Genomic DNA, 57,671 nt, shown 5'->3' on the forward strand with positions numbered 1-57,671 from the left:
CTTCACAAAAAGTGGTCATTGAGGATTTTTTGGATGGCATTGAATTCTCCGTATTTGCATTATGTGATGGAGAAAACTATAAACTGCTTCCCACTGCCAAGGATTACAAACGCATTGGCGAAGGAGACAAAGGCTTGAACACAGGCGGAATGGGCGCGGTGAGTCCGGTGCCTTTTGTAGATGAAGCATTGATGCAGAAAGTAGAGGAGCGCATTGTAAAACCTACCATTGAGGGCTTAAAAAAACGCAATATCGAGTACAAGGGATTTATCTATTTCGGCCTGATAAAAGTAGGAAACGATCCTTATGTAATTGAATACAATGTGAGACTTGGTGATCCCGAGGCACAAGTGGTCATTCCTTCCATAAAATCCGATTTGGTGGATTTGTTTGAGGCCACTGCCAATGGCAAGCTGAATGAGATTGGGATTGAGAAAGATTCCCGCTCATGTGCTACAGTGGTTTTGGTTTCAGGAGGTTATCCTGAAGCTTATGAAAAAGGCAAAGAAATATCCCTTCCCAGGGAAACAAATGATAGTATTATTTTTCACGCTGGCACCAAAACAGACGATGGTTTATTGAAAACCAGCGGAGGAAGGGTTTTGGCCATCACCTCTTTTGACGATACATTAAAAAAGGCGCTGGAAAAATCCAAACGCCTTTGTGATACCATTGATTTCGATAAAAAATACTACCGAAAGGATATCGGTTTTGATGTACTTACATAGCCTGTGCAGCTCCCTTTATAATCAGTGTAAGTTTCACCTGGTTTTTAATGGCCTTGTCTTTCACCACTTCAAAGAAATCATCCGATCCGTATTTTACATCAAATTTGGTGCGGTCAAAAACCATTGCTCCGTTAGCATTGAATTTGGCTTCATCATACTCAATATTTATGGGAAAGTTTACTTCATTGGTATTTCCTCTGATAGTAAGGTTTCCAGTAGCGGTATGTGAAAAACCATCCGCTTCACTTTGCCCAATCTTAGTCAATTCAAAAGTGGCCTCCGGAAATCTTTCTACATAGAAGAAATCGTCCGATTTTAAGTGCCCTACCAGTTTTTCATAACCATCTTTTCCTTTCAGATCGGTATTGTCAATGGTAGTCATGTCTACTGTAAACTCTGCATCCGTGATTGCGCCATTCTCAACTCTGATCTTTCCGTTTTTAAACTTTATAGTTCCTTTATGGGAAAATTCAATAAATTTTTTGGTGCCTTCCCATTTGATCTGGGATGTTTGCGGATCAAGCACATAAGTAGTTGAGAGGCCGGATTCTTCACTGTCCTCTTTGGAATCTTTCACTTCTGATTCAGCTTCCTTTTCTTCAGCAGAGGAATTTGATTCACCCCCGCCCTGGCAAGCGGCAAAAAACAGGAGTGCCAAAGCCATTGTAAATAATTGAGTCTTAGTTTTCATAATTCATGGTTTTAGTTTTTTAAGCAATTTTTTTATGTCCAACCCAAACAAATCGTTTATTTACAAATTCGGGATTCGTAAAACTGGCATTCCCGGCAGGGTTTCCTCCCGAAACATGAAAGTCTGAAAATCCCGCATTTTGGTTGACCCAAATTGGGCCTGATAAATTCAAACTTACCGGGGTAAACACAGACTCCATTTCTTCCAAAATTCTATCAATAACTTTTGCATCGGTGCTGTATGCTGCACAGGTAATTGCGCCCTTCCTTTCTGCCATATTTTTTGCCAGCTCAATAGACTGGTCGGTATTTTTTGTTTTTACAAAAACCACGAGCGGTCCAAACAACTCTTTTTCATAAATATTCAATTGATCGGCATTTACCTTAATAATGCCCGGTGCACAAACCCTTGCATTGGAAAATTCTGCGTTTTCCGCTTTAGCAGGTTCCAAAACCAGTTCTCCGCCCAATTGTTTTGCAGATTTTACACGGTTTAAAGTGTTTTCGTTCTGAATGGCGCCCAAGGTACCAGCCCCCATTTTCGGGTGATTGGCCAGACCTGATACTGCTTTTTTAAAGCCTTCTACGACTTCATCAAAAGAGACATTTCCATCGGGGGTTTTCACTCCGCTTTCCGGGACAAAAAAGTTTTGTGGCGCTGTACACATCTGTCCTGAATACAGGGATACAGAAAAGGACAAATTGCCCAGGGTATCTTTCAGGTCATTAGTAGAGTCCAAAATAACTGAATTGACACCTGCTTTTTCGGTGAATACTGTTTTTCCGGGCAAGCTTTCTACATAGTCTCCAAAAGTATTTCCTCCGGTATAGTCTATCAATTTTACTTTTGGATGTTCTGCCAGCTCTATGGTATTGGGGACTTCTTTTTTATCTACTGCCAACTGAACAGTCAAAGTATTCAATCCTTTTTCCTTCAGTGCATTTTGAATTTCAGCTACTACTATAGCGATGGGCAAAACTGCTCCGGGATGTGGTTTTACAATGACACTATTTCCAGTCATCAGCGAAGCAAAAATACCGGGCACACTATTCCAAACGGGAAAAGTAGAACAACCAATGGCCAATGCTACTCCTTTTGGAATTGGCTTAAAACTTTTTTCCAGCTTTACTGAAAATTTGCCCATAGGCTTTTCCCATTCTACCTGGCTGGGATAACGGGTAAGCTCTTGATAGGCCAAGGCCATCGCTTCCAGTGCGCGATCATTGGAATGTGGGCCGGATGCCTGAAAAGACATCATAAAAGACTGTCCGGTGCTGTGCATAGTAGCAAAAGCGATGTCAAAAAAGCGTTCTTTGATTTTTTCCAGGGCTTCAACCAGTACTTCTGCACGGTCTTCTACAGATACTTTCTTCCAACTTTGAAAGGCATTGTCAGCATTTTCAACTAAAGTATCTACATCAAAGGCCGGATAAGTAATGCCCAGTGCATCAGATGTGTATGGAGAAACTTCTTCTCCTATCCATTCTGCCGGATTGCCTTGTTGCAATTCTTCAAACTTTTTGTTGAGCAGCCCTTTGAAATAGCTTTCAGCTTTTTGTGTAGCATCTTCAGGATATGCTTTGGGATGCTCGGGATATTGCGCATAAAATTTACGAGCTTCTATTGCTTTAATAGCGCCTTCAATAATCTGTCTATAATTTTCACTTAATGCCATAATATTAATTTGGTTTTAAAGATGAATACCAAATTTAAAAATTATAGCGTAGTAAATGGGCTTAATAAAATATAAAAAGTGCTAAAGTGGTTTAATCCTTCAAAACAACCTGATTGCGCAGTAGGTCTTTCATGGTTTCCCGCTTTCTGATTAAGTGTGCTTTTCCATCTTTGATCAAAACCTCGGCAGGGCGGAACCGCGAATTGTAATTGGAGGCCATCATCATGCCATAGGCTCCGGCATTTTGAAAAGCCAGAATATCGCCCTCGCGAATTTCGTGAATTACACGATCCCAGGCAAAAGTATCTGTCTCGCAAATATAGCCGACTACGGTGTATATGCGGTCTTTTCCATTAGGGTTGGAAATATTGCTGATATGGTGATAAGCATCGTAAAACATAGGCCGGATCAAATGATTGAGACCTGAGTCCACTCCTGCAAAAACTGTGGCAGTAGTTTGTTTCAATACATTAACGGTTGCGAGAAATACACCGGCTTCGCTCACCAGAAATTTGCCGGGTTCAAACCAAAGCTCCAGGTCTTTTCCGTAGTCCTTACAAAAATCATTGAATCGCTGCGATAGTTGTGCGCCCAATTCATCTATATCAGTTCCGATATCTCCGGGTTTGTAGGGAATTTTGAAGCCGCTGCCGAAATCAATAAAGTCGAGATTTTTAAAATGTGCTGCTGCATCAAATAGCATTTCTGCCCCTTGCAAAAAGACATTCACATCAAGAATATCTGAGCCGGTGTGCATGTGCAATCCATTCACATGAATTCCTGTAGAAGCGACCAACCGCTCTACATGGCGCAATTGATAAATGGAAATGCCAAATTTGGAATCGATATGTCCGGTAGAAATTTTTACATTTCCTCCTGCAAGAATATGTGGATTGATTCGGATACAAACAGGCACTGATCCACCAAAGTGATGCCCAAATTGCTCCAGAATAGAAGTGTTGTCAATATTGATCTGTACTCCTAATTCTACTGCTTCTTTGATTTCTTCAAATGAAATTCCATTCGGTGTATAGATGATGTCTTTGGGGTCATATCCCGCTTCCAGCCCAAGCCTTATTTCATTGATTGAAACGGTATCCAATCCCGAACCTTCATCTTTAAGTATCTTAAGGATATTAATATTCGAAAGTGCTTTACAGGCGTACTTAATCTTTACATTGCTTGCTGAAAAGGCCTTTGTGAGCTTTCTGTATTGCTCCTGAATTTTTTCGGCATGATAAACATAAAGCGGAGTATCAAATTCCGCAGCAACTTTCAATAAGTCTTTACCGCCCATTTGATAGCGGCCATTAACAATTTCCATATTTTTAATTTGAGGGGGCAAAGATAATATAAGTGGGGTAATTATTTAGGAACGGGACTTTCAGCCAATACCTTGATCATTTTTTCGAGTAGTATGTTTACTTCTATTGGCTTACTGACATAATCATTCATTCCGGCTTCGAGCACCCCTTCTTGTACATCCAGCAATACAGATGCAGTGAGTGCTATTATGGGTACATTTTTAAAGTACTCATCATCCATAGCACGGATATTTTTAGTGGCTTCATAACCATCCATTATAGGCATTTGCAAATCCATTAAAACCAGGTGGTACTGCTTATTTTGAATAAGCTGACAGGCAGAACTTCCGTCTTTTACAATTTCATGGGCCACCCCGTTGTTTTTTAGAATTTTAGAAACAACCTTGATGTTTATCTCATTGTCTTCTACAATCAGCACTTTAATGTTTTTGGGCAATTCCGGCAGCTGAGTAGATTTAGAACTTGCCTTTTTATCATCAATCTTAACTTTGGTTTGGTCTTGTTGATTTTTGGCCAGCTTCAATGTAATTGTGAAGTAAAACAACGCCCCTTTGTTTTCTTCGCTTTCAACTTTTAATTCACCACCCATCAACTGCACCAATTTACGGGTAATACTCAGGCCCAGACCTGTGCCTCCAAATTTTCGTGTTGTATTGCTGTCGGCCTGTTCGAAAGCCTCAAAAATTGCCTTTTGTTTCTCCTTTGGAATACCAATACCAGTGTCTTGTACCTCCCATCTTAAAATTAAATGGTCTTCCTTTGTATCAATCAGTTTGCAATTAAATTTTACGGTTCCTTTATCGGTAAATTTCAATGCATTGCTGATCAGATTGTTCATTATTTGGGTAAGCCGAACAGGATCGCCTATCAATACTTCTGCAGGTAATTGGTCAATTTCAAAACTTAGTTTAATTCCTTTTTCCTGGGCTTTATTCTGAAATGAACGCTGCAAATTATCCAATAATTTTTCAGGTCTAAAAGACACCTGCTCCAGTTGTATTTTACCGGCTTCTATTTTAGAAAAATCGAGGATATCATTAATCAACGATAGCAAGTTATCGGCTGAAAATTGCAGTGTTTCAAGATCATCCAGCTGGTCTTCGCGCGGATTGTTTTCGACCAAAAGATTGGTTAAGCCAATTACTGCATTTAAGGGAGTGCGCAATTCATGGCTCATTGTTGAGAGGAAGTTTTCCTTGGCTTTTGAAGCTTGAAGCGCTATTTCTTTGGCTTGTTCTACTTTTACTAGGCTTGTCTTTAATTCTTCCGATTGTTTTTCCAGTTCGGTTTTAGCCACCTTTAATTCTTTGTTTTGCTGCTGCTCTGTTTCCCGTGCTTCTTCGAGGTTTTTAAAGTTCAGCTGTATAATGCTGTTGGCAATAAAGGCAAGAATAATTGCTGCAATTAATGAAAAAACATAGTGCCCCCATTCTGAGCTAAACCCTAATTGAACAGCAATAATAAGCCAGACAAGTGTTGTGATTGTGATAATTCCAGCAAACCAGGAACGCTTTATTACAATAATTCCCACTCCCACATGTAGTAATAAAATGTTACTTGTTTGCAATGGATCATTATACAACCACATGTGCAGAAGTGTATTAAAATAGGGCAGTATAAAAATAACTCCGGTAAGTAATGAGGTGTAATTGTAGAGCGCATTTTCTTTTCTGAGAATCAGAAATAAAGCGAAATATACAGTAGTTGCAAAAGAAGTCAGGGCAAGTATTATCCACTTTTCAGGGCCTTGCAGTAAAAAATAATTGTAAAATGTGAAAAAAGCAGAAAGTACAGTAAGGCCAAAAGCAGTAGGCTTTAAGCTTGTATAAGAGAATCTAACATGTGCTGCTTTAGGGTTATTCATTATTACATTGGGTTCGTGCTTTGTACGGAAAGATATCGAATTAGTTAAGCTAAATTTTATCTTTTGCTCTATTCAATATCTTCTTCTGACTGGATATAGACTTCTTCCCTATAGAATATTGCCAAAATTATAAATAGCACGGCAGTTCCGCACATAAGTGCAGCAAAGAAATAAAAATAATTGCTCCCCGTAAGCTTAAAAGTACTGAGTTCCGCTTTTTCAAAACTTTTAGTTTCTCCAAATGTCTCAAGTCCTTTGCGTTCAACATCTATCACTTGCATCAAACCGCTTTCTGTATCAATTTTCTCAATAATAAATGTACCGTTCAGGGCGGTTTCCTTAGCAGCATCCAGATAAACGCCCTCTAATTGATCAATATTGATCTTCTGCCCTACAATATAATCTTCGGCATTTTTAACTTCAATGGCAGTATTTTTTCCGGTGATTACATTTTCTACCTCAATGGGTTTTATTATAAATTTATTCACTACTGTAGTGATGCTGTTTCCCAGCGAAACGGAAAGCATATACAATCCCATAATAAAGGATTTCATAGAATTTGGAGCCTGCGTATAAGAAAATTCCAGTGCAGTAATTGAAACCATTACTTCTGCGGCAGTAAGAATGGCAAAAGCCACAAATTGCCACATTATGCTTACCGTAATGCCATTTTGAATCAAACCTTCTGCATAACCTACAATCACAAAAGAGAGGGCAGCAATAAACATCCCAACTGTGATCTTCCACATGGGTTTTACCCGGCCAAAGCGGGAAAATAAGGGGTATACTAAAAAAGTGAAAAGCGGTGTAAATAATAAAATAAACAGGGGATTGGCAGCTTGTATCTGTGCGGGCAAAAGTGTAAAGGAGAATCCAAAAATATCTACAGATTTGTCCATAAAACTGCTCTTGGCCTGCAAGACCCAGGTAGAAGCTGTTTGATCAAAAAGTGCCCAGAAAACTGCTATAAAAACATAAATAACACTTAGCGTAAGCACACATTTAATACCTCTTCTGCTTTTAATGTCTTTTAAAAATTCATTCCGCATCGGTCGGATAGCAATGAATTTCTTTCTCCCCAGCCAAAAAATAAAGGTGGCGATAAACATGAGTAATCCGGGAACACCAAAGGCTACAGAGGGCCCATATATTTGCAGAAGAAAAGGGGTAGCAAGAGTGGAGATAAAAGCCCCGAGATTAATTGACAGGTAAAAATAGCTGAACACTCTTTCTATAAGGTGCTTATTTTTGGATCCAAACTGATCGCCCACATGCGCTGAAACACAGGGCTTAATACCTCCCGATCCAATAGCAATAAGAGTGAGCCCGGCTGCCAGTCCATTTTGCGTTTCAAATAAAGCCAAAACCAAATGCCCCAAGCAATAGACTATAGACAAGCTCATGATGGTTTTGTATTTGCCAAAAACCAAATCTGATAATAAGGCGCCAATTAAAGGGGTGGCATAAACTCCGATTCCAAATGTGTGCAGCCAAATAGTCGCATCATTGTCGTTCATGCGCAAATAACCGGTCATAAAAACCACCAGTATGGCTTTCATACCGTAGTAGCTAAATCTTTCTGCGGCTTCATTGCCAATGATGTAGGGAATGCCTTTGGGCATGCCCACTGACCGATCGTGTGACATCTGTTAGAGATTGCTTATCAAGCGGCAAAGATATAAATATACTTAAACAGCTACAGCTGAAATAAATGTGCCGGAAAATTTAAAGTGATTTCCACGGTTGCTGTTTAATGTGGCCTTGACTTGCACGGTATCATCCAATTTACTTTTGGTGATTTCAAAATGTAGATCCGATACTTTTCCAGGCACAATGGTTTGGGTAAACTTTATGATTTTGGCTTCATTGAGCACAAGCGTTTCTTTGCTTTCACTGTTGATGATGTCGGTAAGCATTTGCACCATACAGACACCGGGTAAAACAGGATTTCCGGGAAAGTGGCCATCGAAAATGGGGTGTTGTTTATCAATTGTAATATAAACCAAAAATGAATTTTCTAATTCTTTTATTGTAATTATCCTGAAAAGCTCTCGTTTCATCATGTTTTTTACTACGGGTTAAGTTTTTTATCTAAAGTTTATCTAACAATATGATTTTTCAAACAAGATTTTAGATGTTTTTTTGCCATATTGGTTTTCTTGTAGTTCCTTTGTTTACAATGGTTTTACCCCTTTTATGCATGGTATAAAGTAAATTTCTCACCTTGTTTTCTTTCTGATGTTTATCTAAAACATTTGGAAGTATATCTAAAATAAGATTGTCTATATCTTTTTTTGAAGCAGAGCCATATTCCCCTAAGTATGATATTATCATGTCTTTATAATGTTGATCTTTAAAACCACGGTTCTTGACATAATCAGCTTTCTGGCCGGTTATTTCAGCAATACTTGAAGAAATATGAAAATTAGGTTTTCTTCCCTCAATTAATTTCTTTCTTCTTAACAGTTTTATTGCATCATTTGTAAGTGGTAGGTTCTTTTGTACTTTGTCTAAAAGAACAACTTCTGTTAAGCTCAACTCATCTTTCTTTTCGATCAAAAGTTTTGAATAATTTTCATCAATGGCTTGACCATAAATTTCAAGAACGACTTTATCATTAGTGGACTTGGTATAATCAGGAAGAGGAAAAAAGCGATTTCTTTGTTCTATATACATCCTGTGAATACCATAACCCATAGTGTCGATCATATTTAGATTGACCATAGCATTTACTAAGCATTTGTTTCTGTATTTTTCCGGGGTTTTTTCCCCTGAAGAATAATCTTCAGCACTACCTTCAAAAAATCTACCTGCATTTGTAAATATCAATTTATTAGCTTTTTCGGTTAAAATTATTCTTGAATTTTTACTATAATCCTGATGAGCTATACAGTTGTTGAGTGCTTCTAAAATTACTTTAGTATTATATTTTATAACTTCAGTTGATAATAGCGAGTTGTTTGGGAAAAATTTGTATTTGACATTTCTGATCTGCTTTAAAACCTTATTGATTGATAGAAACAAGGGCATTTCAAAATGATCATATGCCTGTTCCTCTACAGTATCTAATTTCCATGTGATCTGTGAGACAGCCGGGGAGATTAAATAGGCCGATTCAGGCTTTCCTAAGAGAATGAGTGCGGTATTGGTGATTTTTCCGCCTATAGTGATTTTTGCTTTATCTAAAAAGGTAAGCGCATTCCAAGTATCAATTTCTTTATAAAGTGAAGAACCTGCTTTCTTTTCTTTGAATTTTTCTTTAGCAAGTTGAATTGCTTTTTCGTCTAAATCATTAACTGTTGCTTTTTCGATAATGTTGGCTGACCAGTCAATCTCAGAATTATAAATTGCTCTGTTGAAATCAGGATATTTTTTTAGTTCTGTAAGACTACTGTTAAATCTAATATAAGCCTGGGTTTTAAAATTTGTTGGTTCACCTTTAGCAGCGGGGATTTTAAAAACCTCTATATGTTTATTTTGGTAATTACATTCAAAATGTTGAAACCTGACCGATGGAGTTAAAAGCCTTCTTATCCATAATTCAAGTTCCTCGTTACCCTCTTTTAGGTGTTTAAATCTATAAGGTGTTCCAATTACTTGATGGGTTTCGTCTTGTATTCCAAAAACTATATAGCCATAATCCTGATTTTCAATACAAGCAGCATTTGAAATGGCAAAGATGTATTTACCTAAGCGTTCATTCGAGGTTGCTTTACCTGATTTAAACTCTACCCATTCATTTTCCTTAGGTAGTTTAATTAATTTATCGACTAATGAGATTAGCTCTTGTGTATGCATTGTTCAATTTACTTTAACAAACCCAATCGAATATCGATTTTTTTATCCAAATGCCTGAGCTGTATTTCTGATGCAGACTTGAAGCGATATTTTTTGATTTCGATCACCACTTTTTTCTTGCGTTTTTTAAACTGCTCTATGCGTTTTAGCGCACCATCATTATTTACAAAATAGAACTGAGTGAGCTTTCCTGTTTTGTGGCGAAACACATAATTTCCAGTGTCTGGATTGTGAAATGATTCCAGTTGCGACAGATCCACATTACTCATCAGCAGCAATTGAAAATCATTTTTGATAACCTCTACCAATGCAGGTCGATTCATCTTATCCATGATTTTATGGACTTTAAAATCAGTGCCATCAAATCCAAAATCGAAGAATTTCAAACCCAGGTAGCTGGTGAGTATAACACGATAACTGCTATCTGGCATTTGACGGATGGCCAAAATCCCCGAAACTTTTTCGCCATAAAGCAGTGCATTGCTTTTGTATATATAGGCGTGTTTTCTTTCGAAAAGTTTATTGAGTTCAGGAGCTGAATCGGTTCTTGCCAGTTGGCTGTATTCTTTAGTGGCACAACTGCTGCTCAGAAAAAGCAGGCTAATCAGCAGAAAAGGCAGCATCGGGAATCGTGGCATTCAGAGTTTTTTCCGAAAATACGATTTTTGTATAGTCTCCGCTCATTTCATTCATTTGAATATGCTGTAATTGCAATTCCTGGCGATCGAAAAACAATTCAATATTTTCAAGAAAATCTGCCATTTGACTTTCTACCGGAACTAAAACAACTTTATACATTTCCCCATTTTCAAAAAAAGTGGCTTTGTAATCACCACTCTCAAAGAAATTACCCGTCACCAGGTTGATCATCATATTGTTGATGGCAGAAAATGCCTGGTTGCTGCTGATATCGTATTCTTTCAATTGCCCTTCATCATTGATCAGCATTTTATCCCCTTTTCTTAAGATGATGTATTCATAAGGAGTTTGATATTCCCACTTGAGATAATCAGGTGCTTTAAACAAAAATTTGCCCTTGCTTTCTATTTCATCTTCCAATACATCGAGGTATTTGTACTGGGTAAAAAGGCTTTTGATACTCTTGATGCTTTTGCTGCTCTTTTCAATTTCTGCCTGTATTTGTTTTTGATCTTTCACACGTGTAAAATCAGTTTGGGCATAAAGCATTTCAAAGCAGAGAAGAGAGATCAGGAAAATGAAAATATATTTAATCATAGGGCTTAAGATTTAAGAGTTGATCAGGCGAAAGTACCTTGTATCCATTGTCAGATATCTCTTCCAAAGTTTGTTCCAAAATTTGAGCTATGCGCTCATGACTGTCGTGAAATAACACGATTCCCCCCGGATGCAGATTTGAAATTACTTTATTGCTGACACTTTCGGTGTTTTTATTTACGGTATCCATTGAGCGGATGCTCCAGCCAATGGCCTTGTAGTTTTTTCTTTGCACCGTTTTTTTCACAGCAGGATTTGTGATACCGTATGGCGGGCGAAAAAAAATGGGTTTTTTGCCGATCAACTTTTCAATCAGTGCATCGGTCTTGTCGGTTTCTGCAATCATCCCTTTTGCATTTAAAAAATCAAAAAAATACCCGTGCCCATAGCTGTGGTTGCCAATAATATGTCCCGAGGCATGTATCTGCTTCAGTATTTCAGGGTGCTTTTCAATATTTTCGCCAATACAAAAAAAGGCGGCTTTAACTTTGTGCTTTTCAAGAATATCCAAAACCCGGGGCGTGTATTCCGTAGGGCCGTCATCAAATGTAATGGCTACATATTTCTGATCGGCATCTGCCTTGTTGAAGGTTTTGAAATGAAAATGCAGTTGGATATCCCAGGAACCATAGCCAACTACCAGCAAATAGACCAGCGCAAAGGCAGGCAAAAAAAATACACTTAATCCCTGAAAATAAACAGCCCAAAGCAGGACTATGCCCAGGAGCAAAAAAAGAAAATTGGTTTTGTGATAAGGAGCCATAACATATCAATTTATGACACTGCTGACATTAAAATTAGGCTGTGATTCTGGGCATAATAATGATTGTAAATTAAAATATTTTTGACCTGGGGTATAACCTTGCCCTTGTGTATTACATACTCAGGCACAGTATTATGTTGCAACATTTTTGCAGCCAACCAGTTTGCAAATGCCCCGACAGAGTGATATTCTCCGCATAAGTGTTTGAAATAGCCAATTGTATCTATTCCCAGATTAGCAGCCATTTCATAGTAAAGATGATCTTGTCTGTTGTCTCCATTTAAGCCGCATAGCAGCAAATCGATATCAGAAAATTCAAGTCCTGCATTTTTCAGCAATAGATTTGCCTTATCTGATACTTCAGTAATTGCTTCAGGTTTATAAATCAGTTGAGCTCCTTTGAAAATGGCCTTGCTATGGTCTGATTTTTTATTGCTTAAAACAAAAAAAGCTGCCCCTTCTCCCAAAATACTACCACTGCTATCATGATTCAGCAAATTGAGATTATTCACCTCTGTATCCTTTTTCCAATATCCGAGCCTGCCTGTTGTTAAAAAATAATTATGAGTTGCTTCATCAACTGCTCCTACAAGAACATTTTCCGCAGTGCCTTCCCCCAGCATCATGAGCGCATCAAAAAGTGCATTTTCATATGAAAAGCCCCTGTGGGCATAAGTAAAATTGTAGTTCATGCATTTATTGAGCAAAGCTATCTGTCCACCTACTGTGTTGTGGGTAGATTGGATAAACGCGGTAGGATTGAGCAATTCTTCTTTATTTTCAAGAATTGAGGTGAGAAATTTTTCGGTATCTTCCAGACACCCCATTGCAGTTCCGGAAATTATGGCATCGGGATTGCTGATACCAGCTTCCTTCAATGCACGGTTTGCTGTAGCAATACCCATCCTCACAATATGCTTCATTCTGCGCAGTCGAATGGGGCTGATGTATTTTTTGTACTCCGGTTTTTCTATCAATATATGATTGCTCACTTTTTCAATAGGTGTAAAAGGAAAAACTTCCTCAAATGTCGGTTGAGGCGAAATACAAGCACTTCCATTGATATATATGTTTTGCATGGATTATATTCTTGAAAAGATCAAAGTAGAATTATTTCCTCCAAAACCAAAGGAATTGGATAAAACGTGATCAATTTTTCTATCGGTAATCAATTCTTTTTCGGGACTGATTCCAATTTCTTCCATTGGGGTTTTAAAATTCAGATTGGGATAGATCAACTGTTTTTCCAGCGCCAGGATTGAAAAAACAGCTTCCAGTCCCCCGGCAGCACCCAGCGTATGACCCGTCAGTGCTTTTGTAGAACTGAAAGGCGGCAGCTTATTATCAAAAATCCTCAACATGGCCTTTCCTTCACTCAGATCATTGTTCCCGGTTCCTGTCCCATGCACATTTACATAACTTATTTGCCCGGCCTGCAGTCCTCCCATTTCCAGCGCTTTTTTCATGGCCATCCATGCACCGTCCCCTTCAGGCGATGAGGCGGTTTGATGAAAAGCATCATTGGTATTGGCATAGCCACTCAGCTTGCAATAGGCTTTTTTGTTTTGTTTGGCAAAAAGTGCTTCTGATTCCAGAACAATAAATCCAGCTCCCTCTCCCAAATTCAGTCCTTCCCGGCTGTTGTCAAAAGGGCGACAATGCGCGCGGTCAAGTATCTTCAGAGAATTGAAACCATTGAGCGTAAATTTGGAAAGCGCATCGGTTCCACCTACTACTGCACGATCGATAATGCCATTTTTAATCAGGCGTGCACCCAGCATTATGGAATTTGCAGAAGACGAACAAGCTGTGCTAATGGTGGCGATATAGTCTTTTATTGAAAAATAATCTGCAAGGTCTTCGGTACTTGCACCACAATCGTGCTTGTCTATATAATAGACAAATTCGCCTTCTTTTTCCAGGTTGAGAAAATTGGGATATTGTTGTTCGGTCACGTCCATTCCACCAACTGTATTGGCAGAAATCAACCCGGTGCGAATACTTTTGTCCTTTGTGTTTTCAATACCTGCATCTTCCAGGGCTTCCTTCACTGCAAACATGGCTATCAATGTAGTGCGGGTGAATTTTTCAGCTTTGCTGAAACCGAAAAGCTCCTGCAATTCTGCATTGTGGTGTTTTATTTCGCACACAGGAATTTCGCCCTTGTGAATGGTATCCAAAACCGTAATGGAGCCAATTCCCGAACGGCTGTTTTTTAATGCCTCCAGGGTTTCAGGAACATCTTTTCCTATAGAAGAAAAAGCGCCTATTCCGGTAACAAAAATATTCTGGGACATCAAGCAGTTCAGGCTTTTTTCTTTTTCTCAATAAACTCGGCAATGCTGCGGATAGATTGGAAAATCTCCCTTCCCTCTTTGGGATTTTCAATACGCAGGCCGTATTCTTTTTCAAGCAGTACGATCAGTTCAAGTGAATCAATTGAATCAAGACCAAGCCCTTCACCAAAGAGCGGTTCATCGGCATCCAAATCGGCAGGTTCTATATCCTCAAGGTTCAATGCCTCTATAATTTGCACTTTGAGTTTTTCTATTAATGCTTCCATATTATTAGTTTGTAAATAATTTTTTTAATGTGTTTTTTTCAAAAGGAAGGGAATGTTCCGTGTTTTTGTTTTTTTCAATGCAAAGTAAGTGAGTCGAGTAATCATTTTCAAAAAAATCTCCCCACCCCCCGATAATGCATTCGGTTTGACCGCTTAAAAATAAGTTATTACAGTAATTATAAAACTGTTCTGCATCAAAATTTTCCTGCACCAGGCATGCATTTTCACCTTTGATTTTGTGCCTTATCGCAATTTCACCAAGCATGATATTGGGCAAAGTATATACAAATACCGCTGGACTGGGAAAATAATCGAGTTTGTTTTGAATGCTTTTTTGATGTTGTACATCTGTTTGAAGTGATGCGTGTTTGTTGCACAATACTAAAGCAATAGCATCGGATGGATATTTTTCATTTACAGGATACACCTGCTGCAGTTGCTCAAAACAAAGCAAAGCCAACTTACACAGGGCATCCATTTTGTAAAATTTTGGATAATTCATTTCCAGATGCCTGTAAAATTCTTTGAGGAAAGCAGATGCTTTTAAAAGCTTTGAGCGAAAAACACACTCTCCATTCAGCCTTACTTCAGCATTTTCTATACTGCAATATTGGGTGATATGGTATTTTTCAGCACTCATGATTTTATAAATAAAGCCGCAGCATTACAACCACCAAAACCCGATGCTGTTTTTAAAGCAGTATTAATTTTACCTTCAAAAGCTTTGCTGCTAATATTGATGGGGACACTTACACCCGAATTTTCAAAACCTTTGGTTCCGGGGGCTTTATTTTGTCGCATTGATTCCAGCAAAATGCAGGATTCTACCAATCCGGCTGCTCCCAGGGTATGTCCTGCATAGCCTTTTATACTGTGCATGGGAACTTCATTCAATTGGCAGGACTGCAATGCCAAAGCTTCCATTTCATCATTATAAAGAGTGGCTGTGCCGTGGCTTGAAATAAAATCCACTTTTTCTTCACTGCCTGTTTTTTGCAATGTTTTTTTGATGGCAATACTTAAGCCATCACCTGTTCTTGATGGCCCTGAAATGTGATTGGCATCATTGGATGTTGCCGAAGCAGCCATAAGAATATCAGACTCTATTTTTCTGCTCAATACAATTGTAGCCGCACCTTCACCCAGACTGATGCCTTTTCTGTTTTTGTCAAAGGGACGGCATGCTTCATCGCTGATAGCTTTGAGCGCATAAAAACCGGATAAGGTGAAATGACTCACCAAATCACCGCCAAATACCACTGCATGTTCGTATTGTTTGTTCTGGAGCAATTGATGGGCGGTTTGCAAAGCCAAAACACCTGATATACAGGCATTGGAAATGAGCCAGGGCTTGTTGGGATTTTTGAAATATTCAGCGATAAACTCAGCCATTTTTCCAGGGCGTTCACGTCCTTTAAGACTCTCGGGGCAATGCTCCAAAAGGTCAATATTGCCTTTGGTAGTAGCGCCAACAAATATTACTGAAGGATCTGAGAGGTCGATATCCAAACTTGCAGTGGCTTCCTCTATGGATTCGATAATAAGTTTTTCAAGTGCTGTGCTTTCAGCTCGTGTTTCATATTCGGGATAATTATCCCATCTGGCAGCCTGGAAGGCTTCGGGTAAAATACTGCTGTCATTGAAATGCCGAATGCCGCTTTCTCCGGCAATCATTTTCTTCCAATTTTCTTCAGTATTGTTTCCCAGGGGCAGTTTGCAATGGTCGGAAATAATAAATGTAGCCTGTGCTTTTTTCATGCTCTGATTGCAAAATTACGGAATTAAAGGCAATGGCTTTTCTCTTAATTGAAATAGCAGAAGAATGTATTGTTAATCCAGCAAATTCCAACGCTTTTTCCATTTCACATAAAATTCCGGATTCGTGAGCACCAATTCACCGTCTTTATCGGTAAATACCTGAAGGGTTTCACCCGTAGCTGCCAACTTTCCCGTATCAATATTGTAAATGCGGAATTTAAAATGAATTTTAGCTGCGGCTTCATCTATAAATTCTGTTTCTATTCGGATTTTATCACCATAGCGCAATTTACATTTGTGCTCGCATACTGTTTTCACAATTGGGGTAATATAGCCCAGATCATGAATTTTCAACCAGTTGAGATCATATTTTTCGCCAAAACTGTCCCTGCCATCTTCAAAAAATTTGATGTAATTGCCATGCCAAACCATACCCAGGGCATCGGTTTCGCTAAAGCGTATGCGTATTGTTTTTTGATCGATTAGTTTTTCTTTGCTCATATCAAACTGCTGCTTTTCTTCGCTCTATTAACATAGAAAGCCCAAAAGTGATGAAAAAAAACAGCAAAGATGCCATAACAAGCGGAAAGATATCAGGGAATTGTCCGCCCCTCAGGAAAAGCGTATTGAAAGCTTCAAGCCCCCAATTAAGTGGAGAAATTCTACCAATGATCTGCAAAGCAGGTGGCATAATATAAAGCGGCACCCAAACCCCACCAATAGCAGCGAGCAATACTACCGATACCGAACCAAAAGTGGCCGCTTGTTGGTGGGTGTTGAACACGGTTCCAGTAAGAATTCCAAAACCGGTGGCAGCCAGACAGGAACTAATAGCCACAGATAATATTGCAAAATAGGCATTGCCAATGACCAGTGCAGGCAAACCTAGCAGTGGCAGAAAATATTTACCGAGCAAAAGCATCAACAACAATTGCAGAATGCCCACCAGCAAATAGGCTACAATTTTTCCAATCATAAGAAACAAAGGAGAGCTCAAAATAGTCATCAGGCGCTGGGTGGTGCCATCGTTCTTTTCCTTGATCATATTGCCGGCCATCGGGATCACAATAAAAAAGAGTGCAAAAAGCGTCCAGGCAGGCACGTTGTGCTGTACAGAATTCGATTCCAGTTTTGCCAATTCTGCATCTCCGGCATAAATTTCTTTTATACCAATAAAAGGCTCCATTTGCAGCTCAAGCTTTGGGTCGCCCTCTCCTATTTCCATCATTCTGGCGCTGAGTTTGTCCAAAAGATTTTGTGATTCAATGGCAGAAGCAAAGCGGCCTATAGCATTGACAATGGCATTTTTAAAAGATCTTTTTGTAGCAGGGTCTATAAAAACTTCAATCCAAAGAGAATCAGCGGCACGTGTAGTATCCGCTGATGGTGGCAATCCCAGTGGTCCAAGTGCATCATTCAGCAGTTGGTTGGTTTTGTGGTCTAATATTTCAGTAGCATGAGGCGGAATATAAATACCAATTTGGTCTTTGCCACTGCTGATCTGCTTTTCAAGATTGGCTTTGCTGTCTTCTTTAGGCTTTTGCAATTGAAAAACACCAGTATTCTGCAACCCCTGCTCGATTTTTCCCCCGGTATTTCCCAGGTCTTTATTCAGAAACAACATTTCTATTTTTGTTTCCTGAAAATCCTTGAAAGGCGCATCCTGTATCAGTGCCATGATAATGGTAAGCGAAATAGGCATGATGAAAAGTATGGACAAACCAGCTTTGTCGCGGCTCAGTACCAGAATTTCCTTCCATATGGATGCCCGGAGTTTTCTCATCAGTCGCGCAGTTTTTTCCCGGTCAGTTTAATAAAAATACCTTCTAGGTCTGTACAATCAGTATGTTGTTCAAGCAATTCAGAAGGTTTTCCCTCGATAATAATTTCCCCTGTTTCAATAATTCCAACACGGTGGCAGATTTTTTCAGCCTCTTCCATATAATGCGAAGTGTAAATAATAGTGGTGCCGGCACGGTTCAGTTCCTGTAAAAATTCAAGGATCACTTTTTTCGACTGAACATCGATTCCCACAGTAGGTTCATCCAGAAAAAGAATTTTGGGGCGGTGCAAAACAGCCGCCAACAGATTAATTCTGCGCTTCATGCCACCAGAATAGTTTTTGAGCAAATGATCTGCTTTTTCAGCAAGCCCGAAACGAGCAAGAAGACGTTGAATTTCAGGTTTGATAACTTTGGAATCCAGCCCGTACATAGCTGCAAAATATCGAAGGTTTTCTTTTCCGCTAAGGCTCTCAAACAGCGCTATATCCTGAGGTACTACGCCTATATGTTTTTTCAGATCGAAATCAGCATCATCGAAATAGGTAATTTTTCCTGCATTGGCTTTTAACAAGCCGCAAAGAATGGAAAGTGTTGTGGTTTTACCTGCTCCATTGGGGCCGAGCAAGCCATATATCTCACCGGCTTTTATTTCCAGATTGAGTCCATTGAGCGCTTTGTTATCAGTGCCCCGGTATTGTTTTTCAAGTGCTTCGATTTTAATTGCGCTGTTCAAATCAAAACATTTTCAATAGTTTTTTGAATAGGGCTTCTTCGCGCTCGGCACATTCAAACATGATTTCAGACAATGCAGCATAGGAATCGGTATCTGCTTTTCTTCCCTTGCAGATTCTTCCGGCAGAAAAAGCAAAATCGCGCCATCGATCACCGATTTTAGTCATCTCCAGCGAGTCTTCTTTGAGTTCGGGCATATTGAGATATTCGGCAGCTTCCTGCAAAAATGCAGCAAAAATAAAACGGAAACCCGCACCACCTGTTCCTATTTCTTCCTGCATCCTTATGATCTGCCCAAGATAGAGTATGGCTTTTCTGTCGCCCAGTTTATCGGGCCATTTGGGCAATCTTTTAGCTACGTAGCGAATGCCATTTACAGCAAAAATAGGAACGGGAATAGTGGCCATATCACTGGCTGTTTTTCGAATGCCCTTTCTAATGCCTTCACTCAGGTCAATATTTTGAGGAACATAAGTGGGATAGTACATTCGCCCGCTTGTACTGGGCATTCCTTTTGCAAAGCGCGCCCGAATCAAATCTTCACGTTCTATTTCGGTAGGCTCGTTCATCACCGGGTCGCTGATCAGGTATTTATTGCCTTCCTTTCCAAATGCAACTACATTGTGCGCATTAAAATGAAAACGAAATGCTTTGGGCAAATAGGGCAGGTAAAAAACACTGGTGAGCATTCCCACAGGTTGGCCGCGTTCCAATTCCTCATCCAGGTGTCTCATGGCTTTTTCCTTATTGCTGAATTTCTCCCTTTTGACTTTTATGCCCAATCTTTTAGACAATCGCTTAAAAACATGGCCGGGCAGAATACGATAGGATGTTGCCGGAATGCCATTCAGTTTTATGAATGGAAAATGACTGTAAAACAAACCCGAGCCAATGCCAAAAACCATGGGCTCGCTGAGCTTTAGTCCGTGAAAGTTTAGAAGGTTGGAAACAGCGCCATTTTCGCAATGTGCAGCCTGCTGGTGTTCAAAATCTATTTTCATTATAAGCAGAGCCCTCTTACTCCTGGATGTTTAGTAATTCTTTAACGCTGATATTGAATATACGTGCGTATTTTTCGTGTGTACTTGCTTTCAGGCCTGCAAATACTTTTGGTTTCAAATGCCGCTTTACCCGCCACTTGGCAATGCCCATATAATCTGAAAGCAGTCCGGGATCCATCAGGTTTTTGATCATGTAGTAGTACAACGGACTTTTTTCACCGGCCTTTACAGCATCGTGGGCTTCTTTTACCCGGGCTCCAATTTCATCCCAGGCTTGTTCCAGTGCAACATTTTCAGGTTCCCAGCCTACGCTGTTGACTTTTACATAATTGCCATTGTCATCCAGTGCATATTTCACCACCTGGAATTTGCCTTCCAGTAGATTTGCATCGTCTTGTGGTACTTCTTTCTTTTTCATGTGTTTAAAATTTTTCTGCAAGCTCCAAAAATGCAGAAAAATTTCTGCATTCATGCCTGCCCGACTAAAGTCATGCAGGCGGGGAACCGCTTCGCTCTCACATGAAAAATTTTAATCATCCTCATGTATGAATAAATGATTAAAATTTATTCATGTTCGTTTCATTATTGTTCCTCCTCCATTTGATCCTGAAGAAAAATATTCATTTCGCATTTTAAGCATTCTGTTCCAGACTGAAAAATACGCCCTTCAATCACATTTATTTGACCTATTCGGTGCATAACAACAATTTGGGTACGAATAGTTTTGTTGGCCTGGGGCAAAAAATTGAGTTGCAGTTTTTTTACAGACCCAATATAGCCCACAGGAGATGTTCCCGATGTTTTATCCTCTGAACCTTGTTTTAATAACTCAGAAAAACTATATCCTGATCGCAAAGCAGCAGTTTGCGCAATGTTCTCCAACATACCCGCTACCTGGAATTTATTGTTTTCTACAAACAGATTTTCATCCCCAGGAGTAAAGCCGCTGCTACTTTCGGATTCATTTTGTTCCAAAAGCGTATCCACCATTACAAATGGAGGTCCTTGTGGCAAAAATGCAGCAATTTCTCCTTTTTCAATTAGACTCATGACTGATGCGTATAGAGCAACAAAGCTAAGGCTTTTTTTGGCTTGATGAATTTGATATTCAAGAATTTGAAGTGCTGTAAAAAATCGAAAACAGAATATATTGGACTAAGTAAACTTTATTTCCTTTTAATTGTAAGTAGTTTGAGAAGAGCATGACAATAAATTCATAAATAAAAACGAAAAATTATGCCGACAAGAAAAGCACAAGCACAATGGAATGGAGGATTGAAAAATGGAAAAGGAAACATGAAATTTGAAAGTGGTGCCTTTTCCGGACAATACTCTTTTTCTTCAAGATTTGAAGATGGAACAGGAACCAACCCGGAAGAATTGATTGCAGCAGCGCATGCAGGTTGTTTTTCAATGGCACTTTCTGCTGAACTTGAAAAAGCAGATTTCAATCCAAAATCGGTAAGTACCCAGGCACATGTAAAGCTCGAAAAGCAGGGTGAGGGATTTGGAATTAGCAATATAAAATTGGTATCGGAAGCTGAAATTCCTGAAATTGACAATGACAAATTTCAGGAACTGGCCAATGGTGCTAAGAAAAACTGCCCGGTATCGCAAGCACTAAAAAGTGTAAATATTGAACTTGAGGCTACTTTGAAATAGCACTTGATGCATTTATTAGATAAGTGGAGAAGAGGTGATTAGTTTTTTCTGACTTTTAGCTTCAGGATCTCATCCATTAATAGTTCTGATTCTGCTATTATTTTGGCATAGCCTTTAATGTCTCCCGATCGTTGAACATTTCTCGCTTTTTCAAGCAATTGGTCGTATTCTTTTTGTTTTTTCTTAATCGGGTCGCTTTTGAAAAATCCAAACATTTTATCGTTTGGTGTTCAACAATGGTTTTCTGTAAATGTTTGATTTTAAATTCAATCTTTCGGTTTTATTAAATAAATTTATAGGCTTCAGGCATTTTCTCTATTGCGAGAATAATTCAATCTATTAATGCATTCTTAACAATGATTTAATAAACGATGGCTAGAGTAGAGCTTACCTTTGTATTGACAAAAACCAAAAAAAATGGCCACCTCAATTAAAATTTTATTGGTTGACGATGAACCCGATATACTGGAGTTTATGCAGTACAACCTAGAAAAGGAAGGCTACAATATCTATACAGCGGAAAATGGCAGGGATGCCATCAAAATTGCAGAAGATATTAATCCCCAATTGATTATTCTTGATATAATGATGCCCGTAATGGATGGCATAGAGACTTGCCGTGAATTGCGTGCTATTCCGAAGTTGAAAAACACCATTATAAGCTTTCTTACTGCCAGGAATGAGGATTATTCCCAAATTGCGGGTTTTGATGTAGGTGCAGATGATTATATAACAAAACCCATCAAGCCCAGAGTTTTGATCAGTAGGATAAAAGCCTTATTGCGCAGATTCTCCGATGACTCCCTTACAACAAAAATTACTGTTGGAGAACTTACTATTGACCGGGAAAAATATATCGTTTATCATAAAGATGAAGTTTTAAATTTGCCCAAAAAAGAATTTGAATTGCTTTCCCTGCTGATCTCAAAACCCGGAAAGGTATTTTCACGCAAAGAGATTTTGAGCAAAATCTGGGGCAATGAAATTATTGTGGGCGACAGAACTATTGATGTGCATATCCGCAAATTGCGTGAGAAATTATCTGACGATTATTTTAAAACCATAAAAGGTATTGGTTATAAATTTGACTACTAAATATGAAAAATGTCAGTTCCGGCCAAATCGCTTTTACCGTTTCTTCAATACTGGCCTTGCTCACTTTTTTGTTGTCTGGAGTATTGTTTGTTCTCAGTGGTGATTTTTATAAAATACTTGCCCTTTTTCTAATTCCTATTGTAGTATATGCACTATCCTATTTGTTGCTAAAATACTTTATAGACAAATTTATTTACCGAAAAATAAAACTGATCTACAAAACCATACACAGTCTTAAAACAGCAAAGAGCAAGGTGCAGCCACTAGAACTCAATGCTGATTTGTTGGAAGGAGTTGAAAAAGAAGTAATAGAATGGTCAAAAGGCAAAACACAAGAAATACAACAGCTTAAAGATATTTCTCGCTTTCGCAAAGAGTTTATCGGCAATGTATCACATGAGCTGAAAACTCCTATTTTTGCCATTCAGGGCTATTTGCACACTTTAATTGATGGTGGGCTGGAAGATGATAAAATCAACAAAAACTATCTATACAAAGCAAGTAAAAACCTAGATAGACTAAATAAAATTGTAGAAGATTTAGATGTAATCAACCGGTTTGAAACCAATACGCTTGTTCTGGAAAAACAGAAATTTGACATTGTAGAATTGATAAAAGATGTTTTTGATTCACTTGAAATGCAGGCTGACTTAAAAGATATTGTATTAAAGTTCAAGGATCCTGAAAACAGTCCAAAATATGTGAAGGCCGATAAAGAACAGATCAGGCAGGTAATGGTTAATTTGCTTTCCAACAGCATTAAATACGGCAAGGAAGAAGGACAAACACTGGTAGGCATTTACGATATGGACGAAAATTACCTGGTAGAAATTACCGACAATGGAATTGGCATAGCAGAAGATAATCTTGATCGCCTATTTGAACGGTTTTTCCGGGTTGATAAAAGCCGTGCGCGAGACATGGGTGGCACCGGATTGGGGCTTGCCATTGTAAAGCATATTATTGAGGCACATGGACAGGTGATCAATGTGCGCAGTAAAATTGGTGTGGGCTCTACTTTTGGATTTACACTGAAGAAAGTTTAACCGGAATAGGCATTATACCCCCATAGCAGTAGAAAAATAAATTTATTCGAGTTCCAACTCAGCAATTCTTTCCTGCTCTGCTTTAAACTCATTCCAGATTTCAAAAAAGACTTCCTGAGCCGGACGAATGCGTTTTACCATAGATGCTATTTGCCCAATTTCCAGTTCCCCTTCGTCCAGATCACCTAGAAACATCCCTTTTTTTGCCCTTGCCCTGCCAAGCAATTGTGCCAGTTCTTCCTGTGAAGCTCCGCGATCTTCAGCCTCCTGCACAGCATTGTAAAACTTGTTTTTTATCAAGCGCACGGGCACTACTTTTTTCATAGTCAATTTTGTGGCGCCTTCAGTGGTATCTACCACGCTTTGTTTGAAAGCCTGGTGTGCAGAGGATTCTTCGGTAGCCACAAATGCAGTTCCTATTTGCACGGCTTCGGCTCCCAAAGCAAATGCCGCCAGCATGGCTTTCCCGGAACCAATTCCCCCTGCTGCTATCAATGGAATATCTATGGCCTCGCGTACTTCCGGTATCAGGCACATGGTAGTGGTTTCTTCCCTGCCATTGTGCCCACCTGCTTCAAAACCTTCAGCAACAATGGCATCCACTCCCACTTCCTCGCATTTTTTAGCAAATTTTACACTGCTCACCACGTGCACTACTTTGATTCCGTGTTTTTTCAAATGCGCTGTCCATACTTTTGGATTTCCTGCTGAAGTAAATACAATAGGCACCTTTTCTTCAATAATAATCTCCATCAATTCATTGATATCGGGATAGAGCAGCGGCACATTTACAGCAAAAGGTTTTTGGGTGGCCTTTTTCATTTTTTGTAAATGCTCGCGCAATACATCGGGGTACATAGATGCCGAACCTATAATACCCAGACCACCTGCTTCGCTGATTGCCGATGCCAGCTTCCAGCCAGATACCCATATCATTCCAGCTTGTATAATGGGGTATTTTATACCAAATAACTGCGTAATTCTATTGTCCATTCTCTTTGTTTCTTCCGCTTAAATCAATTTCTGTATCATCGCCAATATTCAAACTTTGACTCATTCCACCTAAAATACAATCACTGCCAATAATGGAATCATGAAGTGCAATAGATCTAAGCCGGCTAAAGGCTCCAATGATAGAGTTCTTTAAAATCGCATTCTCTAAATCTGCATTTTCTCCAATGGTTACATTAGGTCCTATAATGCAATTACTGATTTTCACTCCATTTGCTATGCTCACAGGCTCTACAATTACGGTATTGGAAAAGTGCTCATTTATATCTTTTGAACCGCCCCATTTTTTGAGCAAGATTGCATTAGTTTCGAGTAATACATCTGCTTTTCCACAGTCATACCAGTTGTTCACCTTAAATGATTTGATCTTTACACCGCTTTTGATCAAAGACATAATGGCATCGGTCAATTGAATTTCACCGGAATTTCTTTTTTCTTTTTTTACCTGCTCTTCTAGGAATTCAAACAGTGCTTTAGACTCTTTGATTTTATAGACACCTACCAATGCTTTGTTTGATTTTGGAAATCGTGGTTTTTCAATAGCACTGGTCAAAAAACCATCATCACCAAGTGCAGCCACGCCAAATTGTGTTGGATTATCTACCTTTTTTAAACCTACAGTGCTGAATTTACTGTTGACCACTTCCTGCAAATCTGCTTCAATAATGGTATCGCCCAAATAAATTAGCACTTCTTCATCTTCACCCACAAAAGATTTAGCGGTCCATATAGCATGTCCGAGCCCATCTCTTTTGCTTTGAAGTGGAAATTCGGCTTTAATCTCAGGATAGGCATCATTTATGTAGGATTTTATCTTATCTCCAAGATAGCCAACAACAAAGATAAAATCATTCAGACCCTGCTCTTGCAAACGATCTATAATAAAACCGAGAATGGGTTTTCCGGCTACGGGAATTAGTGCCTTGGGTTGTGTGTAGGTATGAGGCCTGAGCATAGTACCTGCTCCGGCAACAGGAATGATGACTTTCATTTTGAGCTGTTTTGCTGTAAAGTTAATGGAAAATTTGCAGGCATTGTTTTATGCTTACTTTACTATTTTCTGGCATTCCCCGCCTGTCCGCCCGGCCATGCCATTCGGACGGGAATGACAATAGTCGGGCAGGTGTGCACTAAATAATTTCCAGACTCGGGTTATAAATAGTGCTATTTGTTATTAGTTAAAAAACTGTTCTTCCTCCATTTTCCGGGCAGGAGCTTCTCCTCCTTTTACCTTATATAAGGTAATTCGATAAGCATTAAATGCCAGAGAATCAACACGTGTGCTGCGCTCCATTCTTAGTATTTGATCTTTTTCAGTAAAGCTGATAAACTTCCGGTAAATATTAAATCCCCCTTTGAGTTTACCCCTTTTTAAACGATTGCTCACATCCCAATCCCTGCCATAAAAAACCTTAATATAAAAAGTGCCATCAGGTATTTGATTCATTACAAAAGTATCGTTGGAGAGCACATAATTGTGCCGAATAACTTTACCGCTGTGCAATTCAGTTAAAAATACCACCTGATCGAGCACTGGATCTGCAATAAATTCTATTTGATGTGCAGAGCTTGGGTCTATAATATTTTCACCATAATACGAACTGTAGGGGGTAGCTCCTGTTTGCAATCTAAAATCGGGAATAACTTTTCCATCCCTGGCCAGGGCGCGTCTTTTGCGTTCAGGATCAACACGATCCATCACTACATTATAGGCTAAAATAAATACTATAAACAACATCACTACAATACTTATTCCCTGCACTACTCTGTTGAGTTGTTTTTCACCTTTTTGTTTTTTCTTATAGCTTGCTTCTCTATAAACATTGATAAATGCACGCTCTGTAATATACCTCGTACCAGACTGTACATACCATGCAGGACCTATCTGGAAATGCCCTGTATGAATTCCTTTTAGGTAAAAAGTAGTGTTCCAGGCTGTAGCCGGGCCCTGGGGCGTATTTAATATTATCCTTTCGGGGATGCCTTTTTTGATCAATTCTATACCCGCAGGAAGTTTTAAGTGAATGTCATTTCTTTTTTCCCGGGAAAATACTTTTACTTCAAAAAGCCCCTGGATAACTTCTCTTTTAGGAAGTATAATCCGAATTTTAAAGAGGTCTTTTATTGTCCGGAAAAAAATAAATTCCGATTGCTGTGCATCGCCTTTTCGAAGTGGTTTTTGCCTGCTTTCTTTTATTTGTTCATAAGCACTTTGAATATTATTAAATTTTTGTGCCGCTTCAGCACTGCCCTTGTTTCTGTCAGGATGATAGGCCAGCACGAGCTTTCTGTATGCATTTCTTATTTCCCTGTCACTTGCAGTGCTCGATACGCCAAGTATTCGGTATGGATCAGTTTGTTGAGACATCTGTTTTTCATTCCTCACTTTCTTCAATAACACTCCAAGTGTGGTCTGCCAATAACTCTACTTCGGCAAGGTATTTTTCAAAAGGCATTTTTCTGCCCCATTCGTCTTTTGCGATCATTGAGAGCACAAAATTTTTATCAGATCTCTGGTATAAATAATACCGCTGGCCGATAACCGGGCGAAAGCTCATATCTGCCGCATAAATATGCTCTGAAATTTCTTTTCGCTTTTGAATTTCCCTGGCCTGTTTTGCCAATACTTCTATTTGATCGTAGATCTGCTTCATTTGCAGATCGGTCTGCTGATGCATGGCCGAAACAGATGTACCCTTTATTCTTCCCTTGTCAATGGGCTTAATACTTACGCCACCTACAGTATGTGCATAGGGCAGCAAACCGGGGTTTTCCGCTATTTTGTCCTTGTCTATCGGGTTGATAAATGTCTCTTTTTCCTCTTGTTTCTTGCTTTCCTTTTTGGGCATTGTATTTTCTTTCTTTAAAATAGTATCGTGCTTAACGCTGCAAGTAAAATTAGGGTTTAAACCATAATTAGCCTAAAAACAGGATTGTTTGTGAAAATGATAGGGTGCATATTTCAAATCCAAATAAAAAAATTGTATTAAAATCATTGTGTCATAATTTTTGTCATAAACGTTTTATACCTTCATAAAATAAAGCGGTTGGTATGCATTGTGTCGAGCGTTTAAATACAATTAACTCATTAAAAATCAGATAAAATGGACATCAAGAAAATTATAGGCATCACATTTTTAGCGACATTTTCTTTCTGGGCTTGTAATCAAAATAGTTCAGAGGAACAGGAAAGCAAAGAGGAACAACCCCCTCAGCAGGAACAAACAAAATCGCCACAGCAACAAGAAGCACCCTCCGGTGAAGCAGATCAGTACGGCAGAATGCCGGGAGATGAGCATTACGGGCATGATCATCCACCCCAAAATCAGATGCAACAGCAGCAGAACAATCAGATGCAGCAGCAGCAACAGCCCGCTTCTGGTGAACCTGATCAGTATGGCAGAAAGCCAGGACATGAGCATTACGGGCACGATCACGGCCCGCTGGATGAGCAGTAGGACAATCAAGATGAGGCGCGAATCTATGCATTAAGCTGATTTTAATTTGTGCGAACAAAAACCGCTTCAGTAATTTTAGCATGAGTGGACAGTTTGCAATTTAATCGCGGTCGCCATCTCCAAATTATGCCTCCGATGATGTACATTTACATTAAAAAGAGATGGGGCGCAGAGATTTTGTATTGCTTATTCATGGTGGAGTAGGAACCATTTTGCGAGAGAATATGGCCGCTGAAAAAGAAGAAGCTTACCGTGCGGCACTAATTCATGCACTTAAGGCGGGCGAATCAATTTTGAAAAATGGTGGAAATGCTGTGGAAGCTGTGGAAGCGACAATAATTGTATTGGAAGATTCACCGCTTTTTAATGCAGGGCGGGGTTCGGTATTTACCCACGAGGGAAAAAACGAAATGGACGCTTCCATCATGGACGGTCTCAGCATGAATGCAGGAGCCGTGGCAGGTGTGCGGCAAATAAAAAATCCAATTATGGCTGCGCGAAAAGTGATGGAAAATTCGCCACATGTAATGCTAACAGGCGAAGGAGCAGAGGAATTTGCCAAGAAAGAAAATGTAAAGCTGGAGGAACCCGGCTATTTTTATGTGGAAGAACGCCACCGTCAACTGATGCGCGCCCAAGAACAAGATGAGGTAATACTCGATCACTCCGGTGAAAATAAAGACCTAAAAGGAAATATTGAAAATGGCGGCAAAAAATTAGGAACTGTTGGTGCTGTCGCACTTGACAAACAGGGCAATCTTGCGGCAGCTACTTCAACGGGCGGAATGACCAACAAACGATATGGCCGAATTGGCGACACACCCATAATCGGTGCGGGAACCTATGCCAACAATAAAACCTGTGCCGTTTCGGGAACCGGTCACGGGGAGTATTTCATTCGAAATGTAGTGGCATATGATATTTCAGCCCTGATGGAATACAGGGGCTGGACATTAAAACAAGCAACTGACTTTGTGATTCTTGAAAAATTGAAAAATCAAAATGGTGAAGGAGGTGTTGTGGCAATTGATCAAAATGGAAATTATGTAATGACTTTCAATACCGAGGGAATGTATCGCGGAGTAGTAACCGACCGTGAAGCTGCAAGAGCGGAAATTTACAAGTAGCCGAGCAAGTTTAGATTAGATGTCTTTCTGAAAGTATGTAATTGTGTCCCTTAGATAGAATGTGAACAATAAGATTTTCAATAGATATTGGCTCTCCATCTTTGATTTCTGCTATATTGGTGTAAGTGATTTTGCTGCCATCTACAATGGTAACCAGACCAGACCCAATTGCTTCCATATGATCTCCATCCCTAATCAGCAAGCCTGTATCTTCTCCAAGTCCAATCCCCACATTAGCAGGGTTTTTGGCAATCGCCTGACAAAGCCTTCCAAAGCGTCCTCTCTTGATGAAATGGCTGTCGAAGGTAACATCCTGGATAAACCCAAATCCACGGGATTGTTTTACCTCACCTTTCAGAAGGGCTTCTGTGCTACTTCCCCCATAGATCATAACAGTTGACATGGCCATGGCTCCGGCACTTGTCCCCGCCACCACAAATTGTTCGTTTTGATATCTAGACAACAAAAGCGATAAAAGGTTGGTGCCTCCAAAAATAGTGGTCAACCTCAATTGATTTCCCCCTGTGAAAAGTACACCTTCGGCCTCGGAAAGTCGCTTGTGATAAGATTTATCCAGCGTATCTTCCCTGCTTTTGATGTGGATCACCCCAATGTTTTCATTTTGCAAAAGGGCAAAAGCATCTACATAGTGCTGCCCCGTTTCTTCGGGAATCATAGATGCCGTGGTGATGACCTCAATGCGGTTGGTAATTCCTGGAATCTCCTCCAGCATTCGCTTTAAAATGCCGGCTTCCAAAAATTTATCACTGCGTGCCTCTGAATTTTCAAGATCAGAGCCAGTGCCTCTATCTACCGCTCCGCCAATTGCGATCAAAATACCTTTTGGTTTTTTCATAATTGTTGTTGAAGATAGTCTTAATGGCTATCTTTAAAGGAACTGATTCCTAAAAACAAAGTTAGCTAAAGATTTCTCCAAACTTACCCGAGCTAACATATTCTTTTCAAAGACAGGCCATAACAATTGCTGGAGCCAATTCAACCCTGCTCAATAAACACAAATTCTATGAAGATACTTGATACTAAATTACTTAAAGGCCCCAATTACTGGTCGAACAGAAGACATAAGCTTGTCGTTATGAAACTCGACCTGGAGGAAATGGAACTACTTCCATCAAATAAGGTGGATGGTTTTTATGAACGAATTGTAAAACTACTGCCAACTTTGCACGAACATCACTGTTCAGAAGGGCATGAAGGTGGTTTTTTCGAGCGCATCAAAGAAGGCACCTGGATGGGCCACATCATTGAGCATGTGGCGCTCGAAATTCAAACGCTTGCCGGTATGGACTGTGGCTTTGGCAGAACTCGAGGAGCGGGTGAAGAAGGTGTTTACAATGTGGTTTTCAACTACACACAGGAAAAAGCAGGGGTATATGCCGCCAAAGCAGCTGTGCGAATTGTGGAAGCACTGATCTCTGGAGAAAACTATAGCTTAGAAAATGACATTCAGCAGTTAAAAGTGCTTAGGGAAGAATATAAACTCGGTCCAAGCACACAGTCCATTGTAGATGAAGCCGTCAAAAGAGGGATTCCCTTTATGCGCCTCAACGAAGCTTCCCTGGTTCAGTTGGGCTATGGTGTTCATCAAAAGCGCATTATGGCCACCATGACCAGTCAGACAAGTGGCCTCGGAGTGGATCTGGCCTGTGACAAAGAAGACACGAAGTTTTTGCTTCATAGGGCCGGAGTTCCCGTTCCCTATGGTGGAATTTGCACCGATGAGAAAGGATTAAAAAGTGAATTGTATTCAGTGGGCTATCCGTGTGTGATAAAACCCATAGATGGCAACCACGGAAAAGGAGCCACCACCAATATTGAAAAGGAGCCGGATGCTATAAGAGCTTTCAAATTGGCACAAAAATATTCAGAACGGGTAATAGTGGAGCGATGGATAAAAGGCCACGATTTCCGCCTTTTGGTGATCAATCACAAGTTGGTAGCTGCGGCAAAACGCACTCCCGCACATATAGTAGGTGATGGTCAATCAAGCATACAGCAACTGATTGATGCGGTAAATGCAGATCCAAGAAGAGGATTTGGACATGAAAATATGCTTACAGAAATTACAGTGGACAAGATGACCCAGCATATTTTGACTTCAAAAAAACTTAAACTAAATTCTGTTTTACCGAACAAGGAAATACTCTATTTAAAGACCACTGCCAACCTCAGCACAGGCGGAACCGCTACGGATGTTACGGATTCTGTGCATCCCGACAATGTGTTTATGGCAGAGCGCGTTTCTAGGATTATCGGCCTCGATATCTGCGGGATTGACGTTATGGCTTCAGATCTCAAATCTCCGATAGCGCAAAATGCAGGCGCAGTAATTGAAGTGAATGCGGCTCCGGGCTTTAGGATGCACCTCGACCCAACAGTAGGCTTGCCCAGGAATGTGGCCAAACCGGTTATCGACATGCTTTATCCACCGGGACAGGAAGCTACCATTCCCATTGTGGCAGTGACAGGTACCAATGGAAAAACAACAACCACCCGACTGATTGCACACATCATGAAAAGTGCCGGATACCAGGTAGGATTTACCACCTCCGATGGAATTTATGTGCAAAATAGTACGCTGGAATTAGGCGACTGCACGGGACCTAAAAGCGCGCGGTTTATTCTTAGCGATCCTACGGTGAATTTTGCCGTACTCGAAACTGCACGGGGCGGAATACTGCGCGAAGGGCTTGGCTTCAGCCAGTGTGATATTGGAATTGTAACCAATATTACCTCTGACCATCTGGGCATGAAGGGCATTGATTCATTGGAAAAATTGGCCCTTGTTAAATCTGTTGTTGTGGAAAATGTCACTCCATCAGGTTATTCTATTTTGAATGCAGATGATCCGCTAATTCTCGGAATGAGGAAGGACATCAAATCGAATATTGCTTTGTTCAGCTTGGACGAAAACAACGAGACTGTTATTGAACATTGCAAAGCCGGTGGCATTGCAGCGATTTATGAAAATGGCTATATCACTATCAACAAAGGCGGTTGGAAAATACCCGTTGAAAAAGTGGCGAATATTCCGCTTACTTTTTCCGGCAGGGCTGTTTTTATGATCCAGAATGTGTTGCCCGCCACGCTGGCGGCATTTCTCCGGAATGTCAATCTGGTAGATCTACGGCTGGCACTGCAAACTTTCACTCCTTCTCCGGCACAAACCCCGGGACGAATGAATATTTTCAAATTCAAGGATTTTGAAGTGATGCTCGATTATGCCCACAATCCATCGGGAATGGAGGCCATTGGCAAATTTCTAGAAAGAACCGATGGCTTTCCAAAAGTAGGTGTGATTTCCGGCACGGGCGACAGAAGGGACGAGGATATCATAGAGCTCGGAAAAGTGAGTGGGAGGATTTTCGATGAAATCATCATCCGACAAGATGCTGAATTAAGAGGCCGCAAAGCAGAGGACATTCGCGATTTATTAATGGAAGGTATAAGCAGTGTTGACGCCAAAAAATCGGTCTTGTATGTGCCTGATGAAAAAACAGCCATTACCAAATCCATTGAAGAGGCTAAACCAGGATCGTTCATTACTGTCATCAGCGATTCAATTCCTGAATCGATAAAGTATTTAAGGGAATTGAAAGAAAGGGAAAGCGAACTGGAAGTTCCAAAGATCGATATTCCAAATTTGGAAGTATAATTTGCAAATTGTGAAGCAAAAATTAATCTTTTACTCTAAAAACTCCTCTACACGGGTGGCCACATTTTTACGGATACTGTCCCAATAAAGATTATAATCTACAACATGCATTGTGTTGAACCTGCGCACAAACAACAATTTGGTATCTACCCAAAGCATGTCATTTTTGATGCGTGCCTCTGTGTAATAGCGCTTCTTCTTTTGTGGCTTTAGCAATACCGCAATATCACCGGAAGCTGATGCCGTGTCTGTTGTCCAACTGATGGGATTCACGCTTACCTCTCCTACAAGAATATCCTGGGTTGTGTCGGGATAAAAATACCCTTCCTTAAAACTGCTCCAGGAAACATAACAACCTGTTTCAGTAGCCTGGGCACAAACTTTTATTTCAGGATAATCGTCCTTATACACCGCATAACCAACCAAGTAAGCGCAAACCAACTGCTTTTGCAAAGCCGTGCCATTGAAGTATTCCTTTAAAAGCCTGCGCGTATGCCAGGTACCCTGACTGTGCCCGGCAATAATAATCGGGCGGCCATTGTTGTGATTTTCAAGATAATACTCAAAAGCATTGACCACATCCTGATAAGCAAAATCCAATGCTTTCTTTCCCTCAACAGTATCTTCCTTAAAGGCATGGATATGGGCCTGCCGATAGCGGGGAGCAAATACACGTGCAGAACGATTGAAAACGCTTGCCTGTAATTTCACCGGCTTTTTATCAATTCGCTTATTGAGTTTGTCGTTTTCAATACTTGCATTCCAGGTATCGCCTTTGAGGTACATTGTGGGATGCACATAAAAAACATCCACTTCCTTTAAAGAATCGGAAATCCATTTTTCTCCATGGGGAACTACATCTGCTGCATCTTGGCGAAATGGCAATGCACCCCAATGATCGGGATTGCTGTAATCAGGAGCTTTGAGATCTGGCGGCACTTGAAAAGAGGCCAATTGTGGGGAACAAGCAAAAAGAAATAATAAGATCGGGAAGAGGAATAGGTGTTTGAATTTCATAGTGCTTAAAGTTAAGCAAATAGGGGAGAATAAGATTTCTGTGGCAGTTGATTTTTTGATTATTGTTGCTGCAAACACCTGATGGATAAGAGCATGGGTGTATTGTCAATCGGAAAGAATTTATTCTATCGATTCACTGAGTTTAATGTGTTTTTCAATCATGGGCCTCCACTCATCCTGATTTGACATTGTTTCATACAGCTTTTGATAATAATAGACCTGATACCACATTTCATTTTTGAATTCACATATGTCAGCATATACTTTTTCGGAATGGATCATTAAGCGCTTTATAAATTCATCTTTGGGTGCTCTATGATTATTAATTACCTGACTTAGCCGAACAGGTGTGATATTAATGTCTTTCGCAAATACACTTCTTTTTGTGTAGATGGTGTCAATATAAAATTTTAAGAACTCTGAAAAATATTTGCGATCACCTAAAACAGGTTGATTGATGTATGCCTCCATTCTTAATTTCAACTGTATAAGTTTTGCACGAATAACTTGATCCTTGGATAAATTTTTCATTTTCCTTAATCGTGCTTCCATTAAAGCAGTAGCCTCTGTTTTGCGCTCTTTAGTTGATTTATATCTCGAGTCTAAACCAAACTCAGGATTTTCGTTTCTGTTTTTTTTATTGGTCATGGTCATATGTATTTATTAAATCCAATATTTCTGGCACTTCCATGCTTAAAGTCATGCCCGTTAATGACATGTTGTATTTAGCGATATAATGTTGGGCAATCTGGCTTTTTGGTCTAAGTGAAACACAGGCTAATTCGGCATAATCTGCTACTGCTATTTTTGCGGCATGGGCGATTAAATTTCCTGTTATTTTATCGTACTTTTTATCTGTTCCCTTGTTTTCAACAGAAACAGTAAGAAGTCTAATGTGCACTCTCCATTCACTTGGTATTCTCTCCAAAGAAATAAGACCTAAAATATCTCTTGTTCCCACGATTTGTAATTTATATATCTCATATTTTCGCTCCAGCTTCCAATCAAAGAAATAACGCTCTTTCCCAATTGATTTAAAATCAACATCTTCCACGAGCTTTACCTCTACTTGGTGCTTTTTGTTCGATGAAACCTCTACAATATGCATACGCCTAAGTTACAAAATAAGTTTCCGTAAATTGGAAAGAGCAGGTTTAAAGTTTACATTTTAGTAAATATGCTGGCATGGTTTTTAAAAAGTGCATGTCCGAACTGGCTGCGGAAGTCGGGCATTCGATATACCTCATGGGCATTAAATGTGCGCTATTTATCAGACCAAATGGCATTAAATGAAATCGTATAAAAGGCACAAGAAGGCTTTGCTCATTGCCTGTACGCCATTCTTTCACAGCAGGAAGTTGGATGTTTACTTATAAAACAACCTTCATTTTTTCCATTGCTTAAAAGTTAAATTGGATGGCGCGACCCTTCTTTTGGATTTACAATCTTAAAGTTATATTTCTGGATTTGCCGAAAAAACCGACAGTTGGTCTTTGCTAAAGGGTTTCATTTTCAATCCCGGTCATTTCGATACATCCCAACCCTTCGGGTACGGGACACTCAATGTCCTCATTCCCGTAAATGAAATTAGAAAACGCAAATTACCATGAGGAACTGTAAATTCTGAGCACCGCTGTTGCAAGGGTTATGTCTTGTGGCGTATTTTAATCTTCAAAATTAGGCTTGCGCTTTTCCATGGTAGATTTGAATGCTTCTGTTAGATCATCAGAAAGCAACATTCCTGCATTCCAGGTTGACATATAATTTAGCGCATCATCTACGGAATGATCTCTGGCATATCTCAAAACATCTTTGGTTCCACGGATAGATAAAGGAGATTTAGCGGCTATGACTGCCGCAATTTCCGCAACGCCTTCCATTAGTTCATTTCTTGTAGGATAACACTGGTTGACCAGGCCAATATTCCTGGCCTCCGTTCCGTGGACCTTTCTGCCGGTATATGCCATTTCAGAGACCATTCCGGGAGAAATTAATTTTGGCAAGCGCTGCAAGGTTCCAAGATCAGCGACCATGCCCAAATCAATTTCCTTGATCGTGAAATATGCATCCTCACTACAATAGCGCATATCGCAAGCTGAGACGATGTCAAGCCCGCCTCCAATACATCCGCCATGAACAGCAGCCAATACCGGTTTGCTACACTTTTCTATTGCTGTAACGGCTTCCTGTAGCCTCAGCACCAGGCTTCTTATTTTCTCGCTTTTCTTTCCGGAACATGCTATATCATTGTATTGGGCCACCGACATCAACAACTCTAAATCAATCCCCGCACAAAAGTTTTTCCCTTCTCCTGACAGCACAATTGCCCTTGCTTCAGGAGTATTTGAAAGTGTTTCAAAAATGCTTTGCATTTCTTGCCAGGCCTCCATGTGAAGCGCATTTGACTTTTCCGGCCTGTTGAAAGCAACTTTCGCTACTTTGTTTTCAATGTCAACTTTAAAATATTGGTAGGTCATGTCTGTGGTTTTTTGTTGTGGGGTTTGTGAATGTGATTTTGTCCGTTTACTGAAGATACAAGAAGGCTTTGCTTTGAGCATAGGTGCTATTCTCCAGCGGGGGGGGGACACCTACTTAATCGAACAATTGACACCACATCTATTATTTTCTCATTAAAAAGTAGGCAATAAAATTTAAAGAAGGAAAAATACTTAATTTTAAGGTTTAAATATTGCGACAGAAAAATTTCTTTAGAAATGTTTTTTCTGCTAAACTGCTTTAAATAAAATACTCTGCGTTTAATTCTTTAAAATTGTTTTGCATTTTTTTTCAGATAAAAAATCTAAAGCAAAAAATGGATATGAAAATAAGTATTGTCCTATCAACATGTATTTTTATTCTAAGCTCTTGTCATTATTCAGAAAAGAATGCCCTACATGTAGCTGAAAATTTTCTTATTGCATATCAATTTGAGGATAATAAGCAAGCTTTAGAATTATATCCAAAGTTCAGCAGCTTTAAAAGATTCACTAAAATAGATGATTATAAAGTTATAGATACTAGAGAAGTAAATAAAAATTATTTTAAAGTTTTTGCGAATGCCAGTCCGTTAGGTTATGGAAAAAAGGGTAAAAATATAATATTGTTTATTGGAGAAATTGAAGAAGAACTTAAAATAATTGACTCAAAGGGATTAATAGCTCCTTTTGATAATAAACCGTATGAAATTTGCGAAAAGTTGGGCTGTATAAATACCAAAATGTCTGATTTAGAAATTTCTAAAAAAATACGGAATTCCGAATGTTCAGAAGTAGAATCCAAAGCAAATACTTTTATTAATATTTCTTTCAATAAAGATGATATTGAAGTTTTAGATGTAGACTATAATTTTTCATCATTTAAAGGGACTAAATATTTTGAAGTAAAGTTGAAGAACAATTCAAAAATTAATTTTAAAAAAGGAGATATCGTATTTAACATTGCTCTTTATCAAAATGATATATTTTTGAAATCTCACCCATTATCAATGAATAAAAATGAATTTAATTCAGGTGATATAATAAAAATATCTACAAATTATAATAATGATTATTTCTTACCCCCAGCCGAAGCTAATAAATACAGCTTATTGAAAAGTATTAATAAATACAATATAGTCAGTATTTACTTGAATAATCATTATATAAACTGTAATTAGACATGCATAGTAGCAAACTTTTATTCCTAGCTCTTTTTTTTCTTATATCGCTTAATTCTTGTTATAACAACAAAAAAAATAACAGCTACACTATTTATGAAGATTTAGAACTAATAAAAACTACTAAAAAGTATAGGTTGAAGGGGCTTGTTAAAAGTGTAGAAAAAAAAACCTTTGGTGCTAAAAAAGAATTCGGGGAAATAATTTTAACAGAACCTGAGCACGAAATTTTGTATGATTCAAAAAATGGATTAAATTTTAAATATCCTTTCTCTGATCCGTATTTTTTTGATGATTTTCAGCTTTCATATGGGCGAGATAAAAAATTATTTTTCAATAAAGACGGTTATCTAGAATCTATATTATTCATTTTTCGCAAGAGTCTATTTAAAAAAAATTCAGAGGGAAAACTTGTGGAAAAATTTACTGACATACCATATGACTCATTTTCTCTTCATGAAAAATTCAATGTATTCCCTCTTAGAGACTTTACTAAATTATTTTATGATGATAAAGGCAAAGTAGTAAAAATAGTTAATCGGCAAGGTAATATGCACAATGACACATCACTAATCAAATACGATAGAAATAATAACATTATTTTAAAACTGAAAAATAACAACAAGCTTAATGAAATATTAGAATTTAATTACGACTCTAAAGCAAGTTTAACTTCTATTTATACATATATATATTCACCATATAGTAAGGATTCAACTCTACTCCAAACAATTAAATACGATTACAAAACTGAAAATAAGGTTGAAAAGTCTGATATCATTTATGATTTTGGCGATATTGCTGCAAAAACATTAACCGGTTATGAATTTTTTGATTATATGTATAGACCATATGAATATATTAATTATGCAAAACAAGGAGTTGATACTTATTATAAATTTCATTATAAAGACAATCTTTTAATAGGATTAAATTTATACGATAACAATGATGAGGAGATACTTAAACACAAAATTTCTTATAACGAACAAGGTGATATAATTAAACATGAAATGGAATCTCCAAACATGGACTCCATTGAAGTAGAAATAGGCGGTGAAATGGTTATGCTTTACGATGTGCCATTTAAACTTGAAAATCTCAACTATCAATACGATTATGACGATAAGGGCAACTGGATTAAACAATACATTTCAATTGGTGATTCTATTACATATGCCGTCAAAAGAACAATTGAATACTATTAAAATTTAATGTAGTTGTTTTTGCTTAATTTATTCACTTAAAAAATAAGCGATACAAACCCATTTTTAGAGGTTTCAGGAATTATCAACGCCTATACGGCATTTCAAATTCATCAGGATGTGGAGATGGAAATATTGAAGTGTAAATACCGTACACTATTATAAAAACAATTGCTCCTACAAAAAATCTAATAACATTATGGGCTATGCTGTCTCCTTTACTATCTTTTTTTTCTAAACCTAATTTTTGCAAAGTAAATGCACCCAACCCTAATGATATTACGGTAAATATTACTAAAAAAGGTATTATTCCGATAATTATTAAAACATCAAAGATTCCATCCATTCTTAGAGGTGGTTTACTGAATATATATTATTTGCCTAAACAATCCCAATTTATAAAGTAACATGGTTAAAAAGTATCAAGTTTCTATTAAGTGTGCCTCCTAAACATTTATCTTTCTAGCTGCATAATATTTTATTGTTAATTGCAATGTTTTTTTATCAAATCGTAAGCTTCATGATATCCCAACTCTCCTGCTTTACTCAAATCTATACAACCTTCATTCATTTTATATGTTATTAATTTAAGAACACCTCTGCCATAGTAAGCTAAAGCATCGGTAGGGTCAACCTTTATTGCTTCACTAAAGTCTGATAATGCTCCTCTAAAGTCTTCAAGCTTGCCTTTAGTGAGAGCTCTATTGCGGTAAGCTAAAGCATCAGTAGGGTCAATCTTTATTGCTTCATTATAGTCTGATATTGCACCCCTGTAATCTTCAAGCTTGGCTTTGGTAAGACCTCTATTGCGGTAAGCTAAAGCATCAGTAGGGTCAATCTTTATTGCTTCACTAAAATCTGATATTGCCCCTTTATAATCTCCAAGCTTGTCTTTGGCAAGACCTCTATTGTTGTATGCTATAGCAAACTTAGGGTCAATCTTTATTGCCTCATTATAGTCTGATATTGCACCCCTGTAATCTTCAAGCTTGTCTTTAATAAATCCTCTATCGTAGTAAGCTTGAGAATCCTTAGAGTCAATCTTTATTGCTTCATTAAAGTCTGATAATGCACCTCTATAATCTTCAAGCTTGGCTTTGGTAAGACCTCTATTGCGGTAAAAATGATAAACTGTTGGGTCAATCTTTATTGCCTCATTAAAATCTGATATTGCCCCTTTATAATCTCCAAGCTTGTCTTTGGTAAGACCTCTATTGTTGTATGCTATAGCAAACTTAGGGTCAATCTTTATTGCCTCATTATAGTCTGATATTGCTCCTCTAAAATCTCCTCGCTTGTCTTTAGCAACTCCTTTACTGTTGTAATCATTTTCTGATTGGCTAGACATATTACAACTACACAAAACCAGCAAACTAATAATTAAAACTATCATATGGTTTTTATTTTTTTCAGATATTTGACTAAAATAAGAAATTCTGGATTTGATAAATAGGCTCGCTTTTGCCCTGCTGACTACTATACTGCAAAATGCGAACCAGTAAAGATTAAGATTTAAATGATAAAACTACACTACTTTTCAGACTTAAATTCAGATAATAAAAAATCTAACTGACCGCGTGTATAGTTCTCTGGGTTCTCCAAAAAATAACAGTCAGGGAATTGATCAGAAAATTGTTTCTTCATAGTTTCTGTTTCTTTTAATGTTTTAACAAGAGAAATTACAGCATTATTAGAGATGTCTGGTTTTTTAACAGATATCAATATAGTTGGAAAAGGGATAGAAGATAAATTATCCCCATTTATATGTCTAAAATAATAAATGGTTTGGTTGTGAGTACTTTCCAGATATAATCTAATACCCCCATCAATCATTTTGATTTCGTAGTTCTTCGGCATAATAGTTACTTTTTATAATACCAATTTAAATAAAATTTTATGTTAAAACATAAACAAGAGGAAGAAGTTAGTCCACTATATCAAACATACATGGTAATGGTGACTATTATTAAAATAACTTTATTCCACCTTGTTTTACTCGCTTTTGGAAAAGTCTCCTCTAAATTTACATTTCATAAAAAAGAAGAATGCCATAAAACTCTCACCAAAGAGGATAGTACTAACCAACCAGTAAAACCTATAACCAAATGAATAGAAAAAGTAAGAAAGAAGTGATACTATTGCTACACTTACGGATGTAGTAAATACAAACATATAAACAGGTTCTTTTTGCATCTTAACAAATGCATTATTATAAAACCAATTTTGCCAAAATAAAACCAATAGATAACTAATAAAAAGATGAAGACTTGCAAGACAGGATGCAAATATTATAGGCACTTCCATACTTTGAGTAAAAACAGAGTTAATATTAAAAGTTACAATATTAAGATACCAAAATGGTGCTAATACTAAAAAGGCGAATAAAGCTGTTTTAGGGTGCTTTGGTAGATCAAGTAAGGCTAAAAGATCGATCATTTTGATTTCGTAGTTTTTTGGTATGGTAGTTAATCTTTATAAAACCAATTTAAACAAAACTTTTAATTTATGTCAGAAGAAAATAAAGAGTCCTTAAATTAAGCACGCATTCTCTATGCTTCAGGCTGAGCTGCAAATGCGCTAGATTTAGGGGCGCACTGGCGGTCATTTGACCTTCAGCCGTCTACTTGATTAGCTATCGTCACTTATTGTACTAATATCAATTAACTTTAAATCATATATTTCATTCATTTCTTTGACTACATTGACTATGGAATATTTCGCAATATTTGATTTACTTTCTCTAATTTTTTCAATTGCTGTTCCTTGGTATTTGGTTTTATTTCTATAGGCTAAAACAAAAATCACTTGGATTGAACCGTCTATTAAGTGATCTACAATCTCTGGAATATTAATTTGATTAGTTGGACTTTGCGAGTTGTATTCCGTGAGCGTTGGTATGAGATAATTTTCGCCTGTGTTGTCACTCAGATCAATGTTCAATCGTTTTGCAGCTAATACCACTTGGATGTAACAATCTCTAAGTTTGACGTCAAAGCCATCTTTAACATGAATGAAATAAAGTTTGTCATCTCTAATTTGAAGTACATCGCATAATTCAATATTGTCAATTAATAGTTTGTCTAGGTTGTACGAATTAACTCCATCTTGCTGCTGGTTATATTCACCTTCACTAATTGAGCCTCTCCATTGCTTTAACAGATTGTCTTCAAGCTTATATCGTTGATACTTATCTATAGCAGAATCGGTTAACTTTTGTAGAAAGACATCTTTAATATGGTACCATTCTCTGTCTATTTTAAAGTACCTTTTATTTTGGTCTGTTAATTCTGCAACTATATGATTTAGAAAAGTTCCATAGGTTATCTCCTCATGATTCCTAACTCCTCTAATTTGGTTTTTATAAATTTCATTCTTGATATTGAAATCTTCAAAATCACCTTCAAGCCTATTGTAAATGTGTTCTATTGAAGCAATGTAGAGTTTTTGCCTGTTCTCAATTAGTTTATCTGTTGATCCTCTTGAATTCTTAAACCTTACTATGTATTTGTCGCATTCATAGAAATTCTCAAGCTTGGTTGGATGAACGATGTCTATATCTCTTCGGTCAACCATGTCTAAGTTTTGATAAGAGAATTGTTTTACGTCCTCTATAATTGAACTTATGAGTTTGGTGTCGAGTAATTCTATTAGTTCTTCATTTTCAATTTTTTTGAAAAAGGACAAATCAACTGCTTCTACATTCTTGATTAGATTATCTAATAGTTTGATTAATTGTAGAAGATCATCAAATGAAATCATTTTTCTGAGACAGAAATAAGAACCAACTTCCAGAATAGCTTGATTGATGTCTAGTCCAAAATCTGAGAAAAACCCATTTTTCAATTCATCTCTAACAACGATTTTCATCACTGCAGGAATTTCAGAAAATTCAATTGTATCAGCTACAGTTTGGTTGTAATTGTAGGTTGTGGTTTGAAGGGACACATTATTTGCAATTGATCTCGATTTTATCTCTATAACCAAATCTTCAGCAGGTTTAGCTATTCTACTGTAAACATCAATTCCAAAAGTAGGGTTAATAAATGTTTTAATCACCCCTATTCCACTACCACCAATAACACAATAAATGGAGTTGTTGTAGCTAGTGAAAAGGACATATGAAAATTTTATGATGCTGAAATTTTGATCTTGACCAATATAATCTGGTAAGAATAATCTCCAATAATGTCTCTCTTCTGGTTGATTATAGCAATATGATGCAAATTTGAAATCTTCAACTTCACCTTCTTCAAATTGGATATTAAATGTATCAATGTCATCGACACCTGCGTATATATGTTTTTTATGGTTCTCTATAATTATTTGCACAGACTCTTCAAATGATTTGTCACGAAGCAAATAGTGAGATTCTTTTATTTTGAAGACTTTTATGTGAAATTTTTGATTCATTTATATTGGTTATCCTTGATGATAGCTAACGGTCCTCGGCTATGAGTAGTTGGGGATTTCTTGCCCTAACTTTTCGATCTAGCACTGACCTTTGCTTTATTCATTTAAGTGCCAAAACCCCAATTGCTTAAAACCGATGTTAGCCATAGTTTTTTATTAACCTATCAGAGTGTTCGTATTGTTTTTCAAAGCCTACAGATTCAACCATTTTGTTAGATGCTAAACTTTCTTTAGTTGTCATAAGTAAAATCTGATTGTTCGATTTGTAAATTTTATTAGTAACATAAGATAGTAAATGCTTTCCATTTCCATTCATTCTATGATTTGTATCTATAAATATTGTTCCAATCATATTCGGTTCTTGATTTAAAAAACTCATTATAGTACAAAATCCGATAATTTTATTACTTATTGTTAATTTGAAAATCAATTTTCGTAAACGTAGACTTTCTATTTTATCTTCCATAGATTGTAAATCCTTATCGTTTACGCCATTGTATTCCTCGTGAAAATATTGTTGATAAAGAACTGCTATTTCTGACACATCCTCTTTACTTACTGCACTTACTTCATTCGTGAATTTTGATTTAAGCTTTAGATAATTTAGGTTATAATAATATCTTTCTTTAAAAGGTTCGAGAGAAAAGTCTGAATTTATTTGCGCCAATTGTTCAATGATTTCGGTATCTCCAGCAAAATGAAAACCATTTATTTTAAATTGGCTGAAATTGACTTTACTATTAATTATAGTAATATCTTCCTTTGTCAAATTCCTGCTATTTAGAAGATAGTTTCCGTTAATCCAAAAACCTACACACCATCTATCATTTGATTCATAAATCCAACAGTCAAAGAATTCCGAATGTCCAGACATTACACTGCCAAAAGCATTGATTATATAGTAAAAATCGAATTCGTTGTATCCGTTGAGATTTTCGATTTGATTAATAAATTCGCCATTTAAATCGTCTGTATAATCTGTAAACATTGGTTTTTTTTTAAATTATGGATAACTCGTTTATAGGTATGATAAAATCAAACATAGCTCTCCATTTTGGCTGGCTATATATAAAAAACACCCTACTTTAATTTTTCAAGATTGATAAAGATAAAAAATATTATAACTCATTAAATGCTTTGCTTTGGGATCTTGTTTCATACATTTTATTCCTGTTCATCCAATTTATCCAGTAATTCGGGCAAGAGGTCACTCATCTTGGAAAAGGCAAACCACTTCTTACCTAAATCTTTCAAAGAAGCTCCAATATGATAGAGTTCCTTCTGGTCAATGATTAAAAACCGATCGTGACTGTCTCGCAGGCTTAGTATTTTAATGGGAGGATATTGGCTGTTGTGTTTTTCAAGGTCTTGCCGCAATGCCTTGCTTATGTTTTTGGTGTAAATAGTGGCTTCAATATTTTTACTTCGCTTTGTTAGCAGATTCAATGCTGTTTCGTCCACATAGTTGTCGATGAGGATAATTTCCTTTTGTGCACTTTTTATAAGATCTGCAGCAAACACATAGGCATCGAACATTTGTCCGTTGAAAAAAATGCCTTGAGTAGGAATAAGGTGCGTATTGATTTGTAGGTCTATTTGGTTTACCTTGTTTTCAAGTGAGTCAAAATTGTCTTCCAATCGATTCATTCGGTTATTGATGGCATATCCTTTCAATAAATAGTCTTTTAAAACTCGGCTTGCCCAAATACGAAATTGTGTTCCCTGTTTGGAGTTTACTCTATAGCCTACAGAAAGAATTGCATCAAGATTGTAATACTTTACACTTTTGTTTTGTGTTTTACCTTTTATCGCTCCGTGTTTAGTGGTATGTGCAAAAAATGCACATACCACTTTTTCTTCTAATTCTTCTTCTTTGAAAATATTTTTGAGGTGCTTGCTTATTACTGTTCTGTCTCGCCCAAATAGTTGTGCAACTTGCTCTTGGGTAAGCCAAAAAGTTTCGTTTTCTTCATCAAGTCGCACTTCAATATGCTCTGCTAATTCATTTGGTCGATATAAAACAATTTCGTTTTTCATACCTAAATCAAATTTTTCTAGTGACGCTAAAATAACAGCACTTTCATTATACAAGGCTTTTTATAATGTTCCACCAGCTCTTTGATGCACAATTTGCGCTGGCTATGTATGAAAAACACCCTTCTTTAATTATTCAAGATTGATAAAGATAAAAAATATTATACCTCATTAAATGTTTTGCTTCCGCTTGCGTCTCGCAAGTGGAAATTTGGCCCGCCTCTGGCTGTATTAAAAATTGCAAGATGCAATCCAATTCCTTGCTCGCTAGAAGCGTAGCAAGGGCAAAAACTTAGGTTTATGCAGGTTTTCAAAAGAATGCTGTCGCTGTAAGAGAAACTCACTTTCAAACTTTGTTCAAAAAAATTTAGTTGTTTAAATGCTGAGAATTATGTAAAATTGCATATCCCGTCTAAGTGAAGCCTGACGTGCCACGTCAGAGATTTGTAGCAAAGACGGGATTTTTTATTTGTACTTGGTATCATCAATTTGATAATTGTTGGGGATAAATTTCCAATGGCTATATAAATGCCCACTACTTAATCCAACCAGATTCTTCCTGCCCTGCCGCCCGCCCGAACGTACTTCGGTACGGGCGGGGGTCAGGCGGGCATTCCGCTACGCTTCATTCAGAATGACGATTTCAATCAACCCGACAGAAATTATTCGGACAGATTAATCTACAAGGCCGCTCTTTCGGATTTACAATTCGAAAGATATATTCCTGGATTTTAATCCAGTATCCTGAATGTTGTTCAAAAACGCAAACCCGCGTGAGGGATGGAAGCGGCATCCTTTTGGGGCGGGGCAACTATGTGTTGCGGGCTTTGGGATAGCGACCAGCGGAAGCTCATTCCAAAGTCCATTTGCAACACTTTGCCTCCGCCCCAAAAGATAGAGCGGATCAGCCCGACCCGAAGGGGCACGCCATTCTGATGATTTGATTTGCTAATGAATTGATTCAATGATTCAATATTGGTGTAGGATTGTTTTCTGCTTCCCTTATTTTTAACCCATCTTTGTGGGATAGAACGCAGGTTGCGCTGATTGAGCTGGTTCTCGCAGATTTAATTTATCATAATCATCCGCGTCATTAGCGTTCCATTAAAAATAAGCCTATGAAAAAGAGTATTTACGAAAAATATGCGGATCTGTTGATCAACTATTCGCTGCACATGGAAAAGGGCGAAAAGTTGTTTGTAAAATCTACTTTTTTGGCAGAACCGCTGCTGAAGGAATTGTATCGCGCAGCATTGCAAGCTGGGGCGCAGGTGGAGTTTTTCCTGGATTTTGAGGATCAACAAAACATCTTGCTCGATAATGCGGATGCCGAACTGCTGCAAAAGGAATCGGAGCTGAAGCGCTATGCCTTTGAAAATTTTGATGCTTTCCTGAGCATTCAGGCGCCCTACAATGTAAATGCGCTAAAGGATGCGGATAATGAGAAAATGAAGCGGCTGAAGGATGCTTCTGCGGGCATTTCAAAAATCTACAGCGAAAGGACGGGAAATGGCAGCATGAAGCGTTCGCTTTGTGTATTTCCCACGGCTGCACTGGCTCAGGTGGCGGGCATGTCGATGGGCGATTATGAGGATTTTGTTTTTTCTGCTTGTTATCTCTACCACGAAAATCCGGTGGAGGAGTGGCTTAAAGTGCGCAAAATGCAGCAGGGCATTGTGGATCACTTGAACAAGTGCAAGACAATCCGCTATGTGAATGGCCGCACGGATATTACACTGAATGTGGAGGGTCGCATCTGGCAGAATTCAGATGGTTGTAACAATATGCCTTCGGGCGAGGTTTTTACTTCTCCTGTGGAGGATTCAGCCAATGGGCATATTTATTTTGATTATCCATCTGTATATAATGGCAATGAGGTGCAGGGTGTGAAACTGGAAGTAAAGGATGGTTACATCACGAAATGGTCGGTAGATCAGGGTGCTGATTTCTTTGACAAGATTATGGAGATTCCGGGTACGCACTATTTTGGTGAGGTGGCCATCGCTACGAATTACGGCATTCAGCGACCGACCAAGCATACTTTGTTTGACGAAAAAATAGGGGGGACCGTGCATTTGGCCATTGGTCAATCTTATTTGAATACGGGCGGAAAGAACGAATCATCGGTGCACTGGGATTTGATTGCCGATATGAAAAAAGATGGGGAGATATATGCAGATGGCGAGAAGATTTATGAAAAAGGTCAATTTTTGATTTAAATGTACATTGCCACGAATGCACGAATATGCAAAGAGCGTTGTTTGTTTCGCCACGAATGCACGAATGATTGTTATTCTTTTAACCACAAAGTAACCAAGAGCACAAAGAATAATATAAACCTATCGGTCAGACGGTATTTTTGCAGCTTTTTAGTAAACAACCAGACTTTACATTGATAGTAGGGGCGCACGGCCGTGCGCCCCTACTATTAATAAATGCATTTCGCCACTAAGGCACGGAGACACAAAGAAAATCAAATTTTACATAGCGACTTAGCGGCAGAAAAAATTAGGTAATAAAACAAAGCTTTATTTAGCCCAGGGTATTCAATTTGATTTTCAAAACTCTAACTTACTTAGCGCCCTTGCGGCTTTGTGCCAATATTAGCGATATGTTTTGGTCACAAAGGCACGGAGACACAAAGGTAATCTGATGCCGGCTAAATTTTTTAGCCTTCAGTTACTAAGAACCAATGTGAATCTTTTACAAAAGGAAATTTACTTTTCTTTGTGCCCTGGCGACTTAGTGGCTATGTTTTGCCACGAAGACACAAAGAACACAAAGAAAATGAAAAATAAATAGTCCCTTTGTGGCTATTGGCTATATTAGCGACATTTACAGGATACGCTTACATAAATAAAAAATGAAAATCGGCTTATTTTTCGGTTCTTTTAACCCCATTCATATTGGGCATCAGATTATTGCCGACCAGATTTTGGAAGCTGCCGCGCTCGACAAAATATGGCTGGTCGTTTCTCCACAAAACCCCTTTAAAAAGAAGCAAAGTCTTTTAAATCAATACGACAGACTGCATCTTACAGAATTGGCCACCGAAGACCATCCTAAAATTTCTCCCACTGATTTTGAATTTCATCTGCCCATACCAAGTTATACCATAGACACACTTACACATATGCAGGAAAAATTTCCTGAACATAGCTTTTCTCTTATTATGGGTGGCGACAATCTTAAAGGACTGAAAAAATGGAAAAATGCGGATTTGCTTTTGAAGGAATATAAAATCCTGGTGTATGAACGCCCGGGCTTCGAAATAGAAGCTGAACTGAAAGATCATCCCTCCATTAAAATATTCCACTTTCCACAGATTGATATTTCTTCCACCCACATCCGCAAAAACATAGCAGAAAACAAAAGCGTAAAATACTACCTGCACCACAAAGTAGAGGCCTATATCAAAGAAATGAATTTATACAAGTAATAGGCCAGTTTTTTTTATAAACAAATGCATTTTAACCCTCTTATTTTTCATTGATTTTCAGTGTTTTAATTTTACAACTTATCCACTCGATTTGTTTTTTTCTGTGCAAAGAAATTGAGAAAATTTTTGAGTAATACACCCCTAAATTTTTCCAATTCTACAAGCAAAAGTTTTCAAAACTTATCCTTTTGGTTTCTTTACTTATCTACAATTTTTTGCCACAATTCAACCGACAACTTTATGTTGTTTTTATACGTTTATAGCTTTCAACAGGCTGTGGATACATTGCTTTGTTTACTGAAAATCAACACTTAATTATGTGCATTGGCTGTTTGTAAACAAAGCCTGAAATTTGATAAGTACAAAAGCAAAAATAATTGCAGAAATTTACTGACAAATTCACAGTACTGATGGTAGTAATAATTTTTTTTAAAAGAATAATAATAACCAATAAATGAGCTTAGCAGTAAAAGAAGTGAAAAAATTTGGCTTCCTTCAGGAAATAATTGATCCTACTATTGATCTTTTTGAAGCCATTGAAAAATTAAAAAAACAAAAAAATGCCATTATTCTTGCCCACTATTATCAGGATGCCGACATACAAGATATTGCCGATTATATTGGAGATTCATTGGGTCTTTCGCAAAAAGCAGCTGAAACTGATGCCGATATAATTGTATTTGCCGGGGTGCATTTTATGGCAGAAACCGCTAAAATTTTGAGTCCTGGCAAAAAGGTGATTTTGCCCGACTTAAATGCAGGATGTTCACTGGCCGATTCCTGTCCGCCCGATTTATTTGCTGCATTCAAAGCAAAGCATCCCGATCACAAAGTGGTGACTTATGTGAATTGCAGTGCAGAAATAAAAGCCTTGAGCGATGTGGTGTGTACTTCCACCAATGCTGTTCATATTATAGAAAGTTTTCCGAAAGACCAACCCCTGATATTTGCGCCTGACAGAAATCTTGGTGCATACCTCAATAAGAAAACAGGCAGAAATATGTTGCTTTGGGATGGTGCCTGTATGGTACATGAAATTTTTTCGCTGCAAAAGATTATACAATTGCAGGAAGAGCATCCCGATGCTGTTTTTATAGCCCACCCGGAATGTGAAGATGCTGTATTGGAAAAAGCGGCATTTATAGGCTCTACAACAGGGCTTTTAAACTATACCAGGGAAAGTGAAGCAAACACCTTTATAGTGGCAACAGAAGCCGGTATTATACATCAAATGCAAAAATACAGTCCGCACAAGACCTTTATACCTGCACCACCTGATAACTCATGTGCTTGCAATGATTGTCCGCATATGAAATTGAACAGCTTGGAGAAATTGTATTTGTGTTTAAAAGAGGAGCTGCCCGAAATTGAATTGGATAAGGAACTGATAAAAAAATCAATACAGCCTATTAAGCGTATGTTGGAAATATCAGCGAAGCATAAGTTGTAGGTTTTATATAGTAGAATATTGCTTATCCTTTCAAGTCAGAAATTTCTTTTTTGAGCAATGGAATATCTTTGATTAATATTCTCCATAAAGTTGTGGGATCAATTGAATCATAAGCATGGACTATCATGTTTCTTAAACCAATAATGTGTTTGGAGCTCGATATTGTAATGTTTGGTTCTAACTTAATTAATTTGTTAACTGCTTCTCCAATAATCATTAAATCTCGTTCGACTGCTCTTATTGAAATAAAGTCAGAGCTGAATTTGGAATAGTCTCTATCATGTAGTTCAATAATATTCTCCAATTCTGTTATAATAGATTCAATATCCAGTAAATATTTAAGGGTAGATTTAGGCAGCATACAAGGATACTTTTGAATTATCTACTTCTTCTATGAAAATTGGATTTTTAAGGGCTCTGTATGAAATAAGATCAATTCGTCTATTGAATAACTTTTCTAAATCATCCAATAAGCCAAAGAATGCATCACCATGCTGAATAGGATCAAGGGATTCTTTAAATAGAACAGCAAAATCCAAGTCGCTTTTATCATTGAATGAATCTAAAACAGCCGAACCAAATAGATACAATTCTGCTACCGAATGCCGTAAGCATATTTCTTGTATCTCTTTAATGTTAGACTTTATTATAGTGTGCATAGTTCCAAAGATATCAAATAGAATCAAATTTGCAGTCTTTGAAAACTGACTGATTAAATTCAAATTGAACGTGTGTCTCTTGGTCTTTTTGTATATAAAAGTCAAGTCCGCTAAAATATATTATTAAAATTAGCAGAAATTGAATTGGATAAGGAACTGATAGAAAAATCCATACAGCCTATTAAGCGCATGTTAGAAATATCGGAGAGGTATAAGTTGTAGAAATTTTTATTTCTTCTGCAATTTTCGTTTTTTAAGGTATTCTTTCAATTCCTGAAAGCTCATGTTATAGGTTTCTTTAGCAATTTGCTCCTTAACCTTTCTAAAAAATTCTACCGTCTTAAATTCTTTCTTTTCAGTGGTGTTAATCTTATCCATGAGTTATAATGTCTTTAGGTGATCTAATTTCTAACTGTTTATATCCATTTTTCAAGTTGACCGAATTGTAACCTTGTATCCTGAAAACATTAACGATATGCTTAAAATTCCAGCTCACTAAAAAATCGGCTTTTTGAATGGTTGCTATAGCAATGTGGCGACAATCGTTTAAACTTGTCTTTCCGACTACTTTCTCTTTTATGTATTGTCTGGCAAGATTCTCAGCCGTCTCGTTGATTTCCAGGTACTCTTTACAGTCGTTAGGTATTTGAGTGAAATGTGCCTTTACTGTTTTTGGGGCAGTTTCTATTTCAACTTCAACTATGTCAGAATACAAGCAAATAACTTTTCCTTGCTTTACCATTTTAAAAAGCTGCTTGGTTTCTTTTTCAAATTCCTTATCATGAACACCTCCAAAAACAGAGGTGTCAAAATACAACCTTGGTATCATAAGGTAAAGTTAAAGATTCTATAATATTCTATACCAGGATGTTTTTAGCTTCCTCACCTGTCAATTCATGCGCTTGCAATTGTACGCATATGAAATTGAATCAGCTTAACATTAAATTTTTACTTCTGATTGAAAGCCTCTATTGCTTTCACACATTTATCAATATTAGCGTAGTTGATGCTGTAGATGATCTTTTTACCTTCTCTTTGGGAATTTACCAGTTTTGCATTTCTTAAAATACTGAGGTGCTGAGAAGTAACAGATTGCTCAATTTTTAAAGTATTGTATATTTTATTGACATTAGTTGATCGCTCTTTGTCAATATACTTTAAAATTTTCATTCTCAATGGATGGTTCAATGCACGCAGGATAGCAACGGCTTCTTTAGTTTTGGGGAGGTTTTTCATCTTTTATATATTTAGAAAATAGTAACAGAAACAAACATAAAATTGTTTAAGAGCAGCAATAATTATTTTATAAAAGAAGTAGAAAGATGAAAAAGCGGTTTGAAATATAAAAAGAAAGGCTTTAATCCATTTGGAATAAAGCCTTTCTTAATAAAGTTAAATTTTAAACAGCTAAATCATTAACCATTTGATTTATTTCGCTGATTCTTTTTTTGTTTAAATTGTAATAAATAAATTTTCCTTCTCTTTTAGTAGAAACGATGGCCTCTCTTCTTAGAATAGCAAGATGTTGAGAAGCTACAGACTGTTCGAGACGTAGCTTTACGTAGATTTCTGTAACTGTAAGGTTTTTGTTTGTTTCTAAAAGTTCAAGAATTTTCTTTCTCAAAGGATGATTCATAGCTCGTAAAGCGAGTACTGCTTTTTTCAGTACTGCATAGTCAACGACTATTTGCCCTTTTCCTTTTTCTTCGGAGAGTACTAATTTTTCTTTTGGATTAACTGTTGCCATTTTAATTTAATTTAATTATGAAATAAAATAATGTAGTCATTTAATTTAAATTTTGCTTTTGTTTAACTGATAGTTTTTTAAATAATTAGGCACAAAATAAGCAACATCATCAAAATATTTAATAGAATATTGTGAAAAAGCTGTTTTTATTAAGTTTTTTGCAGAGAAATTAATATTATTTAACATTATTCCGGCATTTTCATTAATATGTTCTTCCATTTTAATGCTGCCGTTGCCGAAAAAAACGGCTTTTTCGGGGAAATTAAAGTCTTGTTTGGCAAAATCTATCGCTTCGGGTTTACGTAAATATTCAATATCATGATTAATTATCGCTGTATAAACTTCCAATCTTCTTGCATCTATAAATGGGATATAATGCTTTGCATCTGGCAATTGATCTTTTGCTGCGCTTGCAAGGCTTTTTAAAGTACATACACTGATGAGCGGAATTTTAAGAGAATAGGACAGGGCTTTTGCTGTGGATGTACCAATTCTCAAACCGGTATAAGATCCCGGTCCTGCAGAAATAGAAACTGCTGCAAGTTCTGTTTTAAGAATATTGTTTTGACTTAAAAGTCTATCAATAAAAGGCAAGAGGTTCTGGGCGTGTGCATTTTTTTCATTGCCTTCAATGCAATCGATCAGTATAGAACCACGAGACACTGCAACAGAACAAATATCAGAACTGCTTTCAATATGCAGTATAATTGGTCCGGTCATTTATACAATTATTTTTGATCAGCACTAACACTCAATATTTGCTGATAATCTGAATTGTTTTCCAATACCTCTACTGCTTTATTAACATATTTGTCGGTATCGAAAGAAGCGATCAAACGCCCGGCTGAAAGGTAATACCTACTCGCTATTTCTTCTTCTAAAAGGGCTTTAATCTGAGTTTTATGCTTTCTTAGATCCTTGTTTTTATCATGCTTAATTTTTGACATTAAACTGTCCAATTCTGCCTCTATAGCATCAAAATACATTTCATCTTTACTGGCTTCTTTCAGATCTGAAAGCAATTCTTCACTCTCAGTCGTATAATCGTATTCTTTGTCCTGTAGATATTCAATAAATTGTTGGTATTCTTCATCGCTGAGCTTAAATGTTTTAGCTGGGGGAATTTGATCGTGATTTACCCTATAAATAGTTGCGTATTTAAAAATCAGATTTTTTCTAATCAGGGAAATAGCAATATTGCTCATCATCGGATTTTTAACATCAATGTCCGGTGAAATACCACCACCGTCATAAACGGTACGACCTATAGATGTTTTAAAAGCAGTTTGCAATGAATCAGGAATTTTGGCTACGCTGCCATCTTCATTTTTTTCAGCATAATTAATGGCCTGAATACAGCGGCCACTTGGAATATAATATTTGGCTGTGGTAACTTTAAGTTTGGTGTTGTAGCTTAATGATCGTGTAGTTTGTACCAAACCTTTACCGAATGAACGCTCACCGAGCACTACACCCCGGTCTAAATCCTGTATAGAGCCGGAAACGATTTCAGAAGCGGAAGCAGATTCACTGTTGATTAAAACAGCTATAGGTATTTCAGTGTCTTCAGCAGGATTCACTGTTTTAAAGGTTTTATCCCACTCGCTCACTTTTCCTTTGGTAGAAACAATTTCCTGTCCTTTCTCTATAAATACATTGGAAACATTTACAGCTTCATTCAACAAACCGCCCGGGTTTCCTCGCAAATCAAGAACTACACCTTTCAGGTCGTTGTTTTCTTTCAGGTTTTTTAGCGCATCACGTACTTCTTGTCCCGCTTTTTGGGTAAAATTGGACAAGCGTATAAAGCCAATATGATCGTTGATCATTCCGTGATAAGAGACATTTTTAATTTTAATTTCTTCTCTTTCTATTTCTACTTCTATTAATTTATCCTTACCGTCTTTTTGCAAACGACTTACTGTAAGTGAAACTTTAGTACCGGCTTGTCCTTTTAGCAATTTACTGATCTCCTCAGAATTTTTACCTTTAGTGGAGTTGCCTTCTACTTCCACAATTTTATCACCGGCCTGCAAGCCATATTTATCAGCAGCATACCCTTCGTATGGTTCAGAGATTACCACATAATCATCAATTACACGGATCAAAGCACCAACACCACCGTATTTTCCGGTAGTTTGTAATTTATAACCTTCCATATCTGCCTCAGATATGAAATTGGTATAGGGGTCCAGTGATTTGAGCATAGAATGTATGCTTGTTTGAATAAGCTTGGAGGGTTCCAGGTCATCTACATAATAGGTGTTTAGCTCTTTGTAAAGCGATGCGTAGATGTCCAGGTTTTTAGAAATTTCAAAATAGGATGTATTGCTGCTGGATGATATTGCAAATAAAGATACCACAGCTATCAGTGGTATAAGAAACCATTTCATTTTATTGGTGTGCATTGTTATAGATTTATTATTGCTTAAAGGAAATAAAATTGCAAAATCTTAAATGATTGCGCTAAATAAACAAAAAGAAGAGAATAATATTGTTTTTTTCAAGGCAAAGCGATAATTGAATGCCAATAATTTATAAAAGCATATAATTTAGCTGTTTTATTCTTCATTCTTTTCTTTCAGGGTTTCTATCACTTTCAGCAATGCGCCCTGTATGTGTAATCTTAAATCAAGAATATTTACAGCTTGTTTGCTGCGGTAAATAAAGCCCAAAGCGATCCTTTTATTCTGCTTTAACAAAGCATCGATTAAAATGGTTTTTTCCTGACGATAAGCCTCCCTCATCAGGCGCTTATATTTGTTTCTTACATGTGCTTTGGGGTGCAGGCGTTTAGATACAGAAAGCAGTACTTTTGCAGGAAAATCAGATCGATCTTCTGAAAGGGGAATAAAGAGGACTTTTACAGGGTAGTTGCAAACAACAATGCCCTCAGAAAACAAAAGACTTAGGAGTTTTTTACTCTTAAGTCTTTCATATTTCTTAAAACCTGCACCAGGAATCGGAATGCGATTCGCTTTCAAAAAAAATTATTTTTTGAGGTATTCGGAAGAAACGGATAGTTTCTTTCTTCCTTTTCTTCTTCTCTTGTTCAATACGGCTCTACCATTTTTAGTAGCCATTCTGGAACGAAAGCCGTGCTTATTTTTTCTCTTCCTGTTTGAGGGTTGGAAAGTTCTTTTCATTGTAATCTATTTTAAAAAGGGACACAAAGCTAAGTTTATTTTATCAAAAAATAAAGTTTTGCACCCTTTATGCACATTATAAAATTTAGTCTTGAATTACTATCCGTTCATAGAAACAATAAACTCTTCATTGCTTTTTGTTCCGCGCATATTTTGCATCAGGAAGTTGATGGCTTCTTCGGGATTCATATCGCCCAGGTGATTTCTGAGGATAAGCATTTTCTGAAGAATTTCTTTATTCATAAGTAAATCTTCTCTTCTTGTACTTGATGCCGGAAGATCAATGGCAGGGAATATTCTTCTGTTGGCCAGTTTTCTGTCCAGTTGAAGTTCCATATTACCGGTACCCTTGAATTCTTCAAAGATCACTTCGTCCATTTTAGATCCTGTATCTGTCAATGCTGTTGCCAATATAGTCAAAGAACCGCCATGTTCTATTTTACGTGCAGCACCAAAGAATTTTTTGGGCTTGTGCAGCGCGTTGGCTTCCACTCCACCCGACAATACTTTGCCAGACGGTGGTGCTACTGTATTGTGTGCCCTGGCCAATCTTGTAATTGAATCGAGCAGGATAACAACATCGTGGCCGCATTCTACCAGGCGCTTGGCTTTGGAAAGGGCGATATTCGAAACTTTTACGTGTTTTTCGGCAGGCTCGTCAAAAGTAGAAGCAAGCACTTCCGCATTTACACTGCGCTGCATATCGGTCACCTCTTCCGGTCTTTCATCTATGAGCAAAATCATCAGATATACTTCCGGGTGATTTGCTGCAATGGCATTGGCAATGCCCTGCAGAAGCATTGTTTTACCGGTTTTGGGTTGTGCCACGATCAATCCTCTTTGTCCTTTACCTATTGGTGTAAACAAATCTACCAGTCGGGTAGAAAAATTATCGGGTGAAGTAAAGAGGTTTAATTTTTCCTCAGGGAAAAGCGGGGTGAGATAATCAAAAGGCACCCTGTCGCGAACATCTGCCGGAAGTTTTCCATTAATGGTTTCTACTTTCAGCAGTGCAAAATATTTTTCTCCTTCTTTTGGAGGGCGAATACTTCCATAAACAGTATCCCCGGTTTTCAAACCGAATAATTTAATTTGTGAGGGCGATACATAAATATCATCAGGGGATGAAAGGTAGTTGTAATCGGAAGATCGAAGGAAACCATAGCCATCTGGCATCATTTCCAACACCCCTTCACCTATAATTACCCCGTCAAATTCCACATTAAAAATCTGGTCTCTGTTAGATTTAGGATTCTTTCTTGCATTTCTATCTGCAGGATTTGGTTTTCTGTCCTGATGTCTTTTGTCGTCCCGGGGATTGTTGTTGCTTTTTTTATTGTCATCGGCAGCAGGGGTGTTTCTTTTGTCCTCTGTTTTCGGACTTTCTTTTTCTGCCGGTTTTTGATGCTTGGTTTCAGCAACAACGGTTTCTTTTTTAGGAGCAGGAGTGCGTTTTTTACGCGGTTTTGGTGTTTCCTTCTGGCCGTTTTCTTTGGATTTATCGGCATTCTGATTGTCAGAAGAAGGAGGGTTGATTGCCTGTGCATCAAGGATTTTGTAGATAAGGTCTTGTTTGGAGAGCTTACCGGCACCTTTAATGTCAAGCTTTTCAGCAACATGCTTCAGCTCGGGCAAAAGCAATTCATTGAGCTGCAAAATATCGTACATAAATTATGGTTTATTTAAAAATAAAATAGAGTATTTATTGTTTCAATTGCAAGATACAATTCTGAGGATTTCAAATTTCAATAGAGAAAATAATGCAAGAAATTGAAAAGAAGTAAGAGTTAGCAGATAATTATCCGCAATTTTAAGCAAAGAATTTTAATTGTCAAATTTATTTGAAAGAAATGTAGTGGGCATAAAAAAGGTTCAATACAACAGCTTAGCTTATATTTGCCAAAAATTTACCTATG

General features: G+C 37.7%; 62 protein-coding genes (2 of these 62 running past the window's edge). 13 read left to right on the forward strand and 49 right to left on the reverse strand.

From position 1 onward, the window contains the following. On the forward strand, positions 1–728 hold the 3' portion of the coding sequence (gene purD, locus WD048_00565; GenBank protein MEX0810673.1) for a phosphoribosylamine--glycine ligase. It extends 550 nt beyond the left edge of the window; the window shows 728 of its 1,278 coding nt (coding positions 551–1,278); its start codon lies off the left edge, out of view; its stop codon occupies positions 726–728. Here purD and WD048_00570 read toward each other — a convergent pair. The 21 genes from WD048_00570 to WD048_00670 all read right to left on the reverse strand — a co-directional run bounded on the left by WD048_00570 (position 721) and on the right by WD048_00670 (position 20,968). Then, a complete protein-coding gene (locus WD048_00570; GenBank protein MEX0810674.1) occupies positions 721–1,419 on the reverse strand; it encodes a YceI family protein in 699 nt (232 codons plus the stop codon). The genes purD and WD048_00570 overlap by 8 nt on opposite strands. A 19-nt stretch (positions 1,420–1,438) precedes the next feature. Continuing rightward, a complete protein-coding gene (gene paaN, locus WD048_00575) occupies positions 1,439–3,094 on the reverse strand; it encodes a phenylacetic acid degradation protein PaaN (protein ID MEX0810675.1) in 1,656 nt (551 codons plus the stop codon). Positions 3,095–3,185: 91 nt separating this feature from the next. Next, positions 3,186–4,418 (reverse strand): diaminopimelate decarboxylase, encoded by a 1,233-nt coding sequence (lysA, locus tag WD048_00580; protein MEX0810676.1) that lies wholly within the window; start codon positions 4,416–4,418, stop codon positions 3,186–3,188. Positions 4,419–4,459: 41 nt separating this feature from the next. Further along, a complete protein-coding gene (locus WD048_00585) occupies positions 4,460–6,283 on the reverse strand; it encodes an ATP-binding protein (protein MEX0810677.1) in 1,824 nt (607 codons plus the stop codon). 68 nt (positions 6,284–6,351) lie between these two features. Next, on the reverse strand, positions 6,352–7,929 hold the full coding sequence (locus WD048_00590; protein MEX0810678.1) for a POT family MFS transporter: 1,578 nt from the start codon (positions 7,927–7,929) through the stop codon (positions 6,352–6,354). A 42-nt stretch (positions 7,930–7,971) separates the two neighbouring features. Then, positions 7,972–8,346 carry a hypothetical protein gene (locus tag WD048_00595; protein ID MEX0810679.1) on the reverse strand — a complete coding sequence of 125 codons (375 nt, stop codon included), beginning with the start codon at positions 8,344–8,346 and terminating at the stop codon, positions 7,972–7,974. A 67-nt stretch (positions 8,347–8,413) separates the two neighbouring features. Next, on the reverse strand, positions 8,414–10,081 hold the full coding sequence (locus WD048_00600; protein MEX0810680.1) for an RNA-binding domain-containing protein: 1,668 nt from the start codon (positions 10,079–10,081) through the stop codon (positions 8,414–8,416). Positions 10,082–10,089: 8 nt separating this feature from the next. Continuing rightward, positions 10,090–10,719, reverse strand: a complete 630-nt coding sequence (locus tag WD048_00605) for a hypothetical protein (GenBank protein MEX0810681.1) — start codon at positions 10,717–10,719, stop codon at positions 10,090–10,092. Continuing rightward, positions 10,682–11,317 carry an outer membrane lipoprotein carrier protein LolA gene (locus WD048_00610; protein MEX0810682.1) on the reverse strand — a complete coding sequence of 212 codons (636 nt, stop codon included), beginning with the start codon at positions 11,315–11,317 and terminating at the stop codon, positions 10,682–10,684. The genes WD048_00605 and WD048_00610 overlap by 38 nt, the downstream gene beginning before the upstream one ends. Beyond that, positions 11,310–12,080: a polysaccharide deacetylase family protein gene (locus WD048_00615; protein ID MEX0810683.1), complete on the reverse strand. Its 771-nt coding sequence runs from the start codon at positions 12,078–12,080 to the stop codon at positions 11,310–11,312. Before WD048_00615 ends, WD048_00610 begins: the two co-directional genes overlap by 8 nt. An 11-nt stretch (positions 12,081–12,091) precedes the next feature. Next, a complete protein-coding gene (locus WD048_00620; GenBank protein ID MEX0810684.1) occupies positions 12,092–13,159 on the reverse strand; it encodes a beta-ketoacyl synthase chain length factor in 1,068 nt (355 codons plus the stop codon). Positions 13,160–13,162: 3 nt separating this feature from the next. Next, on the reverse strand, positions 13,163–14,377 hold the full coding sequence (locus tag WD048_00625) for a beta-ketoacyl-[acyl-carrier-protein] synthase family protein (GenBank protein MEX0810685.1): 1,215 nt from the start codon (positions 14,375–14,377) through the stop codon (positions 13,163–13,165). Positions 14,378–14,385: 8 nt separating this feature from the next. Beyond that, positions 14,386–14,643 (reverse strand): phosphopantetheine-binding protein, encoded by a 258-nt coding sequence (locus WD048_00630; GenBank protein ID MEX0810686.1) that lies wholly within the window; start codon positions 14,641–14,643, stop codon positions 14,386–14,388. Positions 14,644–14,647: 4 nt separating this feature from the next. Beyond that, positions 14,648–15,283 carry a hypothetical protein gene (locus tag WD048_00635; protein ID MEX0810687.1) on the reverse strand — a complete coding sequence of 212 codons (636 nt, stop codon included), beginning with the start codon at positions 15,281–15,283 and terminating at the stop codon, positions 14,648–14,650. Beyond that, entirely contained in the window at positions 15,280–16,401 is a 1,122-nt protein-coding gene (locus WD048_00640; protein ID MEX0810688.1) for a beta-ketoacyl synthase N-terminal-like domain-containing protein, read from the reverse strand. The genes WD048_00635 and WD048_00640 overlap by 4 nt, the downstream gene beginning before the upstream one ends. A gap of 72 nt (positions 16,402–16,473) precedes the next feature. After that, complete coding sequence (locus WD048_00645; protein MEX0810689.1) at positions 16,474–16,902, reverse strand: thioesterase family protein; 429 nt, start codon at positions 16,900–16,902, stop codon at positions 16,474–16,476. Between the two features lies 1 nt (position 16,903). After that, a complete protein-coding gene (locus WD048_00650; protein MEX0810690.1) occupies positions 16,904–18,184 on the reverse strand; it encodes an ABC transporter permease in 1,281 nt (426 codons plus the stop codon). Next, positions 18,184–18,918, reverse strand: coding sequence for an ABC transporter ATP-binding protein (locus tag WD048_00655; GenBank protein ID MEX0810691.1), 735 nt, complete (start codon positions 18,916–18,918; stop codon positions 18,184–18,186). Before WD048_00655 ends, WD048_00650 begins: the two co-directional genes overlap by 1 nt. Position 18,919: 1 nt before the next feature. Further along, positions 18,920–19,918: a BtrH N-terminal domain-containing protein gene (locus WD048_00660; protein ID MEX0810692.1), complete on the reverse strand. Its 999-nt coding sequence runs from the start codon at positions 19,916–19,918 to the stop codon at positions 18,920–18,922. A 16-nt stretch (positions 19,919–19,934) separates the two neighbouring features. Next, the gene (locus tag WD048_00665; GenBank protein MEX0810693.1) at positions 19,935–20,336 is read right to left on the reverse strand and encodes a hypothetical protein; all 402 of its coding nucleotides are present in this window, start codon (positions 20,334–20,336) and stop codon (positions 19,935–19,937) included. 164 nt (positions 20,337–20,500) lie between these two features. Further along, entirely contained in the window at positions 20,501–20,968 is a 468-nt protein-coding gene (locus WD048_00670) for a hypothetical protein (protein MEX0810694.1), read from the reverse strand. Positions 20,969–21,154: 186 nt separating this feature from the next. Between WD048_00670 and WD048_00675 the strand changes: the two genes are divergently transcribed. Further along, on the forward strand, positions 21,155–21,580 hold the full coding sequence (locus WD048_00675) for an OsmC family protein (GenBank protein ID MEX0810695.1): 426 nt from the start codon (positions 21,155–21,157) through the stop codon (positions 21,578–21,580). A gap of 38 nt (positions 21,581–21,618) precedes the next feature. Here WD048_00675 and WD048_00680 read toward each other — a convergent pair whose 3' ends face one another. After that, positions 21,619–21,795: a DUF6435 family protein gene (locus tag WD048_00680; GenBank protein MEX0810696.1), complete on the reverse strand. Its 177-nt coding sequence runs from the start codon at positions 21,793–21,795 to the stop codon at positions 21,619–21,621. Positions 21,796–21,997: 202 nt separating this feature from the next. On the opposite strand from WD048_00680, the gene WD048_00685 reads away from it, so the two are divergent. Then, positions 21,998–22,675 (forward strand): response regulator transcription factor, encoded by a 678-nt coding sequence (locus WD048_00685; GenBank protein ID MEX0810697.1) that lies wholly within the window; start codon positions 21,998–22,000, stop codon positions 22,673–22,675. Between the two features lie 2 nt (positions 22,676–22,677). After that, positions 22,678–23,721 (forward strand): ATP-binding protein, encoded by a 1,044-nt coding sequence (locus tag WD048_00690; GenBank protein ID MEX0810698.1) that lies wholly within the window; start codon positions 22,678–22,680, stop codon positions 23,719–23,721. A gap of 42 nt (positions 23,722–23,763) precedes the next feature. Here the strand turns inward: WD048_00690 and WD048_00695 are convergent, their stop codons facing one another. The 4 genes from WD048_00695 to WD048_00710 all read right to left on the reverse strand — a co-directional run bounded on the left by WD048_00695 (position 23,764) and on the right by WD048_00710 (position 27,581). After that, on the reverse strand, positions 23,764–24,714 hold the full coding sequence (locus WD048_00695; protein ID MEX0810699.1) for a nitronate monooxygenase: 951 nt from the start codon (positions 24,712–24,714) through the stop codon (positions 23,764–23,766). Further along, a complete protein-coding gene (locus WD048_00700; protein MEX0810700.1) occupies positions 24,704–25,723 on the reverse strand; it encodes a sugar phosphate nucleotidyltransferase in 1,020 nt (339 codons plus the stop codon). Before WD048_00700 ends, WD048_00695 begins: the two co-directional genes overlap by 11 nt. Positions 25,724–25,906: 183 nt before the next feature. After that, positions 25,907–27,100, reverse strand: coding sequence for a DnaJ domain-containing protein (locus tag WD048_00705; GenBank protein MEX0810701.1), 1,194 nt, complete (start codon positions 27,098–27,100; stop codon positions 25,907–25,909). A gap of 7 nt (positions 27,101–27,107) precedes the next feature. After that, a complete protein-coding gene (locus tag WD048_00710) occupies positions 27,108–27,581 on the reverse strand; it encodes a DUF2452 domain-containing protein (GenBank protein ID MEX0810702.1) in 474 nt (157 codons plus the stop codon). Positions 27,582–27,836: 255 nt separating this feature from the next. Between WD048_00710 and WD048_00715 the strand changes: the two genes are divergently transcribed. Together WD048_00715 and WD048_00720 are read left to right on the forward strand one after the other, a co-directional pair. Beyond that, a complete protein-coding gene (locus tag WD048_00715) occupies positions 27,837–28,190 on the forward strand; it encodes a hypothetical protein (protein ID MEX0810703.1) in 354 nt (117 codons plus the stop codon). 161 nt (positions 28,191–28,351) lie between these two features. Further along, positions 28,352–29,317: an isoaspartyl peptidase/L-asparaginase gene (locus WD048_00720; protein MEX0810704.1), complete on the forward strand. Its 966-nt coding sequence runs from the start codon at positions 28,352–28,354 to the stop codon at positions 29,315–29,317. A gap of 10 nt (positions 29,318–29,327) precedes the next feature. Here the strand turns inward: WD048_00720 and WD048_00725 are convergent, their stop codons facing one another. After that, entirely contained in the window at positions 29,328–30,173 is an 846-nt protein-coding gene (locus WD048_00725; protein ID MEX0810705.1) for a cyanophycinase, read from the reverse strand. Between the two features lie 168 nt (positions 30,174–30,341). On the opposite strand from WD048_00725, the gene cphA reads away from it, so the two are divergent. Next, positions 30,342–32,993 (forward strand): cyanophycin synthetase, encoded by a 2,652-nt coding sequence (cphA, locus tag WD048_00730; protein ID MEX0810706.1) that lies wholly within the window; start codon positions 30,342–30,344, stop codon positions 32,991–32,993. Between the two features lie 30 nt (positions 32,994–33,023). Here cphA and WD048_00735 read toward each other — a convergent pair whose 3' ends face one another. The 4 genes from WD048_00735 to WD048_00750 all read right to left on the reverse strand — a co-directional run bounded on the left by WD048_00735 (position 33,024) and on the right by WD048_00750 (position 36,487). Continuing rightward, positions 33,024–34,010, reverse strand: a complete 987-nt coding sequence (locus WD048_00735; GenBank protein MEX0810707.1) for a DUF3089 domain-containing protein — start codon at positions 34,008–34,010, stop codon at positions 33,024–33,026. 120 nt (positions 34,011–34,130) lie between these two features. Beyond that, entirely contained in the window at positions 34,131–34,658 is a 528-nt protein-coding gene (locus WD048_00740; GenBank protein MEX0810708.1) for a hypothetical protein, read from the reverse strand. Next, on the reverse strand, positions 34,648–35,118 hold the full coding sequence (locus WD048_00745) for a hypothetical protein (GenBank protein ID MEX0810709.1): 471 nt from the start codon (positions 35,116–35,118) through the stop codon (positions 34,648–34,650). The genes WD048_00740 and WD048_00745 overlap by 11 nt, the downstream gene beginning before the upstream one ends. 556 nt (positions 35,119–35,674) lie before the next feature. Further along, entirely contained in the window at positions 35,675–36,487 is an 813-nt protein-coding gene (locus tag WD048_00750) for a crotonase/enoyl-CoA hydratase family protein (protein ID MEX0810710.1), read from the reverse strand. Between the two features lie 341 nt (positions 36,488–36,828). On the opposite strand from WD048_00750, the gene WD048_00755 reads away from it, so the two are divergent. Then, positions 36,829–37,665: a hypothetical protein gene (locus WD048_00755; protein MEX0810711.1), complete on the forward strand. Its 837-nt coding sequence runs from the start codon at positions 36,829–36,831 to the stop codon at positions 37,663–37,665. A 2-nt stretch (positions 37,666–37,667) separates the two neighbouring features. Then, on the forward strand, positions 37,668–38,873 hold the full coding sequence (locus WD048_00760; GenBank protein ID MEX0810712.1) for a hypothetical protein: 1,206 nt from the start codon (positions 37,668–37,670) through the stop codon (positions 38,871–38,873). 82 nt (positions 38,874–38,955) lie between these two features. Here WD048_00760 and WD048_00765 read toward each other — a convergent pair whose 3' ends face one another. The 7 genes from WD048_00765 to rhuM form a co-directional block, all read right to left on the reverse strand. Further along, complete coding sequence (locus WD048_00765) at positions 38,956–39,216, reverse strand: hypothetical protein (GenBank protein ID MEX0810713.1); 261 nt, start codon at positions 39,214–39,216, stop codon at positions 38,956–38,958. A gap of 138 nt (positions 39,217–39,354) precedes the next feature. Further along, positions 39,355–40,263 carry a tetratricopeptide repeat protein gene (locus tag WD048_00770; GenBank protein ID MEX0810714.1) on the reverse strand — a complete coding sequence of 303 codons (909 nt, stop codon included), beginning with the start codon at positions 40,261–40,263 and terminating at the stop codon, positions 39,355–39,357. Positions 40,264–40,400: 137 nt separating this feature from the next. After that, entirely contained in the window at positions 40,401–40,727 is a 327-nt protein-coding gene (locus tag WD048_00775) for a hypothetical protein (GenBank protein ID MEX0810715.1), read from the reverse strand. A 135-nt stretch (positions 40,728–40,862) separates the two neighbouring features. Beyond that, positions 40,863–41,306: a hypothetical protein gene (locus WD048_00780; GenBank protein MEX0810716.1), complete on the reverse strand. Its 444-nt coding sequence runs from the start codon at positions 41,304–41,306 to the stop codon at positions 40,863–40,865. A 192-nt stretch (positions 41,307–41,498) separates the two neighbouring features. Continuing rightward, entirely contained in the window at positions 41,499–43,280 is a 1,782-nt protein-coding gene (locus WD048_00785; protein MEX0810717.1) for a DUF6119 family protein, read from the reverse strand. A 139-nt stretch (positions 43,281–43,419) separates the two neighbouring features. Further along, positions 43,420–44,268, reverse strand: coding sequence for a GNAT family N-acetyltransferase (locus tag WD048_00790; protein ID MEX0810718.1), 849 nt, complete (start codon positions 44,266–44,268; stop codon positions 43,420–43,422). A gap of 176 nt (positions 44,269–44,444) precedes the next feature. After that, on the reverse strand, positions 44,445–45,317 hold the full coding sequence (gene rhuM / locus WD048_00795) for a RhuM family protein (protein MEX0810719.1): 873 nt from the start codon (positions 45,315–45,317) through the stop codon (positions 44,445–44,447). A gap of 1,115 nt (positions 45,318–46,432) precedes the next feature. On the opposite strand from rhuM, the gene WD048_00800 reads away from it, so the two are divergent. The 3 genes from WD048_00800 to nadA all read left to right on the forward strand — a co-directional run bounded on the left by WD048_00800 (position 46,433) and on the right by nadA (position 50,203). Further along, positions 46,433–47,533 carry an aminopeptidase gene (locus WD048_00800; GenBank protein MEX0810720.1) on the forward strand — a complete coding sequence of 367 codons (1,101 nt, stop codon included), beginning with the start codon at positions 46,433–46,435 and terminating at the stop codon, positions 47,531–47,533. Positions 47,534–48,177: 644 nt separating this feature from the next. After that, positions 48,178–48,753 (forward strand): nicotinate (nicotinamide) nucleotide adenylyltransferase, encoded by a 576-nt coding sequence (nadD, locus tag WD048_00805; GenBank protein ID MEX0810721.1) that lies wholly within the window; start codon positions 48,178–48,180, stop codon positions 48,751–48,753. Between the two features lie 454 nt (positions 48,754–49,207). Continuing rightward, positions 49,208–50,203, forward strand: coding sequence for a quinolinate synthase NadA (nadA, locus tag WD048_00810; protein ID MEX0810722.1), 996 nt, complete (start codon positions 49,208–49,210; stop codon positions 50,201–50,203). Positions 50,204–50,225: 22 nt separating this feature from the next. Here the strand turns inward: nadA and WD048_00815 are convergent, their stop codons facing one another. The 11 genes from WD048_00815 to rho form a co-directional block, all read right to left on the reverse strand. Then, positions 50,226–50,564 (reverse strand): DUF86 domain-containing protein, encoded by a 339-nt coding sequence (locus WD048_00815; GenBank protein MEX0810723.1) that lies wholly within the window; start codon positions 50,562–50,564, stop codon positions 50,226–50,228. Further along, on the reverse strand, positions 50,554–50,862 hold the full coding sequence (locus tag WD048_00820) for a nucleotidyltransferase domain-containing protein (protein MEX0810724.1): 309 nt from the start codon (positions 50,860–50,862) through the stop codon (positions 50,554–50,556). The genes WD048_00815 and WD048_00820 overlap by 11 nt, the downstream gene beginning before the upstream one ends. A 228-nt stretch (positions 50,863–51,090) precedes the next feature. After that, complete coding sequence (locus WD048_00825) at positions 51,091–51,240, reverse strand: hypothetical protein (GenBank protein MEX0810725.1); 150 nt, start codon at positions 51,238–51,240, stop codon at positions 51,091–51,093. Further along, entirely contained in the window at positions 51,233–51,691 is a 459-nt protein-coding gene (locus WD048_00830; protein MEX0810726.1) for a hypothetical protein, read from the reverse strand. The genes WD048_00825 and WD048_00830 overlap by 8 nt, the downstream gene beginning before the upstream one ends. A gap of 119 nt (positions 51,692–51,810) precedes the next feature. Next, complete coding sequence (locus WD048_00835; protein MEX0810727.1) at positions 51,811–52,098, reverse strand: metalloregulator ArsR/SmtB family transcription factor; 288 nt, start codon at positions 52,096–52,098, stop codon at positions 51,811–51,813. 163 nt (positions 52,099–52,261) lie between these two features. Continuing rightward, positions 52,262–52,609 carry a metalloregulator ArsR/SmtB family transcription factor gene (locus WD048_00840; protein ID MEX0810728.1) on the reverse strand — a complete coding sequence of 116 codons (348 nt, stop codon included), beginning with the start codon at positions 52,607–52,609 and terminating at the stop codon, positions 52,262–52,264. Positions 52,610–52,654: 45 nt separating this feature from the next. Further along, positions 52,655–53,329 carry a tRNA (adenosine(37)-N6)-threonylcarbamoyltransferase complex dimerization subunit type 1 TsaB gene (gene tsaB / locus WD048_00845; protein MEX0810729.1) on the reverse strand — a complete coding sequence of 225 codons (675 nt, stop codon included), beginning with the start codon at positions 53,327–53,329 and terminating at the stop codon, positions 52,655–52,657. Positions 53,330–53,337: 8 nt separating this feature from the next. Beyond that, complete coding sequence (locus WD048_00850; GenBank protein MEX0810730.1) at positions 53,338–55,017, reverse strand: S41 family peptidase; 1,680 nt, start codon at positions 55,015–55,017, stop codon at positions 53,338–53,340. Between the two features lie 153 nt (positions 55,018–55,170). Beyond that, positions 55,171–55,593 (reverse strand): ribonuclease P protein component, encoded by a 423-nt coding sequence (locus WD048_00855; GenBank protein ID MEX0810731.1) that lies wholly within the window; start codon positions 55,591–55,593, stop codon positions 55,171–55,173. Positions 55,594–55,599: 6 nt separating this feature from the next. Continuing rightward, positions 55,600–55,755 (reverse strand): 50S ribosomal protein L34, encoded by a 156-nt coding sequence (gene rpmH, locus WD048_00860; GenBank protein ID MEX0810732.1) that lies wholly within the window; start codon positions 55,753–55,755, stop codon positions 55,600–55,602. A 99-nt stretch (positions 55,756–55,854) separates the two neighbouring features. After that, on the reverse strand, positions 55,855–57,423 hold the full coding sequence (gene rho / locus WD048_00865; GenBank protein MEX0810733.1) for a transcription termination factor Rho: 1,569 nt from the start codon (positions 57,421–57,423) through the stop codon (positions 55,855–55,857). A gap of 245 nt (positions 57,424–57,668) precedes the next feature. Between rho and serS the strand changes: the two genes are divergently transcribed. Next, on the forward strand, positions 57,669–57,671 hold the start of the coding sequence (gene serS, locus WD048_00870) for a serine--tRNA ligase (protein MEX0810734.1). The gene runs 1,269 nt beyond the window's last position; the window shows 3 of its 1,272 coding nt (coding positions 1–3); it begins with the start codon at positions 57,669–57,671; its stop codon lies off the right edge, out of view.

It is taken from the genome of Chitinophagales bacterium, assembly GCA_040877935.1.
Lineage (GTDB): Bacteria > Bacteroidota > Bacteroidia > Chitinophagales > CAIOSU01 > JBBDNB01.

Excerpts from the sequence above, each read along its gene's own strand:
- WD048_00570 (MEX0810674.1), bottom strand. The coding sequence starts at position 1,419 with ATGAAAACTAAGACTCAATTATTTACAATGGCTTTGGCACTCCTGTTT.
- paaN (MEX0810675.1), bottom strand. The coding sequence starts at position 3,094 with ATGGCATTAAGTGAAAATTATAGACAGATTATTGAAGGCGCTATTAAA.
- lysA (MEX0810676.1), bottom strand. The coding sequence starts at position 4,418 with ATGGAAATTGTTAATGGCCGCTATCAAATGGGCGGTAAAGACTTATTG.
- WD048_00585 (MEX0810677.1), bottom strand. The coding sequence starts at position 6,283 with ATGAATAACCCTAAAGCAGCACATGTTAGATTCTCTTATACAAGCTTA.
- WD048_00590 (MEX0810678.1), bottom strand. The coding sequence starts at position 7,929 with ATGTCACACGATCGGTCAGTGGGCATGCCCAAAGGCATTCCCTACATC.
- WD048_00595 (MEX0810679.1), bottom strand. The coding sequence starts at position 8,346 with ATGATGAAACGAGAGCTTTTCAGGATAATTACAATAAAAGAATTAGAA.
- WD048_00600 (MEX0810680.1), bottom strand. The coding sequence starts at position 10,081 with ATGCATACACAAGAGCTAATCTCATTAGTCGATAAATTAATTAAACTA.
- WD048_00605 (MEX0810681.1), bottom strand. The coding sequence starts at position 10,719 with ATGCCACGATTCCCGATGCTGCCTTTTCTGCTGATTAGCCTGCTTTTT.
- WD048_00610 (MEX0810682.1), bottom strand. The coding sequence starts at position 11,317 with ATGATTAAATATATTTTCATTTTCCTGATCTCTCTTCTCTGCTTTGAA.
- WD048_00615 (MEX0810683.1), bottom strand. The coding sequence starts at position 12,080 with ATGGCTCCTTATCACAAAACCAATTTTCTTTTTTTGCTCCTGGGCATA.
- WD048_00620 (MEX0810684.1), bottom strand. The coding sequence starts at position 13,159 with ATGCAAAACATATATATCAATGGAAGTGCTTGTATTTCGCCTCAACCG.
- WD048_00625 (MEX0810685.1), bottom strand. The coding sequence starts at position 14,377 with ATGTCCCAGAATATTTTTGTTACCGGAATAGGCGCTTTTTCTTCTATA.
- WD048_00630 (MEX0810686.1), bottom strand. The coding sequence starts at position 14,643 with ATGGAAGCATTAATAGAAAAACTCAAAGTGCAAATTATAGAGGCATTG.
- WD048_00635 (MEX0810687.1), bottom strand. The coding sequence starts at position 15,283 with ATGAGTGCTGAAAAATACCATATCACCCAATATTGCAGTATAGAAAAT.
- WD048_00640 (MEX0810688.1), bottom strand. The coding sequence starts at position 16,401 with ATGAAAAAAGCACAGGCTACATTTATTATTTCCGACCATTGCAAACTG.
- WD048_00645 (MEX0810689.1), bottom strand. The coding sequence starts at position 16,902 with ATGAGCAAAGAAAAACTAATCGATCAAAAAACAATACGCATACGCTTT.
- WD048_00650 (MEX0810690.1), bottom strand. The coding sequence starts at position 18,184 with ATGAGAAAACTCCGGGCATCCATATGGAAGGAAATTCTGGTACTGAGC.
- WD048_00660 (MEX0810692.1), bottom strand. The coding sequence starts at position 19,918 with ATGAAAATAGATTTTGAACACCAGCAGGCTGCACATTGCGAAAATGGC.
- WD048_00665 (MEX0810693.1), bottom strand. The coding sequence starts at position 20,336 with ATGAAAAAGAAAGAAGTACCACAAGACGATGCAAATCTACTGGAAGGC.
- WD048_00670 (MEX0810694.1), bottom strand. The coding sequence starts at position 20,968 with ATGAGTCTAATTGAAAAAGGAGAAATTGCTGCATTTTTGCCACAAGGA.
- WD048_00675 (MEX0810695.1), top strand. The coding sequence starts at position 21,155 with ATGCCGACAAGAAAAGCACAAGCACAATGGAATGGAGGATTGAAAAAT.
- WD048_00680 (MEX0810696.1), bottom strand. The coding sequence starts at position 21,795 with ATGTTTGGATTTTTCAAAAGCGACCCGATTAAGAAAAAACAAAAAGAA.
- WD048_00685 (MEX0810697.1), top strand. The coding sequence starts at position 21,998 with ATGGCCACCTCAATTAAAATTTTATTGGTTGACGATGAACCCGATATA.
- WD048_00690 (MEX0810698.1), top strand. The coding sequence starts at position 22,678 with ATGAAAAATGTCAGTTCCGGCCAAATCGCTTTTACCGTTTCTTCAATA.
- WD048_00695 (MEX0810699.1), bottom strand. The coding sequence starts at position 24,714 with ATGGACAATAGAATTACGCAGTTATTTGGTATAAAATACCCCATTATA.
- WD048_00700 (MEX0810700.1), bottom strand. The coding sequence starts at position 25,723 with ATGAAAGTCATCATTCCTGTTGCCGGAGCAGGTACTATGCTCAGGCCT.
- WD048_00705 (MEX0810701.1), bottom strand. The coding sequence starts at position 27,100 with ATGTCTCAACAAACTGATCCATACCGAATACTTGGCGTATCGAGCACT.
- WD048_00710 (MEX0810702.1), bottom strand. The coding sequence starts at position 27,581 with ATGCCCAAAAAGGAAAGCAAGAAACAAGAGGAAAAAGAGACATTTATC.
- WD048_00715 (MEX0810703.1), top strand. The coding sequence starts at position 27,837 with ATGGACATCAAGAAAATTATAGGCATCACATTTTTAGCGACATTTTCT.
- WD048_00720 (MEX0810704.1), top strand. The coding sequence starts at position 28,352 with ATGGGGCGCAGAGATTTTGTATTGCTTATTCATGGTGGAGTAGGAACC.
- WD048_00725 (MEX0810705.1), bottom strand. The coding sequence starts at position 30,173 with ATGAAAAAACCAAAAGGTATTTTGATCGCAATTGGCGGAGCGGTAGAT.
- cphA (MEX0810706.1), top strand. The coding sequence starts at position 30,342 with ATGAAGATACTTGATACTAAATTACTTAAAGGCCCCAATTACTGGTCG.
- WD048_00735 (MEX0810707.1), bottom strand. The coding sequence starts at position 34,010 with ATGAAATTCAAACACCTATTCCTCTTCCCGATCTTATTATTTCTTTTT.
- WD048_00740 (MEX0810708.1), bottom strand. The coding sequence starts at position 34,658 with ATGACCAATAAAAAAAACAGAAACGAAAATCCTGAGTTTGGTTTAGAC.
- WD048_00745 (MEX0810709.1), bottom strand. The coding sequence starts at position 35,118 with ATGCATATTGTAGAGGTTTCATCGAACAAAAAGCACCAAGTAGAGGTA.
- WD048_00750 (MEX0810710.1), bottom strand. The coding sequence starts at position 36,487 with ATGACCTACCAATATTTTAAAGTTGACATTGAAAACAAAGTAGCGAAA.
- WD048_00755 (MEX0810711.1), top strand. The coding sequence starts at position 36,829 with ATGAAAATAAGTATTGTCCTATCAACATGTATTTTTATTCTAAGCTCT.
- WD048_00760 (MEX0810712.1), top strand. The coding sequence starts at position 37,668 with ATGCATAGTAGCAAACTTTTATTCCTAGCTCTTTTTTTTCTTATATCG.
- WD048_00765 (MEX0810713.1), bottom strand. The coding sequence starts at position 39,216 with ATGGATGGAATCTTTGATGTTTTAATAATTATCGGAATAATACCTTTT.
- WD048_00770 (MEX0810714.1), bottom strand. The coding sequence starts at position 40,263 with ATGATAGTTTTAATTATTAGTTTGCTGGTTTTGTGTAGTTGTAATATG.
- WD048_00775 (MEX0810715.1), bottom strand. The coding sequence starts at position 40,727 with ATGCCGAAGAACTACGAAATCAAAATGATTGATGGGGGTATTAGATTA.
- WD048_00780 (MEX0810716.1), bottom strand. The coding sequence starts at position 41,306 with ATGATCGATCTTTTAGCCTTACTTGATCTACCAAAGCACCCTAAAACA.
- WD048_00785 (MEX0810717.1), bottom strand. The coding sequence starts at position 43,280 with ATGAATCAAAAATTTCACATAAAAGTCTTCAAAATAAAAGAATCTCAC.
- WD048_00790 (MEX0810718.1), bottom strand. The coding sequence starts at position 44,268 with ATGTTTACAGATTATACAGACGATTTAAATGGCGAATTTATTAATCAA.
- rhuM (MEX0810719.1), bottom strand. The coding sequence starts at position 45,317 with ATGAAAAACGAAATTGTTTTATATCGACCAAATGAATTAGCAGAGCAT.
- WD048_00800 (MEX0810720.1), top strand. The coding sequence starts at position 46,433 with ATGAAAAAGAGTATTTACGAAAAATATGCGGATCTGTTGATCAACTAT.
- nadD (MEX0810721.1), top strand. The coding sequence starts at position 48,178 with ATGAAAATCGGCTTATTTTTCGGTTCTTTTAACCCCATTCATATTGGG.
- nadA (MEX0810722.1), top strand. The coding sequence starts at position 49,208 with ATGAGCTTAGCAGTAAAAGAAGTGAAAAAATTTGGCTTCCTTCAGGAA.
- WD048_00815 (MEX0810723.1), bottom strand. The coding sequence starts at position 50,564 with ATGCTGCCTAAATCTACCCTTAAATATTTACTGGATATTGAATCTATT.
- WD048_00820 (MEX0810724.1), bottom strand. The coding sequence starts at position 50,862 with ATGCACACTATAATAAAGTCTAACATTAAAGAGATACAAGAAATATGC.
- WD048_00825 (MEX0810725.1), bottom strand. The coding sequence starts at position 51,240 with ATGGATAAGATTAACACCACTGAAAAGAAAGAATTTAAGACGGTAGAA.
- WD048_00830 (MEX0810726.1), bottom strand. The coding sequence starts at position 51,691 with ATGATACCAAGGTTGTATTTTGACACCTCTGTTTTTGGAGGTGTTCAT.
- WD048_00835 (MEX0810727.1), bottom strand. The coding sequence starts at position 52,098 with ATGAAAAACCTCCCCAAAACTAAAGAAGCCGTTGCTATCCTGCGTGCA.
- WD048_00840 (MEX0810728.1), bottom strand. The coding sequence starts at position 52,609 with ATGGCAACAGTTAATCCAAAAGAAAAATTAGTACTCTCCGAAGAAAAA.
- tsaB (MEX0810729.1), bottom strand. The coding sequence starts at position 53,329 with ATGACCGGACCAATTATACTGCATATTGAAAGCAGTTCTGATATTTGT.
- WD048_00850 (MEX0810730.1), bottom strand. The coding sequence starts at position 55,017 with ATGCACACCAATAAAATGAAATGGTTTCTTATACCACTGATAGCTGTG.
- rpmH (MEX0810732.1), bottom strand. The coding sequence starts at position 55,755 with ATGAAAAGAACTTTCCAACCCTCAAACAGGAAGAGAAAAAATAAGCAC.
- rho (MEX0810733.1), bottom strand. The coding sequence starts at position 57,423 with ATGTACGATATTTTGCAGCTCAATGAATTGCTTTTGCCCGAGCTGAAG.